The sequence below is a fragment of the Enterococcus sp. 5H genome, assembly GCF_028128615.1.
GTDB lineage: Bacteria > Bacillota > Bacilli > Lactobacillales > Enterococcaceae > Enterococcus_L.
Map to the genome: position 1 here is coordinate 1 of NZ_AMDP01000067.1, position 57,671 is coordinate 57,671.

Here is a 57,671-nt window from a genome sequence, read left to right on the forward strand (position 1 = left end):
CCTTGTGCTTCTTGTGTTAGCATTCCTGTTTGAGAATGATGTGCTTGAACTAGTGATTCTTCTGCATCAGCAATTTTTTGATCTGCTAATTCAAAGTTACCAGCTTTGGCTGCTGCGATCGCTTCCATTGCATCGCTCTTTGCATTTCCTCCGTACATAATTAATCCCATAACTGCTTCTAAGTTTTGTTGATCTTCCATAATAGTTAATGCTCCATCCATTTTTTATTTTTAATTAGTTACCCATCAATGCGATTGCTTGATCTAATACTTTTTCACCATTCATCATGCCGTAGTCTGACATATTAATTACATCGAATGGAATTCCTTTTGGTGCTAATTTTTGTTCGAATTGTGCTTTCATAAAACGAACTTGCGGGCCTAAAAGTAATACGTTTACATCTTTGGCTTCTAAGTTGTTATCGGCATCTGATGCAGATACTGCAAAGATATCAGCTTCCATCCCACGATCTTCTGCTGCTTTTTGCATTTTTGTTACTAATAAGCTTGTGCTCATTCCTGCTGAACATACTAACATAATTGTTTTTTTAGCCATTATTGCCACTCCTTCTATGTTTTGTTGTATTTACACTTTTATATAAAGCAAGAACCGTGCCAAAAAAAATATAGATCAAAACCTTAGTTATCAAGGTTTTGGTCTATACTCTTTTTGACTACACACTAATTTTACTGCTACACACTAGTTATTTATGTGTATATTCGGTTTTGATTTTATTTTCTAAAAACATTTGTGTTAGGTAAGCAACATCTGACTCTGAAAATGATAGTCGGTAAGCTTTTTCAATCCCCATTAAATTTGTTCCCACAACTTTTGTTTCTAATCGATTCTTTTGCATAAAATCAGCAAGCTGTTCAAATTCTTTGGGCTTTTCACCTTTCAATATGGCATCGATTAAAAACGCTAGATGGATTACAATTCCCGCATCAACACCCGGTTCTACAATAATATGCATATCGGTTTGAATTTGATGGACTGTTTTTTGTAAAGTCACGATTAATTTTTGAAGCGAATCAACTGCGGTGATTGTACTACCTAATGATTTCACAATTTTTTCCGTTGGTACTTCATCTCCAGCAATACGTTTTAATACATTTAATTTTTCATCATCAAATATATCGTATGCTGAAAAGAATGGAATATTTTGATATTCTACATCCACAGTTCCCGCAATTGCTTTAACTTCATATTCTTCCATTAAACTGTCAATATGTTTTTTAAATGCTTCTCGCTCTAAGAATTGCATTTGGATAATTTCGACTTTGTTTTCGTCAATTACAGGCAAAATTCGTTGGTAAAGCTTGGCAGCCACACCTTCTCCAGTAAAACAAGTGACAACAACGGCTTTTTTAACTTCATCGCGATTTTGAGGGCTTGTACGGAATTGTTCTCTGATGATGCTTTCAAAGGACATTTGGATATTTTGATAAATATCTTCCAAGCTGCGACCAACACTTGCCATTCTAATTGCTTCTAAAACAATCATTGTACTGGTCATTGTGATTGCTTTTGTACGAATACCAGTTTCTTCAAAAATCAAATTACCAAAGGAATTTAAGGAACCCATATCTGTTAGTAGCAACATACCATTGACCAATTGCTCTCGATGGTTTAAGACAAAACTTTTCAATTGCTCATACATCACTTGAACTTCCATAGTTAACGGCATATTCATCGCTACACCCGTTTCCGTTCCCAAAAGCTCTTGAGCTGTTTTTAGCATACTTGAAGCCGTAGAATCTCCGTGCATCAAAACGACAACACCAACATTATTTGCATGAACCTTTTCTTTATTTCCAACATTAATGGATAAAAACATACTGATAAAACCTATTTCATCAAACGGAATTTCAATATTGTTTTCTTCTTCGATAATAGTAGACAAATCCATCGCTACTTGGAATTCTTTTTTCATGTTCTTGCGGACATTGTTTAGATTAGGATGGATAATGACATGACCTTCTTTTACACGATCAATCGTACTTTGTAGATGCAGAGCAAAAGCAAAACGAGCTTTCTCATTGTAACTACGTTCTAAACGTTTTTCGGCAATATCATATAATTTATTTGTCAGCTTCCAAATTGGTTCCGGCAATAATTCTTTATGAACTGGATTTTGTGTTAACTCGTCAACATAGGTTTGGAAATAAGCATCCATATCACTGGAAATTAATTGTTCTAAATTAACGTTTTCAAGTTCATTTGGCGACAGTTTCGCTACTTGTTCTTCGATTTCGTTATAGACTTGCATATCTCTAGCCGGATCTTGTGACCAGACAACTTCATTTGTTCCTGGTTCAAATGATAAATAATTACTTTTACTATCAACGAACCGATCCAAACGATCAGAAACTTCTTTGATTTTTAGCAAGCCTTTTTGAACTTGTAGCGGTAAATCACGTTTTCGAATGACTAAACTTGATTCATTATGTGTACGATAATGTAAAAATGATTTTGCACAAACAAGTTTTAAATCTCGTTTAACTTGTCCGATATTGCCTTCTGCGTCATAAAGCATGAAAGCTAAAATCGCTTCTCTTTTAATATCAATCCGCTGATTCAATCGGTTGGCTTCTTGTTTAATAAATAGAGATATAATATCATAACGCTCATCTAATGAGCGGGCATCTAAGGACGGCAGCGTAATTGCCATAGGAATTCGACGGTTAAAGGTTGTTAAAAAATTTTCCGAAGATTCAGTTGTAGCACCAATAATTTGCACAGAAGCCTCGTAAGTTTGATTGCTTTCTCCCAAAGGACGATACGTTCCTTTATCAATAAATGTAAATAACATTTCCTGACCTTCAGGTGGTAAGCGGTGAATTTCGTCAAGAAAGAGAATACCACCGTCTGCTTTTGACATCAAACCAGGACTATCTTCTGTCGCACCAGTATAGGCGCCTTTTTTCACACCGAAGATATGACCGAAAAGTAATTGTGGATTTTGAGCATAATCTGCACAGTTAAACGATACAAAGGGTGCATCCTGTGTCAGTGTTTTAGAGTCTACGGCAAAATGATACATACACTCTGCGAAAAGTGATTTACCCGTCCCAGTTTCACCAAAGATAATTGTATGTAAGCCGCGCGGTGGGTATAAGATCGCCGCTTTGGCTTGTTGGATGCTGACTTTTAAGGAATCGTGAGCGCCAACTAAGTTGTCAAAAGTCACTTCACTTGAATGATCAACATGAAATTGTTCTTCCGCCACAATCGAATACACAACTGGTCGTCCATCACTTTTAGCGATTCTGTGTTCTTTAAATAACTCACTTAAATAACGACTTGCATTACTACGATCGATGGCTAATTCGGCAGCTACTTCTGCTGCGGTCATTCCTTGTTTTTTTGCTTCTATAACTGCTAAAATCTCGTCTTTTCTAGATTTCATGGATAGCCTCCTTAATATAAAAACGAAATAGGATCGTCCAGCGCCAACTGAAAAATAAGAAAAAATGATTGAGGTTTGCTTGCCTCATAAAATTTTATTTCTTTGTGAAAAACGAATCTAACTATAGATAATTAGCCAATAGTATTATCACTATTCATGACCAGATGTTTTACGTCTAGCACCTTTATTTTTATTATCCTTGGAACGTTTTTTAGGTTTAGCTGATTTATGGAAAATTTGTTCTTTGTTGACTGATTTACCAGCACTTATTGTCTTTTCTTCTATCTTAGGTTTTTCTTTTCTCGTTAGTTGAACAGCTCCATCATACAAAAATACTTCTTTTGCAGGAAGCTCAACTTTTTTCATTAAGCGTTGATAATCCCTTTTAGTTGCATCATTGATAAAAGTAATCACAGCACCTTTAGCGCCCATTCGTCCTACTCTTCCGGCTCGGTGAATATAGCTTTCTTCTGTTAATGGAACATCGGCATTAACAACAAATGGGATAGATTCAAAATCCAATCCTCGCGCTGCTATGTCCGTAGTTAACAACAACACTGCATTTTTTTTAGAAAATTGATCAATTGCTAATTTACGCAACGTTTTATTTTGATCGGAAGCTAAACCAACCACTGGAACTCCCTCATAAGCTAATTTTTCTTCTACATTTCCTAGTTCAGCTACTTGATTGAAAAAAACCATTGCGCGAAAATCACTTGTATAAGACAAACTTCTAAGATAATCGCTTTTTTTTCTTGGTGATAACGTCATAAAATAATGTTGAACATCGCCTTGTGACTGATCTTCGTCAGTAACATCAATAACTGTTAATGAATCTGTTAGTTTTCGTGCTTCTTCGACCACTCGATCAGCTGTAGCTGAGTAAAAAACTAGTTGGAATTCTTTAGGTGCACTAGTTAGAATTTGTTTCGTTAAGTTTAACTCTTTTTCATCAAAAAGTTGATCGACTTCATCCATAACAATCGTTTGAAGTAAATGACTTTTAATTTTTTTGGTTTTAATCAATTCTAAAACGCGTCCCGGCGTTCCAACTAAAATTTCTGGTTTCTTTTTTAATTTTTCAACTTGACGGCTGACATTAGCTCCGCCAATCAATGTTTGAGTTTTTAACTGAAGAAATGTTGCCCAATCACGGACAACTTGGCTAATTTGCATAGCTAATTCTTGTGAAGGAGCTAAAATTAATAACTGGCAGTTCTGATCTTTTTCTACATTCAATAACAAAGGCAGAACGTAAGCCAGTGTTTTACCTGATCCAGTTGGCGAAATGCCCAGAACATTAGATTTTTCTTTCAAAGGCAGGAAGCTCTTTTCCTGAATAATTGATGGCTCGCTAAAACCAGAAGCTTGCCAATGTTCTTGCCAAGCTTCCGGAAAATATTTAATAAATGACATAAGGTTCCTTTCTATAATAAAGCAATTTATTTCTGATCGGCATCAAATACGATTCCAGCACTTTTTCTTAAAGCTGTCAGTACTTTATTGACATTACGTGATAATTCTACCCATTCTTCATATTGAACGCCCAACGTTTTATCATTAGGATTTTCAAGAATATCAGCAAAATCATGCGCTTCTTCGATCATTGGATTTTCTTCTACAGTGATATCAATAACGTCCGTTTCTTGGTGATTACGATCATGGTATTCTGCACGAGAAATGGCATTGACACTATCTAAAATCAATGTGCCGCCATCAAAGTAAATTTCAGAATCTAAGAAAGCATCTGCATTTTTTCCTGTTTGTAACGTAACGTCAAACAAATCATAACGTAAAATCGCGGTTCCAATTCCGTCAACCTCTGTCGGTAATTTTCTTGCAAAATAATGACTTTCATTGGGTAATCCAAACCAGCCAACTGCAGCATAAACTAAGTAAACGCCTAAATCCATGATGGCTCCACCTGAAAAATGAGGTGAAAAAATATTTGGTTCTTGTCCATCAAGAACTTGATCGTAGCGAGAAGAATACTTCATATACGTAAAATTCGCCCCGATAATTTGATTTTTTAACGGCAACAAATCAGCAATTTTTTTGAAACTTTTTTCATGAATGTTACGTGCTGCTTCAAAAAAGAACACTTTTTGTTGATTGGCTAACTCAATAATCTCTGCCATCTCTTCCGGCGTAGAAAACGCTGGTTTTTCAACGATCACATTTTTCTTTGCTAAAATAGCTTGCTTCGCTTGCTCGAAATGCAGTGAATTAGGTGAAGCAATATATATTGTGTCCATATGAGCGATTGAGAAAAATGTCTTTAAATCCGTAGCATATTCTACATCGCCATATTCTTTCCCAAATTGTTGCGCTGTCTCCAACTTCCGTGAATAAACAGCTGCTAAATCGTAACGTTTTGTTTCGAGTGCAGCTTTGACAAATTGATGACTAATCCAGTTTGTTCCAATAATACCTAAGTGAATCATATTTAACCTCACCTTTCTTGATTGGGATCTTCAAACGTTTTTCTGACATCAAATGGTACCTGATGTTCAATTTCTATTGTAGCAGGAGTTACGCTACAATTGTAAGCAATGACACTTAAGCCTTGCTTTTGACCTAATAAAATTGTTTCTGCTAAAGCCGGCTGCATCACGGTATGAATCGTTGCTGCGTCGACTTGTTCAAACTGAACGACAAATAACACATAACTTTGATATCCTTCTTCCATGGCTTGAATCAATTCAGTCACATGTTTCAGACCTCTAAGTGTTGGTGCATCAGGAAATGCGCCGATTCTGTGATTTTCCAGCGTCATTCCTTTAACTTCCACAAAGGCTTGAGTACCTGTATCTATTTCGACAAGAATGTCAAATTGAGATTTTGCAAAGCGCTTTTCTCGTTTAACAGACACAATTTCACCTTTCAGTCCGGGTAAAATGATGGTTCCATCAGCTATTGCTTGACTAGCTAAGGCATTGGGCACTTGACTATCAATATTAAACCACGCATCACCCTTTTTGACAGATATTAAATCATAATCCGTTTTTCTTTTTGGCGATGGCTGATAAGATAAAGCAACTTCTACTTCTGGAAAAAAAAGTTCTTTGCAACGACCAGTATTTTTCACGTGAACCGTTACCATTTCACCTGTTGCTTGAAGCCTGCATTCTGCAATAAATCGATTTGGCCTATGAATAAAACGTGCAAGCTGCACATTTGGATATGTAATCATTGTAACACCCTTTCCTCAAAACAATACCATATTTTAGGTGAAAAAGCACCGTCTAACTTTTAGAATAGAATAACTAAAAATAATTCACTAATTTTCTTTTACAAAAGGTCTTAAAACTAAGATAAATGATGAAAAAATCGTTATTTCATTAAGTTTTTTATAGGAAAGACATTTCAAATAGTTTGTTTTTCGGTTTCATGCTATTATGGTTTTGGAGGGGATTGATACTATGAAAAAACATTGGTCATTATTTTTAGGCGCCTCACTTATCACAGGTATTGCTGGTTCGTTATTTTTGAAAAAGCAACAGGAAAAGCAACAACTTGAACCCGATATTCCGAGTTTATATAAAAGCTATTTTGGTAGTTGGTGGTTCGTTAATAAGCAAAAAGCTACTCAACATACTTTAAACATCGATGAACATTTGCAGATCTTAATAGATGGCAGAGAATTAAGTTATAAACTAGTGGAATTAACCACGAAACGCTTAGTTATTCAAGATGAGTATGGCTATCATTTAATTATTCAATGTATCAACAAAAAACCTGCTTCATTGTATGACGAAGCAGATGATGCAACTTATGTTTTAGAAGCAACTGACGCTTCACAAAGCATAACTGAAAATTAATATTTTATGACGAGATTATAATAAAAGTCGTTTAGACTTGAGTACCCGCGCAATGATAAAACGCATTGCGCGGGTTTTATTAAATTGTCGCAGCCTTCAAGAGGCTGATACAAAAGCGTTTAGCTCCGAGAACCGGGTAGGTACTGTGCAACATCAACTCGGTTCTCGTTGTGTTTTACAGCAATAAGAAGGGATTCACGAAAATTGCCAAGAATCACCATGAGCTTGCGAATGGATGATGACTGGTACCTACTCGGTGCTCTTCAAATTTTTGAACCAAGTAGGTACTATTCTACATCAGTTCGTACCTCACTATGTTTCATAGCAATTTCGGCTTATTTCCGAAGCATTCAATTCTTAGAGCTTTAGCTCTTAGAAATTGTTGTGATCGGAACGAAGTGCAGTAGCTGCTTTTTTTCTCGCCGTTTATTCGGTTCTAGTGAGTGAAACAAAACGGATCTTTAGTTTTGTCCCACTCACATTGTTGTGATCGGAAAGAAGTGGGGTAGTTGCTTCTGCACCCACCGTTTATTTGAATTTTCACTGACATAGATATCACTGAGAGATATGTGTCCCAATCAAGTCATTTTTATGGTTTTATAATTCTTCAATTTGCTTTCTGTCTTCTGTTTTACTTAATTTTCCTTCACGTTTTTTCAACTCTTCTGTGATTTCATCTAAAGTAACTTCTTTTTCTGCTAACAAAACTAGCATATGATAAATTAAATCTGAAGTTTCATAAATCAGTTCTTCAGAATCATCATTTTTTGCAGCAATAATAACTTCAGTTGCTTCTTCGCCTACTTTTTTGAGAATTTTATCTAGGCCTTGTTCAAAAAGATAGTTTGTATAAGAACCGATTTTAGGGTCGTTTTTACGAGCAATTATTTCTGTATAAAGTTGTTCAATCATCAGCGTTCGCCTTCCTTTTTAAAGAATAACATTATAAAAACAGCTTCTGGCACCAGTGTGACACGCAGGTCCCGTTTGTTCTACTTTAATTAAAAGTGTATCTTGATCGCAATCTGTTGTGATGCTAATGACTTTTTGCGTATGTCCGCTTGTTTCACCTTTATTCCATAAACCTTGGCGAGAACGGGAATAGAACCAAGTCAATCCTGTTTCTAACGTTTTACTATAACTTTCTTCGTTCATGTAAGCCAACATCAATACTTCATTAGTTGCCTCATCTATAATGATTGCTGGTACTAAGCCTTTAGAAAAATCGGGTTTCATTGACGTACCTCCACACCATTTTTGGCTAATTCTTGCTTTAAATCTGGTATTTTCACTTCACCATAGTGGAAAATACTTGCTGCTAGTGCTGCCGAAACGTTGGTTTCTTCAAATACCTCTATAATGTCAGCTGAACTGCCGCAGCCACCAGATGCAATGACAGGTACATTAACTGCATTACATACAGCTTGGTTCAACGCTAAATCATAGCCACTTTTTGTCCCATCCGCATCCATACTCGTTAACAAAATCTCACCTGCACCTAAAGCAACTGCTTTTTTTGCCCATTCAATGACATCCAAACCTGTATCTTCACGTCCACCTTTAACAAAAACATGCCAAGAATCGGCTTGCTTTTTAGCATCAATCGCAATAACAATACACTGTGAACCAAATTTTTCCGCACCTGTTTGAATTAATTCCGGCTGTTGAATCGCTGCCGAATTGAGTGAAATTTTATCGGCTCCTGCCTGCAGCATTTTTTTCATATCTTCAATAGAACGGATACCACCGCCTACTGTTAATGGGATAAAAACTTCCGCCGCTGTGCGTTCGATAACATCAATCATTGTTTCACGCTCATCACTTGTTGCAGTTATATCTAAAAAAACTATTTCGTCCGCTCCTTGTTCATTATAAGCTCGCGCAACTTTAACCGGGTCCCCAACATCCTTCAAATCAACGAAATTGATCCCTTTTACCACACGGCCATCCGTAACATCTAGACAAGGTATAATCCGTTTAGTCAACATCGGTTTCTACCTCCAGCATATCTGCTATCGTAATTAACCCATTGTAAAAAGCTTTACCCAAAATCGTTCCAGCTACGCCAATTTTTGCTAGTTTCAAAAGATCTTCTTTACTGCTCACTCCTCCTGAAGCAATTATTGCCACATCAGGTAGTGTTTGGATCAGCTTTTCATAGTCTGCAAATGTCGGTCCTGTTAATGTCCCATCTTTCGCAATATCAGTGTAAATAATCGTTTTAACTCCGATTGCTGCCATTTCTTGAGCTAATTGCAGAAAATCAGTCTCACTCACATCCAACCAACCACTAATAGCAACTTTTCCATTTTTTGCATCAATTCCTACAGCAATTTTTTCACCGTATTTTTTGACTGATTGTTTAACTAAATCAGGATCTTTTAAAGCCGCTGATCCGATAATAATCCGGTCAATACCTAGATCTATATAGCTATCAATTTGTTCTAATGATCGAATCCCGCCACCAACTTCGATTTTTAAGCCTGTATTTTTTTTCATAGCTTCAATCAATGGAGCGTTTGCCGCTTTTCCTACCAATGCTCCGTCTAAGTCTACCACATGGATCATTTGGATCCCTGCATCTTTAAATTCTTGTGCTTGTATAATTGGCTCTTTGTTGACAATTGTTTTTTGTAAAAAATCTCCTTGAACTAAACGAACCGCATTTCCTTCACGAATATCAATTGCTGGTAAAACGTACATTTTCGACAACCTCCTTAAATCCTTTTAAAATTTCGAGTCCAGCTTCACTGCTTTTTTCCGGATGAAATTGTGTACCATACACATGTCCATGTGAGATCATCGCGGGTATTTTAATTGAATATTGTGACCAAGCATCAATCACATCGGGCTCACAGTCTACATAATACGAATGAACGAAATAAACAAACTGTTTCTCCATATTTCGGGTTAGAAGCGTTTCATTAGCTACAACTAATTCATTCCAGCCCATATGAGGAACAGGATACGCTGTGTCATCAGGCAATTTTTCGCAAATACCTTCAATTAAACCTAATCCTTCTGTAAATCCGTTTTCCATACTACCTTCTAAAAGTAGTTGCATTCCCAGACAAACACCTAAAATAGGTGTCCCTTTTTTTGCGGCTTCTTGAATTACAGTGACTAGATTTCGTTCTTTTAATTCTTTCATCGCCAAAGAATATGCGCCCACACCAGGCAAGATCAAGCCATCAGCAGAAATTATTTCCTCAGGATCGGCAGAGATTTTATTTTCTAGACCAACAAAATCTAAAGCTTTCTGAACATTGCGTGTATTGCCAGTATCATAATCAATGATAATAATCATTTATAAAATTCCTTTCGTTGAATTTACGCCTTGAATTTCCGGATTTTCAGTAATCGCTTCACGCAATGCCCGACCAACAGCTTTAAACAGTGCTTCTATTTTATGATGTGTATTTTTTCCATGTAGTATTTTCAGATGAAGATTCATTTGCGTATTAAATGCCAATGCTTGAAAAAATTCTTCCGTCAATTCTGTATCAAATGCACCTAATTTAGGATTATCAAATACCGCATCAAACACCAAATATGAGCGACCGCTTAAATCCAGAGAAGCCATTCCCAACGATTCGTCCATCGGTACAAAACTCGTACCATAACGATTAATCCCAGCCTTATCGCCTAACGCTTCTCGAATACATTGTCCTAAAACAATCCCCACATCTTCTACTGTATGATGACTATCTACATCTAAATCACCATCTACTTTCACTTCTAATGAAATACGACTGTGACGAGCAAAAAGAATCAACATATGATCGAAAAATCCAACACCCGTTTGAATATCCACAGGCTCTTGCTGATCTAAATTAAGCTTTAAAACAATCTTTGTTTCTGCAGTTTCTCTTGATAATGTAGCAATTCTCATGGAATACCTCCTTGATTTAAAAGCTGAATGAACCGTTTAACTTTGATGAAAAATAGGAAAATATGACTAAGGTGCTTTTTACCTTAGTCAGGTTTTATCTTTTTGCCGAGATGTTGGTTCATGAAGCTAGATAGGTTAAAAGCTGAATGAACCGTTTAACATTGATGAAAAGTAAGAAAACATGATAACATTTTTAGATACAAATCAAATTTCAACTTTCTCAAACCAATAAATTCTTAAAATCATTTAAAGCGATATTCAACCGCTCGTGCATGTCCTTCTAAACCTTCTTTTCGTGCCAGCAAAGCAATCGCATCTTTTGCATCTGCCAAAGCTTCTTTAGTATAATACGTAACTTGGCTATATTTCACAAAATCATACACTCCTAACGGTGAATAGAATTTTGCCGTTCCACTTGTCGGTAGTACATGGTTTGTTCCTGAAAAATAGTCCCCCACGGGTTCCGATGTATAAGCGCCTAAAAAGATTGATCCCGCATTTTTTATCTTGTGTAAATAACTAATCGGATCAGCTAACTGCACTTCTAAGTGTTCTGGTGCAATTTCATTCATCACTGTAAACATATCTTCAATTGATTCTACAATAATTAGTTGTCCATGATGTTCAATAGCGAATTCAGCGATTTTTTTTCTTGGTAACGTAAGTAATTGTTGCTGGATTTCTTTTTCCACTTGTTTAGCCAGCGTCATCGAATTAGTGACTAAAATAGCTCTAGCAAGCGTATCATGTTCTGCTTGCGATAACAAATCGGCAGCAATATAAACTGGATTTGCTGTGTCATCAGCTAAAATTCCAATTTCTGACGGTCCTGCAATCATATCAATCCCGACTGTGCCAAATACTTGCTTCTTAGCCGTTGCTACATAAATATTTCCGGGACCTACAATTTTATCGATTTTCGGTATGCTTTCTGTTCCGTATGCTAGTGCAGCAATAGCTTGAGCACCGCCGATTTGAAAAACTTTATCTACACCAGCAATTTTTGCCGCCGCCAAAATCACATCAGGAATTCCTTCTTTTGAAGGCGGAGTGACCATAATAATTTCTGCTACACCTGCAATTTTAGCTGGCAAAACATTCATCAGAACTGACGAAGGATAAGCAGCCGTACCGCCGGGAACATAAACACCAACTCGATTTAGCGGTAATACTAGTTGACCTCTTAATACACCAGTTTTTTCAGTATCCATGAAATCATATTGTTTTTGCTTCTTATGATAACTAATAATGTTTTCTTTGGCTGCTTCCAGTGCTGTTATCACTTCTTTTTCGACACGTTCATAAGCAGAATCAATGCTTTCTTTAGAAACACTTAATGTTCCTAACTCTACTTGATCAAAAATACTTGAATATTCTTTCAACGCTTGATCCCCAGTTAAAATGACCTGTTGAATGATTGAACGAACTTGTTCTTCTACTTGGCTGTTATCTTCTTGCGTATGTTTTTGTTCCTTTTTCAATACTGCTAAAATCTCTGAAGTCGTTCCTTTAATCCATTTCAAACTTCATTTCCTCCTTCGCAAACTGGCTCTAACGTGTGAAACAACTGGATAATTGCTTCTCGTTTTCGTTTTAATGCTGCTTTATTTACAATCACACGTGCAGAAATTGAACAGATATCTTCAAAAATCTCTAAACCATTTTCTTTTAAAGTTGTGCCCGTTTCAACAATATCAACAATCGCATCTGCCAAGCCTAAAACAGGGGCAATTTCAACTGAACCTTCAATTTTGATAATTTCAACATCTTCACCTTTTTGGCGAAAGTGTTCCGAAGCAACCGTCGGATATTTTGTTGCAATACGCTTGCGTTTGTAGTCATCCGGTTGATAGTTTTTCGTTGATGCCACTGAGAATTTACATTTACCAATCCCCAAATCCAACATTTCATAATAGCCCAAAGGATGTTCCAGTAAAACATCTTTGCCTACAATCCCTAAATCAGCAACACCATGTCGGACGTAAGTTGTCACATCAGCAGCTTTGACTAAAAGAAACGTAAATTTCTTATCTGGACTATTAAAAATTAATTTTCGTTGTTTCTCTTTCATAAAGGATAAATCAATTCCAGCTTTTTCAAATAACGCTATTGTTTGACGTTCTAACCGCCCTTTAGTTAATGCAATCGTTAGTTGTGTCATCTTTAGCCACCACCTTTATTGTACGAATTGTATTGTCAGTTATTTCGATAACTTGCTCATATTTCCATTTTTCTCCATAGTCAATTGCTTCTTTCAACGTGTCAAATAATGACAATTGGTAGTCTGGATTTTCTTTTAGAAGATTTTCTGCCCAAGCTACCTGAGTAGAAGCACAATGAACTAAGGTTTTCGGCTGATACAGCGGTGCTAAAACCCCAATTTGATATTGTAAAGCAATCAGTATATCTAAATTAATCCCAAAACCCACTGCTGGAACCCTGGAATGTCCAAATTGTTCTACTAAATGATCGTAACGTCCACCTCGTAAAAAGATATCAGCAACTAAATCCGCATAACCATTAAATAAAACACCAGTATAATAATCCATTAAAGCAACCAAGCCCAAATCAACTGTTAATGAAATAGCCGGCTGACTGCTGTGAATCAATTCAATAAGTTCTTCCAATTCATAGATTACTTGCATAATTTGTGACTCTTTCGGCAACAATTGTTTAGCTTTCACAAGTACAGCATCTGTTTCACCAAACAACATAGGGATTGCACAAATAAACGCATCAAGCTCGCTTGGATGTTTTTCGGTAAATCGAGCTAAATCAGATAAACTTTTGTTACTAAAATGAATTTGAAGCTCAGCGATTTCTATCTCTGTCAATTTTAATGAAGAAACAATACAGCGGAAAATTTTTGCATGCCCCAATTCGAAGTGATAATTTGGTATATTTAAAGATTCTAAAATTTCCACAGCACATGTAATGCATTCAATTTCCGCTTTGATCGAAGAATAGCCAATCAATTCAATTCCCGCTTGCGTTAATTCATTTTGCTCACCTAACATATCTTCATTTGAACGAAAAACTTTTCCGCTATACGATAATTTTAGTGGCGGCTGAATCCCTGTTGTAGCGATTACTCGACCAATCGGCATAGTCATATCTGGACGTAAAACTAAGAGTCGTCCTTTTTTATCAAAAAATCGATAAAGTTCACTTTTTTCCTGACTATAAAATACATCTTCAAATTCAATCACTGGCGTATCGATTCGCTGATAACCACGTTTTTTCACAATATCATTCACTTGTTTTTCTAACTGATAAGCACCGTTAGATTCACGAAATAACTTATCTTTTGTTCCAATCGGTAAACTTCGACTCCATTTCATTATTGCCCCTCCTTCAATACTGTACTGAATAAAAAAACGTCCCCTTGGCAAATAAGCCAAGAGGACGAGAAATTTTTCACGTGGTCCCACCTCAGATTTGTTTTTACCTCACAGTAAAAACCTCTGTTAGTCATAGATACTAAGAAGCGATAACGAGCTCACCGATTTTTCCTACTAAAGACTAAGATTCTTCAGAAAAATAACTTACAGGCGTGTTCAACAATTGTTCGCTATTTCCTTGCAGCAACCGGAAACTCTCTAAAACGAAATCAATCGTCTACTATTCTGATCATCATTCTTTCATTTTATTCTCATTTATTTCTTAACAATCTATCACGAATCCTAAAGATAGTCAATAGTTTTTTATGAAATAAAATAGATACTTCGCACTACAGGAAATCTTTTCAAATTAATTTCATGTATACTAAGCATAAAGTAATGGAGGAAATTTAGATGACAGCAAAATCATTCAATCAATTATTAACTTCTATAGAAAACAACTTAACTATTGACCTAACGGCAGACGAACTCGCTAAAAAATCAGGTTATTCAACTTACTATTTTTATCGTTTATTTTCCTCAAATATGGGAATATCTTTGTCAGCTTATATCTTAAATAGAAGATTAAAAAAAATAGTCTACGAAATATCTTGTGGAAAAAAAGCAATGGATGTTTCACTTCACTATGGTTTTTCAACTTATGCAGGTTTTTATAAAGCCTTTATCAAAGAATATGGCTGCTCCCCAAAAAAATACTTGGAAATCTATAAAAATGAGATAGTACAAACAAACTATTTGGAGGTTAAAATGATCCATCTAAACAAGTGTGAATTAAAAGAAATATTAAAAAATTGGGCAATCTCCCCATCTCTTTCCATACAAGAAATATCAACCGACAATAGTCTTTACGCTCCGAAAAGAGTATGGCAAATAGGCACAGATTACTTTTTACATCAAACTGTTGATACATCTGGCGAACTGAAAAATATTCTCATTGCTGAAACTCTAGCTAAACATGGGCTTTCTGTTTCCTTACCAGTAAAAACAATAGATGACCAACTCTTTATTGAAGATGATGCTATGTTTATTTTAAAGCAAGGGGTAAAAGGTGAACCTTTAACGATTGAAAAGCTTTTTCGATCTTCTGCAGACAATTATGGATTCTCCTACGGTATTGCCATTGCCAAACTCCATCAAGCGTTTTTGGAAGTGGAAGATCAAGTTTTGTGTGATTCATCTAACTTATTTGAAGTTGTAAACAATTGGGCACTTCCCATTATCCAAAAACAACAGAAACAATGGAAGCTAGAGATTCCAGAAAAGTTTTTTTCTACCTTTATAGAAAATTTTTCTACGCTGTATGGTACATTACCAACACAAATTATTCACCGCGATCCTAATTTTGAAAATATTTTATTTGTAGACTCTAGCTTAAATGGTTTTATTGATTTTGATTTAGTAGAAAAAAATATCCGTTTATTCGATCCTTGTTATTGTGCAACCAGCATTTTAAGCCAAGCGAATAAAGAAAATCGTTTAGCCTGGATCTCAATTCTTACTGAAATTTTGCATGGATATGATGAAGAGAATCCTTTAACGAAAGAAGAAAAAAGAGCAATATTTTATGTTATTTGCGCGATTCAAATGATTTGCGTAGCTTATTTTAGTGATGAAGACAATGATACACCTACATTCAAAAAATTGGCAAAAATAAATCGAGAACTATTGGAATTTATCATAAGCAAACAAAAAGAAATTGAATTAATTTTTGACTAAGATCGTAGTATGATAAAAATGTGAGTGGGACGATCAGTTTTGTCCTACTCACACTTTAACTAGATGATAACTTTCTTTAAATCTCTACCGGAAAATAAACATCCACAATATTTTTTTCAGGAGCTGTCACTGCGGGATCTGTCTGGTAAATCTCAAAAGGAGCAGCTTTTACTTTGTACCCTTGTTCTTCAATCCATTTAATCAGCTTGCTATAAACTGAAGCTAGTTCACTATAGGAACCCTCATATCTTGAAAATGCGCATAAACTTTTAAGTAAGATTCTAGTTTGATCTGTTTTTTCAGCTATTGGTACAGCAATTTCAATATCTGAGTTTTCTGGATCAAAATCCGGACTGTGATAGATCGACATGGGTGGCGCTGTGGGTGTTAAATTTTCTGCTCCAACTTTTGCGAATAACTCTCCTGCATATTTACCATAATCTTGAACATTCATTTGTTTTCTAATAAATAATAGATTCATTTCCGGTACTTCGCTTAATTTGACTTCGATTTCATTTAAATAAGACATCAGTTTGTTTCCCCCTTCTAATGTGGATAAATCATCCACTAAGCGTGTCAACAATAGAGAATACTCCTGCATCTTTTGTGTGAGTTTTTGTTTCTTTTGATTGATTTTTGTTTGAAGCAATTCTTGGTCTTGTTCGCTTTCCAGCACCAATTTAATTTCATCCAAAGTAAACAGATACTCTTTTAAACGCTTAATCAAAAGAATTGTTTCTAACTGACCTACTTCGTAGTAGCGATAACCACTTTTTAGATCTGTAAACGATGGCTTCAATAAATCAATTTCATCGTAATAACGAAGTGTTTTACGTGACACTTGAGAGACTTTTGAAAAATCACCAATCGATAGTATAGTTTTCCTCCTATTGCTTTAGTTTTGCCTCGAGACATTCTTAGTTTACGACTTCCAGTAAGGGGAGAGTCAACAGAAAATGAAAACTTTTTTACTTTCTTTTATTGATCGTAATTACAGCATAATTAAACAGCTCAATAATTCTTGAAATAAACAATGCTTGAGCAAACGTTTTTTCAGCAGTATATACACTAAAAGCTTCTTTAAAGCGCTGGTCAATAGCTTTATAATGGGGAGCTGCCACATGTGTACTCCCGTATTTTTTTAAAATCTGATGATATTCTTTTTTGAAATTCAATAATTTCGCTATTTCTTCCAAATAAACAGCATCGATCATCACACTGCTTTGAATAACTTCCTCGTCAAGTTCTTCTATAGAATATTCTTGACCAGCATCTATAAAAAAAACATCTCCATACACAATTGGATAACTTTTATCACTAATTTTCATGATCCCATTTTCTATAAAAAGCTGAACTATTTTGATTTTATCTTGATCTTTTTCTTCAAAAACAACTGGGGAATTAGTCTTATACGTGCAGAAAAATTCATCTAACATTAATATGCCTTCTTTCGTTAGTTAATTTATTACCTAAATCTCTCATTTTTGTTAGCTATTTGTTCGCTGAATCCCACGCCAATGATTGTTATTTTTTCTATACTGATAAAAGTGACAATAACTTATGGATTGGAAGAACTTAATGAACGCAAATCAATTAAAACTTATTATGATGAGCTTGATGGTTTTAGATCATCTGGCACCACTTTTACCACCGCAATTAGTTGTACCCTTTAATCTTATTACTCGCTGTGTCGGAGTCTTTTTCGGCTTTATGGCAGTAGAAGGATTTCATTATACTAGAAGTCGTAAAAATTATTTACTGCGCTTGTATGGCTGGACCGGGTTTATGTTTTTAGGAAACACTATTATTAATACGTTGATCGTTAAAAATCCTGCATTAGGTATTCATAATAATATCTTTTTAACTCTGGCGATCGGTGTTTCTATTATTTGGGCAATTGATTTTTCTCGACGAATCAAGGAACCTTTCTTTCGAATTTTAGCACTATTAGTTGCACTAATTTTAACGATAGTTGCTCTGCTAGGTTTAGTAGAAGGCGGTTTAGTAGTTGTTCCGTTTATGCTGATTAGTTATTTTTTCAGAGAACAACCGCGTAAACGAACAATTGGTTACATCATTTTTTCTCTCATACTACTATCAATGAATTTAATTGGACTGCCGGATTATTCCATTGATACACTCAAGATGGTCATGATTATGAATCCCGATTTTTTGTTTATTACAGTCCTGCCATTCATTGCTCTTTATAATGGAAAAAAAGGGAGTAATAAGCCGATCTTTAAATATATTTTTTATATTTTTTATCCAGCCCATTTGTGGTTGATTACATTAATTGCTTTTTACCTTAATCAAGCTTAGCAGTATAATAATAAAAATTGTGGTGCAAAACTTAAAACCTGTTTTGCACCACACGTTAAACCAAATAAACGGTGAGAAAAAAGCAAATACTGCACTTTTGTCCGATTACACCAATTGACTAGAATTCCATCTTACTTGCTGTAGCAAAGTACTTAATCAGTTCACACGACAACATGCTTTTTTCTCAGCCTTTTTTATTATTTGTATTTTTCTTGAACTTTTTTCGGTAATTTACCTAAAACAAGTTCGTATGAATTTTTTAGAAAAAGGGCTAGCTGTTCCTTTGTAAAAGAAGTATTTTCTAGTAAGAAGGAATTCCAGTGTGTTTTATTAGCATAATAACCAGGGAGAACATCCGTATATTGCTCTCGAAGTTGTTCATTTTGCTCTGGATCACCTTTGACCGTCATCACCCAATCACCCGTTTTATTTTTGCCTAACATACAAAAACATTTTCCTTCAATCCCAAAATAATCGCAGTCCCAATCTTCTCGATAGTGAACTGAAGCACCTGACCATGTATTGGCTTCTGATTTTAAATATTGAATTAATTGCTCCATAGCTAATTTATCCCTCCTGTTCATTACAAAACAGACTTAAAAGATTACCGTCTACATCTTTAATGATTGCATAATATTGTCCCCAAAAAGCATGCCATGGTTCTTTGAACAACTCGTAACCAAACTGCTGCATCTTTTCACACAGTTGGTCAATTTCTTTGGGCGAATCACACAGAAAAGCTAGTTCGATTTTGTCCCCTTCACTTTTTGGTGGATAGCCGTAAATCCCTGCGATCATTTTTTTAGTATTTAATGAAATTCTGATTCCTTCATGCTCTAACTCGACATACTCTGCTTCTCTTTCCCGAATCGCTTTAAAACCTAAGCGTTCATAAAACAATATTGACTGCTCCATCGATTCGACAATGATTCCTACCATATCCAATTTCATTTCACTATTCCTCCGTTCTCTCATTTACTCTCTATTTTTAAAAACCATCGTTGCCTGTACTGCCATTTTCCAGCCTTCGTATAATTCACTGCGTTTTTCGTTAGTAATTTTAGCATCAAATCGTTTACTCTCGTGGGCAAATGTTTGAATTTCATTTAAATCATTCCAAAAGCCAACCGCTAATCCTGCCAAGTACGCCACTCCTAAAGCTGTTGTTTCTGAAAAATCCGCTGCTTCTACTGGCTTATCAATAATGTCGGCCTGAAATTGCATTAGTAAATCATTTCTGGAAGCACCACCGGCAGCACGTAATAATTTAATTTTAATACCAGAATCATTCTCCATTGTTTTGATAACATCTGCGCTTTGATACGCAATAGATTCTAAAGTCGCACGAATCAAATGTTCTTTTGTCGTTCCTCTGGTAATGCCAAGCACAGTTCCTCTTGCATCTTGATCCCAGTATGGAGCACCTAATCCAGTAAATGCAGGAACGACATAAACACCATCAGAGTCTGGTACTTGTTTTGCTAATGATTCAGATTCACTTGCATTTTCAATAATTCTTAAACCATCTCGCAACCATTGAATCGCAGATCCTGCAACAAAAATACTGCCTTCTAAAGCATACGTAATTTTGCCATTAATGCCATAACCAATTGTCGTCAGCAAGCCATTATCAGATATAATAGCTTTTTCTCCAGTGTTCATTACCATAAAAGCACCTGTGCCATAGGTATTTTTGACCATTCCTTTTTCAAATGCCCTTTGACCAAAAAGTGCCGCCTGCTGATCGCCTGCCATTGCAGCTATCGGAATATTTTCTCCATAAAAATGATAGTCCTCAGTATAACCATAAACTTCAGCATTTGAACAGACAGTAGGCAAAATATTGCTAGGAATATCCAGTAAATCCAAAATTTCTTGGTCCCAATCTAAGGAATGTATATTAAACAGCATCGTTCGGCTAGCATTAGTATAATCAGTCTTATGAACTTTTCCTCCAGTAAGTTTCCACATCAACCATGTATCTATCGTACCGAACAACAATTTTCCAGCCTCGGCTTTTTCTCTAGCACCAGAAACATTTTCCAATAACCACTTTACCTTTGTCGCTGAAAAATAAGAGTCAATAATCAAACCAGTTCGTTGCTGGAAAAAGGCTTTATGTCCATTTTCCTTAAGCATATCCGCAATTTCATTCGTTTGCTTTGACTGCCAGACTACTGCATGATAAATCGGCTCACCTGTTGCTTTATCCCATAAGACTGTCGTTTCTCGCTGGTTAGTAATACCAATCGCCTTTATTTGAAACGGTTTCAATTTCGACTCAATAAGCACATCGGCAATGACTGATTGTACTGAATTCCAAATTTCGTTAGCATCATGCTCAACCCAGCCAGGACTTGGAAAATACTGAGTAATCTCCTTTTGTGCAACAGCTACCTCTTTTCCAGCATGATTAAAAATAATTGCTCGAGAACTTGTCGTTCCTTGATCTATCGATAGTATATATTCTTTTCGTTTCACGTATACTCGCTCCTAAAAAATGATACTTTCATTATAAAGCAAATTCCCTATAAAAGTCACATTTCTATATCAATAAAAAAATACTAAGCTCGATTTTCGAACTTAGCATCCTTCAAAGTTTAATAAGTTGTAATTTTTGACGCAGTGTATCTTAAATGGGATAAATACAAATCCGTCTGCTTTGAAAAAAGTAAATTGCAGTATAGCGATACACGGATAAGAACAGATATAAGACTGCTTGTATCATAATTAAATAAAACCAATAAAACATTAATGATAGCTAGAACAAATAACACCTTTGTCAGATGGTAGCCCCAAATACTTCCTTTGATTAACAATACGCCTACACCGATAGAAAACAATACGCTTATCAAACTAAACCACAATAACCAACCTAAAAACATCGCTGCATACATCATACCGATATCTGTAATTAATTTCAGTAAAGTAAACATACCGATAACTGATGTAATAACTAAAAACCAACCTAACCCTTTCCACATTCCTGGTACTTTCATAAAATAACTCCTTTTAATTTTTTTGTTCCTCTTAAATTTTATAGAATTTTCATACATAATCAAGCTTTTTTTTGATATTATGCTAAATAATTTTTATATCCGAATTTTTCTAATTTTTTTCTAATCTTAATGATATTTTGAACGTTAGTTTGACTGACAAAAAATTTCTTTTTAGATACTATTATTTAGAAAACGTTATCAAGCCGATGATTGTTTCTCTTTTTTCCAAGCATATACTATGCAAAAGATTTTTTTTAAGATTAATATATTATTAAATGGTCAAAAAAACAATTTTCTGATAAACTTAACCTGATGGCTTCTTTGAAAGGATGAAATTTATGACCCCGAATCGCGAAGACTACCTAAAATTAATATTCGAGTTAGGTGGCGATGAAAATAAAATCAATAACAAACAAATTGTTTCTGGGCTGGATGTTTCTGCAGCCTCTGTCAGCGAAATGATTTCAAAATTAGTAAAAGAAGGCCTAGTTGAACATTCACCTTATCAAGGTGTCCAACTAACGGAGTTGGGTTTAAAGAAAGCTAGCACGCTTATTCGTAAACATCGTTTATGGGAAGTATTTTTAGTAGAACATCTAAATTATTCTTGGAATGAAGTCCACGATGATGCCGAAGTTTTAGAGCATGTTACCTCCCAAACGTTAGCGAATCGCTTGTCTGCATATTTAAATCAACCGAAATTCTGTCCTCATGGCGGTGTAATACCGGCAGACGATCAGCCTGTTCATGAACAAAAACGCCAAAAATTGACTGATTACCCAGTAGGAACCACTATCCGCATTGCTCGTGTACTGGATGAAAAGGAATTGTTAGATTATTTGGTTTCAATTGATTTACAAATCCATGAAGAGTACCGAATTGATGAAATTGCGGCTTACGAAGGACCAATTAGTATTAGCAATGATAAAAAACAACTGGCAATCAGCTACAAAGCTGCCAGTACGATTTTTGTTGATCCATTATAAAATACATTCAGATCTAAGATACTGAATATCATGAAAGCGGGGAACTCTGATGAATGAAAAAATAGCTCTATTTACGATATTTGGCGGCACTGGTGATTTAGCCAAAAGAAAGCTCTATCCATCTTTATTCCGTTTATACCAAAAAGGCAATCTAGCGGAACATTTTGCTGTTATCGGTACGGCTAGGAGAGAGTGGACTGATGAACATTATCGTGAAATTGTTCGTGAAACAATCAAAGATTTAAATCCAACCGCTGAAGAAGCAGAAGCTTTTTCAAGTCATTTTTATTACCAATCACACAACGTTAATGACTCAGAACACTATGATACGCTGAAAAAATTATCAGATACACTGAATGATAAATACAATCTTGGCGGCAATCATATTTTTTATTTAGCAATGGCTCCTCAATTCTTCGGTACAATTGTTCAGCATTTAAAATCACAAAATATCTTAACTGAAGAAGGCTTTGACCGACTAATTATTGAAAAACCATTTGGCTCAGACTTTGAATCAGCATTCCAGCTAAATGAAGAAATTCGTTCTGTTTTCCCAGAAAAAGATATCTTCAGAATCGATCATTATCTAGGAAAAGAAATGATTCAAAATATTTCTGCGATTCGTTTCGCTAACAATATTTTTGAATCACAATGGAACAATCGTTACATTGATAACATTCAAATTACCTTTGCTGAAAGTTTAGGTGTTGAAGATCGTGGTGGGTATTATGACCACAGCGGTGCATTAAAAGACATGGTTCAAAATCATATTTTACAAGTAGTTTCTCTATTAGCAATGGAACCGCCTGTTGCCTTTTCAGAAGCAGAGATACGTGCCGAAAAAGTTAAAGCTTTACAGGCCATTCGTTTATACTCAGAAAAGGAAGCTTTAGAGAACTTTGTACGCGGTCAATATGGTCAAGGTAAACTAGATAGCGAACAGTTTGTTGGATACCGTGAAGAACCCAATGTTGCTGAAGATTCGACAATAGAAACATTTGTTGCAGGAAAATTTTTAATCGATAATTTCCGCTGGTCTGGTGTTCCATTTTATATTCGTACAGGAAAACGTCTGACAGAAAAAGGTACTCGAATTAATATCGTCTTCAAACAAGTACCAATCAATGTCTTTAAAGATGACATAGATAAATGCGGGGAAAAAACAGATTTACCGCCAAATGTCCTTACAATTTATATCCAGCCAACTGAAGGATTTTCAATGACTTTAAACGGCAAGGAAATTGGACAAGGTTTTACAACGACACCTGTGAAATTAGACTATCGTCATAGTGCTGAAACAACTGGAAATAGTCCAGAAGCATATGAGAAGCTTTTATTGGACAGTTTAAACGGAGATGGAACAAACTTTTCACATTGGGATGAAGTTGCTCAATCTTGGCGGATTGTGGATATTATTCGTCAAGCTTGGGATAAAACATCTGTGGACTTTCCTAATTATGCGGCTGGTTCGATGGGACCAGATGCAGCTTTTGAGTTACTGGAACAAGATGGTTTTACTTGGGATTGGCAGCCAGATATTTGGTATCGTGAAAGAGGACAACTATAGTATTTGCTAGTATGATCCGTTTGCTTTTATTAGCAAGCGGATTTTTTTATTAAAAAAAAGAACAGAACTCAGCTTTTCAGCTGAACTCTGTTCTACTATTAAATACTTACTCTTCAAATCCTTCTGCCACAGCTTCTGGATAATTTTCTTCTACAATTGTTGCGCAACGGCCACACAAGTGTGGTAATTTTTCATCTTCACCTACATCTGTACGAACAGCGCGACAACGATCACAAGTCTCACCTGCAGCTTTTTCCACAAAAATGGACATATCATCAAAAGTTTCAACAGTGTCAGGAAGTTCAGCATTTACTGCAGCTACTTCAAAATCAGAAACAATTAGTAATTGTGCTACATCTGCATCAACCGCTGTTAATAACTGACGAATTTGCTCGTTTGGATAAACAGTTACTTTGGCTTCTAAAGATTTACCAATCAATTTAGCGTTACGAGCTTCTTCTAAAGCTTTTAAGACATTGTCTCTAAAGTCCATAAAGGCTGCCCACATGTCTAACAATTCTTGCTGATTTGAAAATTCTTCATAACCAGGAAACTCAGATAATTGAACATAGTCTTCTTCTTCTTTTAAGAAGCTCCAGATTTCTTCAGAAGTATGTGGAATAATTGGTGTTAATAATTTTGTTAAAGCAACCGCTGTTTGATAGAAAACAGTTTGCATACAACGACGTTGATAGTTATCTTCTGCTTCGATATAAACCACATCTTTAGCAAAATCCAAGTAGAATGAAGACAAATCAACTGTTAAGAAATTCATCACTGAACGATAGATTTGCATGAAATTGTATTTCTCATAGCCTTTTTCACGAATCTCTTCAATAACTTGATTTAAACGAACCACCATATATTTATCCACAGAACGTAATTCATCATAAGCAACCGTATGTTCATTTGGTTCAAAATCACTTGTATTAGCTAACAAGAACCGCATAGTATTACGGATTTTACGATAAACTTCAGATACTTGATTCAAGATATCCATAGACACACGAACATCCGCTTCATAATCCACACTACTTACCCACAGACGTAGAATATCTGCCCCCATTTGTTTAATCACTTTATCTGGTAAAATTGTATTCCCTAAAGATTTACTCATTTTACGACCTTCGCCATCTAAAGTAAATCCTTGTGATAAAACAGCTTTATAAGGCGCTACACCATTGATTGCTACACTTGTTGTAATACTTGAGTTAAACCAGCCACGATATTGGTCAGAGCCTTCTAAATACATATCAGCGGGGAAAGTTAATTCAGGGCGTTGACGTAACACAGCTTCATGAGAAGATCCCGAATCAAACCAAACATCCATAATATCATTTTCTTTGGTAAATTCTCCATTTGGTGAACCTGAATGCGTAAATCCTTCAGGAAGTAATTCTTTTGCCTCACGTTTAAACCAAACATTTGATCCATGCTCCGCGAATAAATTTGCTACATGTTCAATTGTTTCAGGTGTAATGATTGCTTCCCCATTTTCTGCATAAAAAATCGGTAACGGTACACCCCACGCACGTTGACGAGAAATAACCCAATCGCCTCGATCACGAATCATATTGTATAGACGTGTTTTACCCCAAGGTAGAATCCAGTCAACTTTTTCAACTTCATCCAAGATGTTTTGACGGAACTTATCGATTGAGGCAAACCACTGTGGTGTTGCGCGATAAATAACCGGTTTTTTCGTACGCCAGTCATGTGGATAACTATGGGTAAAGAAATCCAGTTTCAATAATGCATCTTTTTCATCCAACAAAGCTGTAATCATAGGGTTTGCTTTATCGTAAAAGACACCTTCAAAACCAGGCGCTTCGTCTGTAAATACTCCACGGTTATCTACAGGTGAAAGGACATCTAAATTATATTTTTTCCCTACAATATAATCGTCTTCACCATGTCCAGGTGCAGTATGAACTAATCCTGTACCCGCTTCTAATGTTACGTGATCGCCTAGCATAACCAATGATGTACGGTCGTAAAATGGATGTTGCGCTGTCATATATTCCATATCTTTACCAGAAATTGTTTCAAGAACTTCAAGATCATCGTCTTCCCAACCAATAGCTTCTTTGACTGTATTTAAAAGATCTTTCGCAACAACATATTTTTTGCCGTAAGCTTTCACTACTACATACTGATAATCAGGGTTTACTGAAATACCTAAGTTTGCTGGTAAAGTCCAAGGAGTAGTTGTCCAAATCACTAACGAAGTATCTGTGTCTAAAATCCCTTTACCATCAACAACTTTAAATGCGACATAAATCGAAGCTGATTTGACATCTTTATATTCAATTTCTGCTTCCGCTAAAGAAGATTCACTCGATGGTGACCAATAAATTGGTTTTAAGCCTTTATAAATATAGCCTTTTTCAGCCATTTTACCAAACACACGAATTTCAGCTGCTTCATAAGATGGATCTAATGTAATATATGGATGCTCCCAATCACCTGCAACACCTAAACGTTTGAAGTCTTCACGTTGTGTATCAACTTGGGAACGAGCATACTCCTCACATTTTTCACGGTACTCAGCTAATGTCATTTCTTTTCTTTTAATACCTTTGTTTGTTAATACCTGCTCAATTGGCAAACCATGAGTATCCCAGCCAGGAACATAAGGTGAACGGAATCCTGACATTGATTTTGAACGAATGATGATGTCTTTACTAATTTTGTTCAATGAATGACCTAAATGGATATTCCCATTTGCATAGGGAGGACCATCATGTAAAACAAATGTTGGTTTACCTTCATTTAGCTCTTGACGCTTTTCATAAATTTTTTGTTCTTCCCAATCTTTTTGCCATTCAACTTCACGATTTGGCAAATTACCACGCATTGGAAAAGCTGTTTTTCCTAATTGTAGTGTTTCTTTCATTTTCATTTTTACTTCCTCACTTTCATTTATAGCTGTTTTGGTGTTATTATTTTAAAGCTTAATTTTTAAAGTATTTTAGCTTTTTATACAATATATGATCTGCTGTTTTTTCAACCTTATACATCTAAGAATGGTAGATCTTTGAAATTGATTTGCTTGAAATAAAACACGCCGATTCTCTAGTACGGTGACTTCGCTCTCTTTGTTCGCCAAGTGCTGTTCATCATCTACTCTGCCTTTGGCAATCGTTATTCTTCAATTCTTAGACATTTTGCTCTTTGAAATTGATGTACTTGCAACGAAGTATAGTGATTCTCTAGTACGGTGACTTCGCTCTCTTTGTTCGCCAAGTACTGTTCATCATCTACTCTGCCTTTGGCAATCGTAGTGATTCACAGCAAAAAAGTACCTTCATCCCAAGGGACGAAAGTACTCGTGTTACCACCCAAATTTAAAATAGTTGAAGTTTCAACCATTTCCTCTGTAATTGTTAACGAAATTACTCGTCAAGTTTTACTAGATTCAAACTTGAGTAAAATAGAGGATCTTTTCAATGCTAGGGTCTGTCAATCTTTCACTGTCATTGACTCGCTAAAAGAATAGGATTGAATTTTCTGTTCTATTTATTTACAAAATTATTCAGGATTTTTGTTTAATAGATCAAGCATTGCTTTTGGATCTAAGGCAGCTTTCTCTATTGTTGATTGATCTAAAGTTTCGATCGGAGCAGCTTCCTGAGTTGGCGCTGAAGCTGGTTCTTCATCTTTGCCAAGATCATCTGCTAAAACTTCTTTAATAACTGTATGTGAATCACTTACATAACTTGAGAAAGGTTTTAAAAGTTCGTTCCATTCTTCGCTTTTAACTTGTTCTAATTGTGTTTCCAACATTAAACTTAGACGTTGATGGAAAACACGAGTTTTCTTCTTAAGATCATCAGTTTCCGCAGCTAATTGACGAGCACGATCTGTCGCATCTGTTAAAATTTCTCTTGCTTTTTCTTCAGCTGAAGAAATTAAAGTGGTAGAACGTTTTTCAGCAGATGAAATCATTTCATTCGCTGTGTTTTCAGCTGATGTTACGATCACTTCTGATTCTTTATTTGCACTTGTTTTAACTTTGTCGGCAGTATCTTGAGCAACAATAATTGATTGGTTCAATGCATCTTTTAATTCATTAAAATATTGTAACTTTTCTTCTGCGTGTTTCAGTGATTTTTCAAGTTCACGATTTTTTTGAAGAGCATCTTCATAGTCTTTCGTTACTTGGTCTAAAAAATCATCAACATCGTCTTGATTATACCCTCTCATTTTTGAAGGGAAATTTTTATTTTGAATATCTAATGGAGTTAATGCCATATTCCTTCACCTCTTTGGATTATTTTCGTAAAACTCCCAATAACAAACGAAACTTGTCTTTTTTCGTTTTACCTTCCAATTCTTGAACTTGAACACGACCAAACCCTCTAATAGATACAATATCAAATAAATCTACTAAAAAATCAGGTCTTAAGTTTTCCGTCCAATTTACTTTAACTTTACCAGATTCGATCAATTGTTTTGATCTCTGTCTAGATATATTATATACGGTAGAAATCAAATTATCCAGACGTAATGAACTAATTGTCATTCTTTCTTGCACCCAATCGTCTTTTGGGATAATCATTTCTGTATAATTTCTATCTTCTAACCTTACTGATATTTTGCCAATTTTTTCAATTTGCATCAAAATAAAATTAGCTATTTCTTTTGCAACAAATACTTGCCACCTGTCACCATCAGAAATAATATCCCCAAAGAACTCCCGTTTAATACCAGTATTAACCAATGTTCCCAAAATTTTCCCATGTGACAAACTAGAAAACTTCATTGGATAAACCACTTCAAATAATTCAATTTCAAAATCATCTTGTTTTGGTTCATAGTAATCTGGAAAAATTAAGCAACGTTTTCTTTCAGCTTGTTCATAGCCGCCATAAAACTGAAATTTCAAATCACTATTTTGCCGTATCAAGGTTTCCAAAATATAAGCTTGCCTAGGATCTAAAAAATCTGATAAAAACGGTGCGTACTGACTTTCAACTTGTTCCAGCCAATCACCCACAGAATCAATAAAAGGATGCTCATCTTTTCGAAAATGTTGGTACACATTTGCGTTCATAGACAAATCATCCTCTCTTTTATTAATACAAAATAGATTGTAAAATTCTTGCTAATGCACTAGCTGCCAAGTTTAATACAATAATTGCAATCATTACATTGAAACCGACCATACCGATTCTTAAATTTAAACGATCGAATAGTCTTAAGTATGGTTCACAAATTCTTGAAATCAAACGACCTAATGTTGAGTCATATGCACCTGGAAACCAAGATAACAATGCATAAATGATTAAAAGTCCAGAATAAACCTGCACACATTTATATAGTAAGTATATGAAAAATGCGATAATAATTCCCTCCTGACTTAAAAATCAAACATTTGTTTTTTTGCTAAAGACTGAGCTGTAGCGCTGTCGATTTCGATACTTGATGGTGTACATAGAAAAATTTCATCGCCCACACGTTGAATGTCTCCATCCAATGCATAAACTGTTCCAGTTAGAAAGTCAACAATTCTTCTAGCTTGAGTTTCTTCAACTAAATGGAAGTTTATAAGTACAGCATCACTTGCAATGATATGTTTAGCAATATTCATTGCTTCAGAATAAACACGCGGTTCAAGAATTGTAATCTTACCGGGTCTAGCTGAGCTATGTGTCTCTTGTGGACGCTTAGAATTTGAGTTATTAGAACTACGCATGGAGACAACTTTTTTCTCATTAAATGCTGTTTCCTGACGGCTTTCTTTCTTATCTTGATGCGTTTCAGTTGAACGATAACGAGCAGATGGCTTTTCGGTTAAAGGCTCAGTTGGCTGTGAAACCTGCTGTACTTGTCGAACCGTCTGTCTTGCTGGTTGTTGTTGATTCACAACCTTTTGCTCTTCATATTCATCGTAATTATCATACTCATCTTCTCCAGATAATCCAAAAAAGCTCGATAACGCATTTTTACTAAAAATTGACATAGATTCCCCTCCTTTACGCACCTCTAAAAATTGCTGTTCCGATTCGTACAAAAGTTGCTCCTTCTTCAATCGCTATTGGGAAATCATTACTCATTCCCATGCTAAGCTCTGTACAAGGTGCATGTAATAGATTTAGATCATTTATTGCTAGCTGCAGTTTTTTTAGTTTAGAAAATACTTCATGAAGATCATGTTCGGAAGCATCAAATGGTGCCATCGTCATCAAACCAACTATTTTGATTTTATCTAATGGAGCCAATTCATGAATAAATTCAATTACTTCCTCTGGTTTGAATCCATGTTTCGTTTCCTCACCAGTAATATTTACTTCGATAAAACAGGAAATCTCTTTCTCTGCTCGTTTTTGAATTTCTTCTGCTAATTTTAAACTGTCTAAAGCATGAAAATAATCTATTTCGTTGATTACTAATTTTACCTTCCTACGTTGTAAATTACCAATCAAATGCCACTTAATCGATGAAAAATTTTTCAGTGCCATTTTCTTTTCTAATAATTTATCGACCCGGTTTTCAGCCATATTTTCGATGCCAAGTTCAGCAAGCTCCTTGGCAGTGCCACTTTCCACTGATTTAGTAACGGCAATCATTGTTACGTCATCGACTGACCGTTGCGCTTTTTGACACGCTAGTTGAATTTTTTGATTGATATTATTTAAGTTTTCAACTAGCATCAGTCAAATCGCTCCTATCTTTTTCTGCGGAAAAATGGTGGTGTGTTTAATTCATCGTCATTTTGAGTTGGTTCTTCACGATGAAATGTTTCAAAGTCTTTTTTCTCAACATTCTCGAATGTTGTATCTTCTACTTTTGGACGCACATTTTGCTCACGACGGATATCCCAGTCACCAAATGCACTTGTCTCTTCTTGTGGTTGAGGCTGTGATGCTTGTGACGGCTTTGATTGTTCCATATCAAGAACTGGTGCTTGTTGTACTGATTGAATTTGTGTTGGTCTATTTTGACGATGAGATTTACGATCTTTTTTTGAAGGATCAATCCCTGTTGCAATAACCGTTACACGAATTTCATCACCTAGGTCTTCATTAATCGATGTACCTAAGATAATGTTTACGTCACCTGTTGCAGCACTTGTTACGATATCAGAAGCATCTTGCGCTTCAAATAATGTCATATCTAGGCCACCAGTAATGTTTAGCAATACTTGTTCAGCACCATCAATAGAAGTTTCTAGTAATGGAGAAGAAATTGCTTTCTTAGTTGCTTCAATTACACGATCTTCACCGCTAGCAACACCGATTCCCATCAAGGCAGTCCCTTGGTTTTCCATCACTGTTTTCACATCAGCGAAGTCCAAGTTAACATATCCAGGAGCTGTAATCAGATCCGAAATACCTTGTACTCCTTGACGTAAAACATTGTCAGCTTCACGGAATGCTTCAAGCATTGGTGTCTTTTTATCAACAACTTCTAATAGACGATTATTTGAAATAATTAGAAGTGTATCAACATTTTCTTTTAATAGAGCAATACCTTCTGCTGCAAAACGTCCACGTTTTGGTCCTTCAAAACTAAATGGTCGAGTAACAACACCTACAGTTAAAGCTCCAAGTTCTTTAGCGATTTTAGCAACAACAGGAGCAGCCCCTGTCCCTGTTCCGCCGCCCATACCAGCAGTAATGAAAATCATATCTGCTCCTTGTAACGCGTCTGAGATTACTTGTTCACTTTCTTCTGCAGCTTTTTGGCCAACTTCTGGCTGTGAACCAGCACCTAAACCGCGTGTATACTTAGGTCCAAGTTGAATCACTGTTTCTGCTTTTGAGTTTTTAAGAGCTTGTACATCTGTATTTGCAGCGATGAATTCTACGCCTTTGACGTTTTCTTCAATCATGCGGTTAACAGCGTTACCGCCACCGCCGCCGACACCGATAACTTTGATGACAGCACCATTGTTAATGTTATTATCTAAAGAAAATTCCATAGTATCGTTTCCTCCTGTTTTAATTGTTAGTCAAAGATGTTTGAGAAGAAGTCTTTGATTTTACCAGTAACTTTTTCACCAGATTCATGGATTTCAGAATCGTCATATTCTTCTTGTTGTAAATCAGAGTATGTGTCATATTGAACTTCTTGTTGAACCGCAATCGTTGGTTGAGAAGATTTAATCTTTTCGCCTGGGATTGCTCCTTTAGCAATATGGTAAATGTCATTAAGTTGAGCAGAATACTCAACAATACTAATCACATTTGTAAAGACTGGATTGCGTAGTCCCATATGATTAGGAACATACAATTTCACACTTGCATCAAAGATTTCCTGTGCCAAATCAACGACACCCGGAAGACTTGCGCCGCCACCAGTTAAAATTACTCCACCAGGAAGTTCTAAAGCATCAATTTCATCCAACACTTCTTTAGATTTCTTAAAGATTTGTTCAACACGTGCTTCGATTACTTCTGAAAGGTAACGTTCATCAACTTTGACAGGCTCAGACTTACCAATTACGTCAACTGGAAACTCTTCGCTGACAGATGTTCTTTCCGGATAAGCATCACCGTAATTAATTTTTAAAGCTTCTGCGTTGTTAAAAGATGTATTTAATACAATAGAAACATCTTTAGTAACAAACTCGCCGCCTTCTTGATTTACATGAGTAAACTTCAATTGTTTATCATGCATTACAGAAGTGGTTGTTTGACCGCCACCCATATCAATAACGATAGTACCAAAATCTTTTTCACCATCTGAAAGTACAGTTTCTGTTAATGCTAATGGCATAATCACTAATTCATTAACTGTTAAACCAGCTTTTTCAACACATTTTCTAGTATTGTGAATAATCGTTTTCGGACCTGTAAAGACAACTCCGAACATTTCTAAACGAACGCCTATCATTCCTCTAGGATCTTTGATCCCTTCAAATCCATCTACTGTAAATTCTTGAGGCAGGATTGCTACGATTTGACGTTCAGGAGGAGTTGAACGAACCAGAGCTGCCGATGCAACGTTTCTTACATCTTCATCAGTGATTTCTTTTGACTCACTACTTACAGCGATCATTCCTTGGCAATTTTCAACTTCAAGTAAGTTTGCTGGTAACCCCACATTCACACTTTTAATTTGAATTCCCGCTTTTTCTTCTGCTTGTCTTACTGCTCTTTGAATCGCATTTACTGTTTTATCAATATCGACAATAATCCCTCGATTTAATCCATCAGATTTTGCGTTTCCTACGCCAATGATATTCATTTGACCTTCGATAAACTCAGCTACTACAACTTTCACTGATGTTGTACCAATATCAAGGCCTACATACATTCCTGTCTTTGCCATGAATGGGGTTCCTCCTCCTATTAATTCCAATATGTAAGCGGACCTAAAATGTCCGTTTAAATATATATTTTTTTTAGAATACTCACTTCTTTCAATTTTACCATAAACATGGGCTTTTTAGAAAGCAGATTCTACTATTTTATTCTTTTATTTTTCTTAATTTCATTCTAATGCTTGTGAAGATTCTTCTACACTCTCGTCGGTGGACTCATTTACAAATGGATAAGAGAAAATTCCAACTTCCATATCGATCGTTCCTGGTTTATCCATTTGACTAGCTACCTTGTCGTAATACGCCATTTTCTCTACTAATTGCGAGATATTTACAATTACAATATTAGTATCTTTCATATAAAGATTAACTAATTCTTTGTTAACATTAGATGGCGCATATCGGATTTCTGAAATATTTTGCTTCAAACTTTCAGGTAATTTATTATAAGAATTCATTAAGTTTTGAATAATTGATTCATCTGTGAAATTCTGAAAAATTGGCATTCCGCTTTCAGGAGCACTCATTTCTTCAGGTAAAATTTTACCATTCTCTAAAATTGGGTGGTAAATATTATTTACAGATTCCAAAGCAACTACTTCATATTCCTCAACTGCGATTTTAAATGAGTTGATACCATTTAAAGAAATTGTTGCTTTTTTGATACGCGGCAACTGGCGTGAAATTTTTTGTTCATAAATTTTCCGATCACCAAATTGTTCCCAAAGGCTTTTGCCTTTTTCCAATTTTGATTGTTCGATAATTTTTTGACTATCAACAGACTGATTCCCTGCTACACTGATATTTCCTAATTTACTAAGTGGAGAAACAAAGTAAAGTACCACCAATATCGCAATTAAAAAGACTGAAACGATTAAAGTCAGCCGACGATATAAACGTTTGTTTCGTACTTTTTTTATATTTGGTAAGCGGTCAGCAAAAGATTCGTAAGTTTTATTTTGTTTATCTTCTGTATCAATTGTTTCATCATCAGAAGCTTCTATTTCACCTTCTGATTCATTAGGTTCGTCTGTTTCAGCTTCTTCCGTTAAAACTAAGGGATTCCAAGTTGGTTTATCTCCCTGTGACTTTAAATATTCTAAATTTTCTTTTTGCCAGGGAGTCAAATTCTCTTCATCCACTTGTTCAATTGGATCTACTTTTTTTTCGTCTTTATTTTCCGGTTTATCTTTTTTCTTACTAATCTTTTACCCCCCCCATCAAGTAATTTCTTTGACCACTTTGTAAAGTCGGTCAGCAGCATCTGGGATTCCTTCTTTTTTGGATGCTTCAGCCATCGACTGACAGCGTAATTCGTCTAATAAAATTGTATCAATTTCAGCTACTAGCTTAGATCCAGTAAGTTCTTGATCCGGAATCATTTCAACAGCACCTGATTTGACTAAACTTTGTGCATTTTTTGTTTGATGATCGTTTGTTACATATGGACTTGGAATTAAAATTGCTGGCAGTCCCAATGCTGTAAATTCTGCAATTGAGGTTGCTCCAGCACGTCCAACCATTAGATCTGCCGCAGCTAGTACTTCTGCCATTTTATCAATATACGGCTGAATACTGATGTTTGTCAATTTCTTTTCTGAAAGCTTTAGTTTTTCTTGCAATTCTTTATAATAGCGCTCACCCGATGCATAAAGAACTTGATAGTCTCGTTCTTCAAAAAAGGGCAAAGCTTCAACAAAAGCTTGATTGATTTTTAGCGCGCCACGGCTTCCACCAAAAATGACTACTGTTTTCTTTTCTGGATTCAATCCATATTCCTTTAAAATATCAGTTTTTTCAACTGATACAACTTCTTGCGCTCGTGGATTTCCGGTTAAGACAACTTTATCCTTTGGAAAATACTGCGCTACATCAGGGAAACAAATAGCAACTTTTGTTGCATATTTACTTAAGAATTTATTGGTCATACCAGGGATGCTATTTTGCTCATGAACAATTGTCGGAATATTTAATTGCTTTGCAGCGTAAACAACTGATCCTGAAACATAACCGCCTGTCCCAATCACTACATCTGGTTGAAACTCTTTAAGAATCTTTTTTGCTTTTCCGATACTGCTTAGGAAAAGATACACAGTTTTAAAATTTTGCGGACTTAAAGATCTACGAAACCCTTGAATTTTAATCGTTTTAAAAGGAATATTGTATTGAGGAACAATGTTACTTTCTAACCCATTCTCCGTTCCTACATACATAAATTCAGTATCAGGAGCTAAAGTTTTCACATGGTTAACAAAAGCTAGCGCTGGATAAATATGTCCGCCTGTTCCGCCGCCTGTCATTAGTATCTTCATAAATTATCTCACTTTTCTATGTCTTTTAGCTGTTGCATTGTTTGAATAAACGCTTCTCCACGTAGTTCAAAGTTAGGATATTGATCCCAACTTGCGCACGCGGGCGATAATAGAATAGTATCATTTTTTTCGGAAAAATCATAGGCTTCACGGACAGCACTTTGGACATTTTCTGTTAATTGTATTGATTTAACGTCAGCTTTTTTCGCCGCATGTAATAATTTATCTTTTGTTTCTCCAAAAAGTATAATTGCTTTGATTCCTCTAAGTGAAGGAATCAGTTCATCAAATTCATTTCCTCGATCCAAGCCTCCAGCTAACAAAATGAGTGAGGAATGGTCAAAACCACTCAAAGCCATTTCAGTTGCTAGAATATTTGTTGCTTTTGAATCATTATAAAACTTACGTCCAGCGACTTCTCCCACGTATTGAGTTCGATGGGGTACTCCTGTGAATACTTTTAGCGTTTGACGAATGCTATCTGTGGATATATTTTTTAATTTTGCAACACAAATTGCAGCCAAAGCATTTTCAATATTATGACTACCAGGTACTCCTAGTTCTGTTGCTGGCATAATAAATTCACCTTTATAATAAATATTGTCCTCTTCCAGATAAGCTCCATCAACTTTCTCATTTGTTGAAAAAGGTAGTATTGTTGCCTTAGTCGTCTGGCTTAATTTTTGAATTTCCGGCTGGTTCCAATTTAATACAAGGAAATCGTTCGATTGCATGTTTTTTTGAATCTCCCATTTCGCATGTACATAGTCTGCTCTTGAACCATGATAATCTAAATGCGCTTCATAGATGTTTGTAATCACAGCAATTTGCGGATGGAATGTCTGAATCCCCATTAGTTGGAAACTAGAAAGCTCCATTACAATGTCATCTTGCGGAGTTGCTTTTTCAGCAACTTCACTGGCAGGATAACCGATGTTTCCAGCTAAACGCGCAGTTCCGCTTTTTCTATCTGCATTTAAAAGTAACCCAATCATTGTTGTGGTCGTTGTTTTTCCATTTGTACCTGTAATGCCGACAATTGGGCATTCAGCAATCTGTGAGGCTAACTCAACTTCTGTAATTACTGGTAAGCCCATATTCACTGCTTTTTCAACCAAAGGATTTGTATAAGGAATCCCAGGATTTTTGACAATTAATGAAAAATCTTCGTCTAACAATTCAATTGGATGTCCACCTGTAACTACACGAATACCCAAGGTTAATAAATCTTGGGCTTCCGGATTTTGATCAAATTGTTTAAAGTCATTAACTGTTACTAATGCTCCTAGTTCATGAAGTAATTTAGCTGCACTAACACCACTTTTTGCTAGTCCAAGAACAAGGACTTTTTTGTTTTCATAATTTTTTATCTTGTTCATTATAATTCCCCTTATCTTAGAAAAGCTAAATGATGCTAGCTCACCTTATTTTACTTCAATTAAAAAATAATCCATAGTGTTACACCTGAGCAAATTAAAGCCGTTATCCAAAAAACAATATCGATTTTCCATTCAGACCAACCGCACATTTCAAAATGATGATGAATGGGTGACATTTTAAAAATTCGTCTGCCAAATAGTTTAAATGAAGCAACCTGCAAAATTACGCTAGCTGTTTCACAAACATAGACAAGACCAATTAAAAGAAGTGTCCATTCTTGACGTAATATAATAGAGATTGCTGCTAATAACCCGCCTAATGCTAGCGAACCAACATCTCCCATAAAAATCTTAGCTGGTTTTCTATTGTAAGGGAAAAATCCTAATAACCCGCCGATCACGCTTAGACAGACAATCACTACATCGAATTGCTGTTGTTTCCACGCAATGATGGCATATGTTGCAAAAGAGATCGTGCCTAATCCAGCTACCAAACCGTCAATACCATCAGTTAAGTTTACTGCATTAGAAAAACCAACTAGCCAAAAAATAACAAACACACCATAAAAAATTCCTAACGGTACCGTTGCAATACCAAATAAATCCAATGAATCAGGCAATCCTTCTGAGCGATAGACAAAATAGAAAACCAAACCACCAATGATTTGACCAATCAATTTTTGACGAGAATTTAATCCCATATTTCTTTTTTTGAATACCTTAATAAAATCATCAAGAAAACCCAATAATCCATAAAGTACTAAAATAAACAAAATAATCAGCAGCGAAGGAGTCAACTCTTGTTTCCATAAGCCTACTAATAATGATGTGATAAAAGCCCCTACTAAAAACACCAAACCACCCATCGTCGGGGTACCAGTCTTCACATTATGCCACGTCGGTCCATCTTCACGTGTCGTTTGTCCTTGTTTTTTCATTTGAAAATAACCAATAAACAGCGGCATTACAGCTACCGTTATAGCAAAACTGCAAGCTATGGGAATAAAAATTTGTGTCCACTCCATGATATCTCTCCTAATTATTCAACTCGAATTGAGTTACCTTGTTTTTCATTTTTACTTATTTATTTTGCTGCTTCTGTTGTATCAGTATCCGGTTCACTGTCCATTGATTCCATGACCAATTTCATCAAAGGATTGGCAATTTTGGCAAGAGCATCGCGCGTATATGTTTGCGGTTTTTTCATTGTTAGATACAAAATATATTCTGGATTATCAGCTGGTACCATTTCTACTACTGAATACGTATAATCTGTCAAACCTTCCATATAGCCATTTTCTCCAGTAATTTGCGCTGTACCTGTTTTAGCTGCTACATGATAGCCTGGAACTGAATAAACATCGTATGCAATACCATAAGTCGGGTCTTCCACTGTATCTACCATATAAGTTCGAATATCACTTGCTGCTTGCGGTGTGACAATTTGTTCCCCAACTTTTTGCGTTTGTGTCACTTTTTCTTCACCAGTATCATTATCCACAATTTTTTTGATATACTGTGGTTTCGTCATAGATCCGTCGTTAGCAATTGCAGTGTATGCCTGCATCATTTGAAAGTTTGTTACAGAGACTGCTTGACCAAATGACGACATTGCCTGATCGACCCAGTTATCACCTGGAAGCATTCCTGGCGATTCACCTGCCAAACCTGAATCAGTCGATTTACCAAAACCAAATTTTTCTAGATATTCTTTCCATTTTTCTCCACCCATACTTTGTTCTAATGTAAGCATCCCTACATTACTTGACCAAGAAATAGCCTGACGGAAAGTTAATGTGCCAATTGCTCCAAAGTCATGATCGTTAACCGTTCGATCGTCTAATTTGTAACCACCAGCCGGATACACAAATGTAGCATTCGGATTAAATTTACCTTCTTGCATAGCGGCAGCCGCGGTGAATAATTTCATAGTAGAACCAGGTTCAAATTTATCTTCTACTAAGATATTACGCCAAACGTCATCTTTTCCTAATCCCTCTTTTGTTTCAGGGTTAAATGAAGGCCGTTGAGACATCGCAATAATATCACCCGTTTTGGCTTCCATCAACATTGCTGTCATATCTTCAGGTTTATATTCTTCCATGACAGGATCCAACAAGCTTTCTAAACGACTTTGAATTCGAAGATCTAACGTTGTATAAATATCTTTACCGTCAACTGCCTGCTTCTCACTAGCCACAGTTCCTGGTAATGGACTACCGTAAACATCTTTTTCATAGTCTATTTTTCCATCTTGACCACTTAAGATATCATTATAAGATTTTTCTAAACCCATCATCCCAACTAAACCTTTAGATTCATCCTCTGCATCGGCAGCATCCGTATAACCGATAAAGTGAGAAGCAAAAACCCCGTTAGGATAGATTCTAGCAGGATGATCTTCAAAATAAAGACCATAAACATTTTTTTCTTTTAATTCATCTTCAATTTTTTGTTTCGTTTCTATGCTGATGTTCTTTCCTTTACTTCCAAACTCTACTTGGTATTTTACAGAGCCATCTTCGTTTACTCCACCATTTAAATAACCTAAAGCTTCACTTTCACTAATGGTCGTATTTCTTGCCAATATTTCGGCTAGTGTTTGAAAATCCTTTTTCTGAGCGTATAATTTTTTATTTTCTTCACCTACAAATGACTCTGATAGAATTGCATAGACGGAGTAAGACGTGGCGTCTTCAGCAATTACTTCACCATTACGATCTAAAATTGCTCCTCTTTTGGCTTTAACGACACTGCTGCCTTGATAAAGATTAGCTGTTTTTTCTGGTAAAGATACGCCAGCAACTTTTCCCACAGCCACAATGTACGTTAATCTAACGGCAAATAAAAAGAACAACCCAATACTCGTAGCAAATAAAATAATGCCTACTTTTTTACGATTGTTCATTGGATTTAAGTTCTTCTTTTTGACAAAATTCTTTATTTTATTTTTTATACTCATTATTTCACTTTCCTTGTATTATCAATGTTATCAGAAAGACCTTTATTTTTCGCAATTTCTTTAATGCGATCTGCTTTGGATAATTCATTTTTTTGCTGTTCCAATTTCAATGCAGATTCTTCTTTCTGTTGGATCGTTGCTTGAGTTTCAGTAATTTCATTCGTCATTTGTGTGATAGATGTCCGTACTTGAATGGTGAGAATTGCTATGCCAATAATCGCTACTAACAATAAAAAGCCGATTGTTTTTTCTAACAGTGAAATATTTCTTAATTTCCTTTTCGGAGATTGAGGTAAATTAACATTTTTTTGAACCTTTCTAGGCTCATTTTCAGGACTCATGACTGGCTCATCCATTAATGGAATGTCATATTGAAAATCATCTACTTTTTTTAACTCAGCCATGTTACTGCTCCCTTCTCTAAATGTTTAATTTAACTTTTTCGGCAATTCTTAGTTTAGCACTTCTTGAGCGATTATTTTCAGCCAATTCGGTCTCACCAGGCAAAATCGGCTTTCTTGTGATTACTTTTAATTCTGGTTGAAATTCTTCTGGAACTACAGGTAGTCCCGGTGGTAAATCTTGCATCGTACTATATTCTTTAAACATGCTCTTAACAATCCGATCTTCTAGCGAGTGAAATGTAATTACGCTAATGCGACCATTTTTGTTTAGTAAAGTAATTGCTTGTTCTAACGATTCTTCTACAACACTCAGCTCATCATTTACAGCAATGCGAATAGCTTGGAAAATTCGTTTTGCCGGATGTCCGCCTTTACGTCTAGCAGGAGCTGGGATTGCTGTTTTGATAATTTCTACTAATTCACCAGTTGTTTCAATCGGTGCTTGCATACGCACGCGTTCGATTTCTCTAGCTACTTGTTTAGAAAATTTTTCCTCGCCGTAACGGAAAAAAATTTTTACTAATTCGTGATAAGTGTAATTATTAACGACATCATACGCAGAAAATGCTGCATCTTGATCCATCCGCATATCCAAAGGCGCATCTTGATGATAACTGAATCCGCGTTCCGCTTCATCAAGTTGAGGTGAAGAAACCCCTAAATCATACAAAATCCCATCAACATGATAAATTTCTAGATTCGCTAATTCGTCTTTAAGGTATCGAAAGTTTGATTTGATAAAAGTTACCATACCTTTATCAACATATTTTTTTAAACGTTGCGCTGCATGATCCAATGCTTTTTGGTCTTGGTCGAATGCATATAAATGACCTTGTTCACCTAACTGTGATAGTAAATATTCACTATGTCCTGCGCCACCTAAGGTACAATCAACATATATCCCATCTTCTTTCACTTGTAAGCCATCCACTGTCTCTTTTAGTAAAACAGTATAATGTTGAAAGTCATTCGTCATAATGCTCCTCTTTCTAAAAACCAAAATCAATCATTGTTTCTGCAATTTCATCAAAATTCTCTTCTGCTTCTGTAGAAAATTCTTGCCAACGAGCTTCATCCCAAATTTCAATTCGATTTGAAACACCGATAATAACGCAAGCCTTCTCTAAACTGCCATGAGTTCTTAACGCAGCAGGAATATTAATTCTTCCTTGCTTGTCGATCTCACATTCAGTAGCAGCCGAATAAAAAAAGCGGACAAACGTGCGGGCATCTTTCTTAGCTAGCGGCATTTCTTTTAACTTTTCCTCTAGCTGTTCCCACTCAGTCATTGGATAACCAAATAAACAGCCATCCATTCCTCTAGTAAACACAAATTTTTCGCCTAGTTGATCACGAAATTTTGCTGGTACGATGAGTCGGCCCTTGGCATCTATATTATGTTGAAATTCACCCATAAACATAGCCAATTCTCCCCACTTTTCCACTTGATAGAAACAGTCTACCACATCCCACCACTTTCTACCACCAAAAACAGTAAATCTTCTGGCTTTTAATTGTTATTTAAAAAATTTGTAATATTTCAAAAAGTGGATATCCAATTAGGAAAAACGTTATCAATGCCTGTATAATCAAATTTCAAAGAGTTAATTGCCTTTTTTATTCATATTTGTTTCTCATAAAAATATTACAAATACATTTGGTGGTAGAAAGTGGTGGAAAATTTCACTTCTCCTATTTTTAGAATTTATGCTAAATAATGTAAAATATTTAACAAAATTAAAACGCCATATAAGATTATGCTTAAAAGAAAAACTAAACGCCAAAACATCTTGAAATATCTGCCATATAGAATTTCTCCATAATAATAAGCTTGAAAAACTGCTACACAGATCCCTAACAATAAAACAGAAATAATCATGTAAGGAACAATTGATTGTCCATAACTGTCTTTTGACAATTCATTTAAACCTATAAATAAAAATGGGATTGAAATATCTGGTGCTTTTACCTTAAAACGTTCGGTTAGTGAAAACGTTGAGATAAGAAAATTACACGCAAATAGAACAATTACTGGAAAAACATACCAAAAAAGCATAATGACTGAAAACGACACCATTTTTCTAACAATTCCTTTCGTAACACACTTAGTTTACTATACTTTATTTTCTTTACATTGATGTTTCAGTTCGTTTAAAAATTCGTGCCTAAATAATACCAAATGACAAGTGCTTTATTCCCTAAAATCCGCTATTTCCATTATAATAGTAATTAGCAAGTATTAAATAAAACGGGGTGACAATTTGATAAACTATTTAAAAATAGAAAACGGACATTTTACGCCTGCAAAATCTGACATAGTAGACGCAGTTTGGTTATCTGTAGAAAGTCCAACAAATGAAGAAATCAATGAATTAATCACAAAGTATAAACTCCCTAAAGATTATATCACAGGTGTTCTTGATGATGATGAAAATTCTCGATTTGAAGGCTTGTACCAAAACACACTGGAAGAGCCTGCTTTAATGCTGTTGCAATATCCTCATGCAACTATTAGTCCAAGCGGATACACCCAATTCAACTCTTATCCTTTTGCAATCATTTTAACTACTGACAAAAAAGTGATTACAGTTATAAATAAGTCTGCTGATTTTTTAAAACATGCATTAACTGAACCTATAACTGAGACTGAGTTACCCATTCAAGAATTATTGATTCTGTTTCTATCCTGGCAAATTTCAACACACTATAATAAGTTTTTAAAAGATTTAATTAAACAAACCAACAAACTTGAAGGAGAATTAAAAGTCTCCACGGAAAACAAACAACTTTATCAAATGATGGATATCCAAAAAAGCTTAGTTTACTTTGAAGCTGCGATCAGTTCAAATTTGAAAGTTCTAAATATGCTTTATAGCGCTCGAATTTTCAAAGAACCAAGAACTCACTTACCGCGTCTTCACGATATCCTAGTAGAGACACAACAAGCCGCCACAACAACCCAAATTCAATTAAAATTAGTTGATAAAGTCAGCGATACATTCTCAGCGATTGTTTCCAATAATTTGAACAATGTTATGAAAATTTTAACATCTTTAACAATTGTTTTAACGATCCCGACAATTATCGGTGGAATTTACGGCATGAACGTTAAGCTCCCCTTTGCTAATAGGGAAGATGCCTTTTGGTGGCTTTTCATTATTACTGCCGGAACTTGTACTTTTGTCATTCGCAGGCTGAAAAAACGCAACCTTTTGTAATTTTTTTTATTGCTGTTTTTGCCAAAACGATGTAAACTAAGGACAAGAAAAGAATAAGGATGTGTAAATTCCATGAACGATAAAAAGTCTAGCACTTTTTCTAAAGTCACTAAAGTCGTTGTTTGGTTGATGCTGATTGCCATTGCTGGTTCAACAATACTAACTGCTATAATGAGTCTATAATATTAAAAAATAATGGAGAAGTGTGCTGAATATATCATTCGCGCCCTTCTCCATTTTTATATTTTTACCTATGCTAACTGTTTCTTTCATGCTCTGCCATATTTAATAGTTCTTTTGCGTGCTCTATTGTCAGCTTTGTAATTTCACTTCCAGAAAGCATGCGGGCAATTTCTGCCACTCGTTCATCTTGTTTAAGTCTTCTAACTTTCGTTTCTGTTCGTTTACCAATCACTTCTTTTTCAATAAAATACTGATAATCTGCAACAGCAGCAACTTGAGGTAAGTGGGTAATACACAAGACTTGAGAGTTTTCAGAAATTTGATAAATTTTGTCCGCTATTGCCTGCGCAACTCGTCCACTAACACCTGTATCTACTTCATCAAAGACAATACTAGTAATCCCTTGTGATTTAGAAAAAATAGTTTTCAGTGCTAACATTACACGAGATAATTCCCCGCCAGACGCAACTCTCACTAACGGTTTCAATGGTTCTCCCGGATTTGTCGTAATATAAAACTCAACTTGATCCAAACCTTCTTCTGTAAACTGCTCTTCGTTAAGCTCAGTGAAACGTATATCAAATTCAGTGCGTTCCATATACAATTCTTTTAGTTCCCGCAAAATATTTTTTTCAAGTTTTTTGGCAACTTTTTTACGGATTTCCCTTAATTTTAACCCATTTTCAATCACTTGATTTTTCTTTTCAACTAACAAGGCTTCCAGCTCTCCAGTTTTACCTTCAAGAAAATCGGCATCAGCTAATTCACGAGTAATCTCTTGATAATAATCAAGGATCGTGTCGATAGAATCACCGTATTTACGCTTCATCTGGCGAATTAACTCTAGTCTAGTTTCAACTTCATTTAAACGATTTTCGTCTAATTCTAAACTATCAATGTGGCGAGATAAATCACCGCTGGCTTCTTGTAAAAGGTAATAACTATTTTGGACTGCCTCTGAGATCGCTTTATACTCTGTATCAAGTGTTTCAATGGACAATAGTTCATTCATGGCATAACCAATTTTGTCTAAACTACTGTCACCATCTCCATTGATCGCTTCATAGCTAAGCGCTAAAGCATCAGCAATTTTTTGAAAATTTCCTAACTTATTCCGTTCTTCAATAAGTTGCTCATCTTCGCCTACACTTAGCTCAGCAGCTGCAATTTCATCACTTTGAAACTGAAGCATGTCCATTCGCTGTGCAAATTCTTTTTCATTTTTCTGGCGATTTCTGACCTTCTTTTCAATTAATCGATATTCAGCGTAAATGGCTTCGTATTGTTCTTTTATCTTAAGTAATTCTCTACCGCCAAAATCATCTAACATTCCTAAATGCTTTTCACTTTGCATCAATTCCTGATGTTCATTTTGACCATGAATATCAACTAAAAATTCACCAACTTTGCGCAAATTAGCAATATTAATGATTCGACCGTTTACTCGACAAACATTTTTCCCTGAAGTTGAAATATCACGTTGAATTAAAATAACCTCTTCGTCTGTTTCAATACCCAACTCGTCCAACAAATTTACTAATTCTTGGTTTTTCGGCATTGTAAACAAACCTTCTAACGTACACTTCGATGCGCCTTGGCGAATATAATCACTTGAGCCTCTACCACCTGTCAAAAGCCCCATTGCATCAATAATAATCGATTTCCCAGCACCTGTTTCTCCAGTTAAAACAGTCATTCCCATTTGAAATTCTAACTGCAATGAGGAAATAATCGCAAAATTCTTTACAGAAAGTTCCTGTAGCATGTTTTGTTCACCTCGATTTTATAAATATCGGAAAAATTCATTTTTTAAAAATTCAGCATCTTTTTCGGTCCGTGCAATAATCAACACTCGATCATCATTATTGATTGCAGCAAAGACAATTTCTTTATATTGTTTTTCTATTAAATTAGATACAGCCGCAGCGTTCCCTGGTATAGTACGCAAAATAACCTGTTTTTCCATCTGGTCAACTGAAATAAATGCGTCTTTTAGTAATTTTTCCAATTTCAGTGACGTATCTTCTTTCGTTTCTGCCGGCATGCTGTATCGATAACCGCCATCTATAGCTGGAACTTTAATTAATTTCATTTCTTTAATGTCGCGAGAGATAGTTGCCTGAGTAACTTCTATTCCTTTTTCTTGTAAATATGCAACAAAATCTTCTTGCTTTTGGATATTTTTATCAGCTAATAAGCGAGTAATTAAACGATGCCGATCTTTTTTTCTCATAATGAATTGCCCTTTCTTTGGTTCATTTCCATTTTATCATAGCGTATTTTTATTCATATTGAAAGCATAAAAAATAAGACTGAGATCAAAACGCTATGCGCCTGTCCAGTCTTACTATTTTGACTTTCATAAAAAATCAGCTTTTTAATTTTTCATGTGCAGCGTGAACCACTTCATCTATCTTGCTTGAGAGATCTTCTATATTTGATGTTTCTGTGGAAGTTAAATATGCTAAAAATTCGATATTTCCTTCTCCGCCAGTGATCGGCGAATAATCTAACCCGCTAACTGAATACCCCTGTTGCTGGGCAAATGTTAGAATATCAGTCAACACCAGTTTATGCGTCTCGGGTTCACGAACGATACCTTTTTTCCCAACTAATTCTTTGCCTGCTTCAAATTGTGGTTTAATTAATGCAACAACTTTCCCACCTGGTTTTAAAATTTTATGCAGCGGCGGTAAAATCAGTTTAAGTGATATAAACGAAACATCAATAGTTGCCATATCAGGTGTTCCTTGCTGAAAATCTTCCGGTGTACTATAACGAAAATTAGTTCGCTCCATCACAACAACGCGTTCATCTTGACGAATTTTCCACGCTAATTGATTATAACCTACATCTAATGCATAGCTTAAACGAGCACCATTTTGTAAAGCCACATCAGTAAAGCCACCCGTAGAAGCACCAATATCCAACATTGTTTGATCTGTTACATCTAATTGAAAAACTTCTAGCGCTTTTTCCAGTTTCAAACCACCACGAGAAACATACGGTAACGTTTGCCCTTTAACTTGAAGTGGTGTTTCAATCGGGATTTTCTCACCGGGTTTATCCAGTCGTTCGTTTTTATCATTGTACACTAAGCCCGCCATCACAGCTCGCTTAGCTTTTTCTCTAGTTTCAAATAATTCTTGGTTAAACGCTAAAACATCCACGCGTTCCTTTTTCATAAGATCCTTCTTTCTATCATCATCGCAATTGCTCTAAAAATGCCTGTAATAGCTCTAATTGAAAGGCACTGTTTAATTGTCTGATTTCTAGTAACGTATCATAACCTAAAGTTAGTTGTTCTTCTAAAGCTGTTTTAGCACCTTCTAATCCAAGTAAACTTGGGTATGTACTTTTATTTAACGCTTCATCACGACCAACCTTTTTACCTAATTCAGCTTCTGAGCTAGTAGCATCCAACAAGTCATCCTTAATTTGAAAAGCCAAACCTAAATGTTGGGCAAATGTACCTAACAAATTAACGATTTCTTCCGGCTGTTGAGCTAAAATTCCGCCAGCTAATAAGGCAAACTCAATGAGGGCTCCTGTTTTCTTTTCATGTACATCTGCCAATTCTTCCAAAGATAATGAACGTTTTTCTCCTTGCAAATCCCCAGCTTGACCAGCCACCATTCCTTGAGTCCCAGCAGCTTTGCTTAATAACTGGATCAGTAAAATCTTTTGGTCCATTTCCAACTGACTAAGAGCAAGTAACTGAAATGCTGCCGTAAGTAGCCCATCACCTGCTAAAATCGCATGAGCTTCGCCAAATACTTTATGATTCGTCGGCTTGCCACGTCTTAAGTCATCATCATCCATTGCTGGTAAATCATCGTGAATTAACGAGTAGGTATGAATCATTTCTAACGCTGCGGCAACTTGATAATCATGTGTCTTCGGCTGTTTAGCAAAAGAGTCTAATACAGCAATTACTAAAAGTGGACGGAATCGCTTGCCTCCTGCACGAATTGAATAAAGCATTGATTCTTTCAGCCGTTCATTTGTGGTATACTCATCAATGAAATTTTCCATTTCTTTTTCAATAAGCGGTAAATTCTGCTTACGAAAATTTGTGAAATCTCCCATTAATTTTCCTCACTTTCTTCAAAAAGCACTTCTTCATTATTTTCAGTCATTACTTTGGTTAACGTCTTTTCAGCTTTTTCTAGCGTATCTTGACATTGTTTACTTAAAATCATACCTTCTTGAAATGCTGCTAAAGCTTCTTCTAAAGGAACATCGCCACGCTCTAAACGTTGGACAATTTCTTCTAATTCAGTTAAGGATTCTTCAAACGTCTTTTCTACTGCTTTTTCTTTTGCCATGCTTTTACTCCTTTTCAAACGGTGTGACTTGATCTACCGTCGCTTTTACTAATCCATCAACATAGTGGATTTGAATGGTTTCTTTTTTGTTAATTTCACTGACTGATTTGATTACTTGTTCATCTTTTGTGGTGTAACTATAGCCGCGTCCCATGATTTTCAGTGGACTAAGTAAATCCAACTGTTGAACAGCGGAAGTAAATTGTTTTTGCTTATCTTTCATATATTGTTCCATACGATCATGTAATGTTTTGTTCAAAAACGTTAGTTGCTGTTGACTTTCTCTCATTTGACCTTGTGGTGATTGCTGTTTAAATGAAGCAATAATCTCTTGGGCCGTTCGTTGTTTTTGATGATAAACAGTCTCCATTGATTGAGTTAAACGCTGAGTGATCCGATCTAACTTAATTGTTTGACCTTCGTATAATCGATCAGGTTGTTTAAACACATAAGAATTTTTTAAGCGTTGAAAACGATCGTTTTTTTGCTGTAATTGAAACAGGAAACTTTGTTCTAATCGCGTTTGCCGATCCTTAATTTTTAGTAATTCTTCATTTAATACAGGAACTGCTAGTTCAGCTGCTGCAGTTGGTGTTGCTGCTCTGACATCTGCTACCATATCAGCTATTGTCACATCAGTTTCATGGCCTACAGAAGAAATAATCGGTGTTTTGGCTTGATAAATTGCCCGTGCTACTCGTTCTTCGTTAAACGGCCATAAATCCTCAATCGAGCCGCCGCCCCGTCCGATAATCATCGTATCAAACGTACCAAGTTCTTCCACTCGCTGAATGTTACGCACAATATCATCAGCTGCTTGATCTCCTTGAACTAGAGTTGGAAACAAAACAAGTTGCGCAATCGGGTATCTTCTTTTAACTGTCGTGATAATATCACGGATTACCGCACCACTGGGACTAGTAATAACCGCAATTTTCTTCGGGTATCTCGGCAACATTTTTTTAGGTCCTTCAAAAAGACCTTCTTTACCTAACTTTTCACGTAATTCCGCTAAGGCTTGATACAAAGCACCCACGCCGTCTGGTTCCATATGATCCACATAGATTTGATACGAACCGCCGCTTTCATACAACGAAATTCTGCCGACAACTAAGACTTTCATTCCTTCTTTAGGTTGAAATTTTAATTTTTGAAAAGCAGATTTAAACATAATTGCTGAAATTTTAGCACCGTCGTCTTTTAAACTAAAATATTGATGAGCATTAGGCCGCAAACGAAAGTTAGAAATTTCTCCAGTTAAATAGACTCGTTCCAAATATGGATCAGCATCAAATTTACGTTTTAAATATTTAGTTAGTGCTGTTACTGTTAAATATTGCTGTTCCATTTACTCACCTTACTTTTGTTTTTTTGCAGCTTCTACTGTTTGATACATCAACATCGTGATTGTCATTGGTCCCACGCCTTTAGGCACTGGAGTGATGTAACTTGCAAGTTCTGATACTTCATCAAATTTTACATCACCAATTAATTTACCATTTTCATCACGATTCATGCCGACATCAATAACAACTGCACCTGGTTTGATAAATTCTTTTGTGACAAAATGCCCTCTGCCAATAGCTACAACTAAAATATCTGCTTCTTTAGCAACAGCTGGCAAATCAACTGTTCTAGAATGCGCAATTGTGACGGTAGCATTTTTCATCATCAACAGTTGAGCCATTGGTTTGCCGACAATATTACTACGGCCAATTACAACCGCTCGTTTGCCTTCTAAATCAATATCATAAGCTTCAAACATTTTCATAATGCCATACGGCGTACAAGGAATCATTGTCGGTTCGCCAATAAACAAATGCCCCATATTCATCGGATGAAAACCATCCACATCTTTTTTCGGATCAACTGCCAGCAGAACTTTTTCTTCGTCGATATGTTTTGGCAATGGTAGTTGAACTAAGATACCATGATAATCTGAATCTTGATTGTATTGCTCGATCACATTCAATAATTCGGCTTCTGAAATAGTTTCCGGTAACCGTTCAACTTTTGAGCGAATACCAATTTTTGCAGCAGCCAGATCTTTATTTTTTACATACGTTTGACTTGCTTGATTTTCGCCTACTAATAGTACCACAAGACCAGGTTGGATGCCTTTTTTCTCAAGTTCTTGCACTTCTATTTTAATTGCTGCCTGCATCTTATCTGCTAACTCACGCCCGTTAATTAATGTTCCCACAATCGATCACTCCTCTTTTTATCTATAGTAAACGTTTCGCGTTTCTTTCAATATTTTTATTCTAGCATAATTTCGCTTCTTATAACACTCTAGAATGTTTCATCAATAAACAAAAAAAGCAGAACAAAACTAATGAAGTTTTACTCTACTTTCTTAAGCATTTTAGTTTAATTGTCAGACGTTGCCGTATCTAAATCTTTCATTACGTTTGATAAAACACCATTGACAAACTTTCTTGAACGATCATCGCTGTATTTTTTAGCTAACTCAATAGCTTCATCTAAGGCTACAGTGTTAGGGACATCGCCAACATAAATCATCTCAAAAATCCCCATGCGCAAAATAATCAAATCCATTTTCGCAATACGTGCAATTGACCAATTACTGCCTAAATGTTTTTTAATAATCTCATCAAGTTCTTCCTTACGATCACAAACACCGCCAACTACTAAGTCTAAATAAGCAGGAACAAATTCTTCACCATCTTCGCTGATGATTGCTTGGTTATCAAACTCTAAAGCGTAAGAAATGGCATCTTGCTTTGTCAAATCAGTGTTAAAATCCAAAGGAAATAGTGCTTGTAGTGCTTTTTCTCGAATCTCGTGACGAGTGAAACTTGGCTTACTCATTATCTCCCTCATCTTCCGGGAATAATTCATCAAAATCTGGTTCCGGTAATTTTTCCGGTACAACTGCGACAACATGGATATTCACTTCAATTAAATCGATATCTGTCATGAATAAAACTTGCTGTTTCACACGATCTTGCATTTCCAAAGCTACTTTCGGTACAGAAATACCGTAATTTAAGTAACAATAAATATCTACTTTCAAGCCTTCTTCTTCTGCTCGTAAATAGACGCCCTTACCGTGAGCAGCACGACCAAGAAATTCAGTTACATTATTTGCAAAAGTTCCGCGCATACCATATACACCATCAACTTTAGATGCTGCAATACCGATAATGACTTCAATCACTTCCGGCGCGATAACAATTTCGCCTAAAGAATCTTTTGTATTGATTACTAGATTTTTTTCGTCAGTCATTTTTATCCTCCTTAATAGTTATGTGGGAACTATTTACAAACTATCTTTTCTTCGTTTGTAAAAGAGTTCGTACATTTACCTATTCAAGTTTACAATCACTCTTAGTTTATCATTAAATAGCCTATTTCGCTACCATAAAAACTAGAAGCACTTCCTTAATTTTGTCTTTTTAGCTAATAAATTTTAGCTGGCACGACATATTTTTTCTCTTATAAGATAATCAGTTCTTTTGGTGAGTGAGTTAAAACACGATTACCATTTTTTGTAATTAACAAATCGTCTTCAATTCTAACGCCACCTAATCCTGGTAAATAAATTCCCGGCTCATCTGTAATTACATTCCCAGCAACAAACTGTTTATCTGCTCTAAACGAAACATTCGGTCCTTCGTGAATTTCCAGTCCAATACCATGACCTGTACTATGACCAAAAGCTTCCCCATAACCATAAGAAGCAATATGGTCACGAGCAATTGCATCAAGTTGAATCCCTGTCAAACCTGGTCTTGCTTCATCCAAAACTTTTAATTGGGCTTCTAAAACGATTTGGTAAATCTCTTTTAGTTTACTATCTGGTTCACCAATCGCAAATGTCCGCGTCATATCTGAAACATACCCTTGATAATAACAACCAAAGTCTAAAGTAATCAGATCACCTTTTTCAATTATTTTTTCACTAGCTACACCATGAGGCATTGCAGAACGAACTCCACTGGCAACAATAGTTTCAAAAGAAACACCAGAAGCTCCTAACGAACGCATATAAAAATCCAATTGATTAGCAATTTCGATTTCCGTCATTCCCGGTTTAATTACCGTTATAATATGTTTAAAACCGGCATCTGCAATACTACATGCTTTCTCGATGATCGCAATTTCATCTTCATCTTTTACTTCACGTAATTCTTCAATTAAACCTGCTACTGGAACCAAATCACAAGGCGTAATCTCTTCTAATACACTATATTCTGCAAAACTTACAAAAGTTTCTTCAAATGCTAAATTAGCTAACTGTTCTTTTTCAGCAATCGCTTCTACTTCATCGAAAATCGGTCCCATATTTTGAACAATTTCAAAACCTTGTGCTTGCTCTGCTGCTTGTTCTGTATAACGGAAATCAGTCACAAAAAACGCTTTGTCCAGCGTAATAACGGCTAAACCGGTTGTTCCTGTAAAATTCGTTAAATAACGTAAATTATATGGACTAGTAATCAAAAAACCAGAAAGATTATTTTTTCTCATTAATTCTCGTAACTTATTGACTCTTAACATCATATTCTTCGTCCTTCTTTCCTATATAAGTTCTTATCTATTATAGCAAATAATTTATTTGAAAAACACTGAATGCCTATAACTACTAAATTATTTTAAATTTTCTTCAAGATGCTTGGTATTTTAACTTTTTTTAATTTTTTCTCGTTATATTATTAGTTGAAAGCGAGGTAACCAATGAAAAAAAGGTACATTGTCTCTTTATTATTTTTAATCGCGATTAGTCTGGTCTTATACGCCTTTTTTATTGAACCTAAAAGAATCGTGGTACATAATTATACGCTTGGAAACAACGAAGGACAGCAACCAGTCAAAGTTGTGCAACTTTCAGATATTCATATTCAAGAAAACTACCCTACAACTCAATTAGAAAAAATCGTAAACAAGGTCAACCAAGAAAAACCCGATATCATTGTATTTACAGGTGATTTATTTGATAATTACGCCAAATATGGACCAGCCGATGAAGTGACAGCTGCTTTGAGTAGATTAGAAGCACCACTTGGAAAATTTGCGGTTTGGGGAAATCATGACTATGGCGGCGCTGCTGCCCACGTTTACCCCGAAATTTTAGCAGCGTCAGGCTTTCAACTACTTGAAAATTCCGGAGTTAATGTATCCATCACTAACGAAAAATCAATTTATCTTGCAGGCTTAGATGATTCTCTATTGGGAAATTCCTCTATTTCAGACACACTAGCTGAACGGCAAAGTGACTATACAATTTTATTAAGCCACGAACCTGATGTAGCTGATATGTTAACAGATCAAAATATCCAATTAATTCTTTCTGGTCATAGTCACGGCGGACAAGTAAAATTACCATTTTTTACGATCAAAAATGTATTGTCTGAGAAGTATTTTGAACGTTTTTATCAATTAGAAAACAATACCACTTTATATGTTAATACAGGTTTAGGGACCACAAAAATTCCTGCCCGCTTTAGAGTACCACCAGAAATTGCTGTTTTTAATCTTTATGTTTAGCACTTTTAGATAAACACAACTCTCGAAATAAATTCATTCCGAGGATTGTGTTTCCTGTTAAGTTTGTTCATTTATTAAAGTTCTTTTACTCTGCCACCAATCTTATCGGCAAACGCTTCTGCATAATTTTTGTTTAAAAAGATTCGAACACGTTTTTTATCCCTTGTACGTTGTCCGTTTTCACTTATATATCCATGTAATACTTTTACAGCGTACATCGCCATTCCTCCTCTCTTATTGAAATACCATTGAAATGCCAATTATTCCTCAGCTATCAACCAAATATCCAATAAATAATTATGAATTAACTATAACCAAGAAAACTTAATTCAAACATAAAAAACATTGAACAATTTATGAATACTTATTAAGAAAAAAGTAAAAACAAAAAAATTGTTTAAAGAAATAGATTATCGATATAAAAATAGAAAAAAGTTTGCTTCGAAACACCATTGCTTCAAAGCAAACCTTTTTACTTATACTATAATATCCCTTGTCTGTTTATCAATATGTATCTTCGCTGTCCAAGTATCAAAGGTTACGACTACAGGATTTTTATGATTTAGTTCTTTTTGGTACGGTGATAATTTCGATTCAACACTATCTATTGAGTCAATTGGTGTAATCGAAAATTTCCCTTTCATTAGTAAACTTTCATGTCTGATTTCTTCATAGCAACAAACCGAACCATTAGGATTTTTTTGAATATTTCTGATTGTCTCACCATTACCATCCAAGTAAAATTGCAACTTCAATAGTCCTTCTCTCCATAAAGGTTCAGAAACGGCAATGACTGTTGGAAAACCACGTTTATCAATTGTTGAAATTAAAAAGACATTACTTGATGTTAGTAATTTGACAATCCGCTCATGTAATTCCATTTTTCAAAAACCCTCCCATTTATAATAACTTATCTAATTATAACAACTTTATATCATTTTTGAAAAGTACAACTCCTTTTCTTCAAAAAAAAGAGAAACAAAGCGATTCTGCTTTGCTTCTCAAACTGTAAGTCCATTATCTAGTTACTTTCTTTTAATAAGTTACTTTGCCTACTCTTTTCTAAAACCATTCTACAAAATGGACCAATCAGTAATAATTGCAGCGGTAACGCCATAATCAGATTTTTGACAAAAGCTCCACTATAATAGCTGAAAAAATCTTTTGTAAAACCAAATTGAACAATGACACCATACATTGACATAAAAAAGACCATGCCTAAAACCATACAGCTAGAAACTGCTAAAATCATATGGATTTTTTTCTCTTTATTAACAGGTAAAGCAAAGGCTACTTTTTTAGCAACAATTGCAACTACAAAAATATCCAGTATAAACGCAACAATAAAACCTGGTATAAGTCCTGCAAATAACTTATTTAAAGAAAACTGTCCATGTAAAAATAGGTTATAAGCACTCATTGAAATGACCATCGAAAAACAGACAATGGTTGTAAAAAATAAACTTTCTTTTTTCGTTTGCGGCATTAAACACACTCCTCTTTTTTTATAACAGAGATTATCCTAACATAAAAAAAAATTTCTCGTAAGCATTTTTTGAGATTAATTTACTCCATATAGGGTTGAGAAAAATTTTTAGAGTTTTTAGCTGTTGAGTCATTATAAGAAGTAGTAAAAAATAAAAAAGTGAGTGTGACAAAACTAAGGATCAGTTTTGTTTCACTCACTAGATCAGAATAAACGGCGAGAAAAAAGCAGCTACTCCACTTCGTTCCGATCACATCAATTTCTAAGAGCTAAAGCTCTAAGAATTAAAGGCTTCGGAAATAAGCCGAAATTGCTATGAAACACAGTGAGGTACGAACGGATGTAGAATAGTACCTACTTGGTTCAAAAATTTGAAGAGTAATTTTCGTGAATCCCTTCTTATTTCTCGGAGCTAAACGCTTTTGTCTCAGCTTATAGTAAATCAATTATTATTGAGCTACTGGGTATAGATTTTTTTAGCGTTTCATTCAGTTTCAAAGAAGATCAAAAAGCTGATTTAAAAGGCATTTAACACAATAACATATTAATTGAATTTCATAGAATATTTCACTTATGGCATTCAAAATGGCATTCACTAATTCTCATTAGCGTGGGGCGCTGTACATAGAACCATTCATCTATTTAACCTCCTTTTAGCAACGAGTTCAAATAGTGCAATAGAACTAAACTTCCAGTCTGCCCCAATCTTCACAGCAGGTATCTTTCCGTTTAACGCTTCTTTTTTACAAGTACTAACACTTATTTCTAAAAAGTCAGCAGCTTGTTTAGTCCCCCATACTTCATTTGGAATTGCTTGTTCTGACATTAGAACTTTTAAGTCATCTAGATTTACTAGTGCTAGATTTGTCATTTGGATATCTCCTTTCTATAATCAAACAGAACATTGATGAGTTTTGTGATGCTTATTTTGATCATGGTAATTTCTTTGAATAATTTTTCCTGCTTATATAGCATACAACATAGAATTAATTATTTCCGCCAGAAAAGAATAAGAGATATAAAATATTTCGCGGATAATTGTGTATATTAACTTATCTCAAAAACCAGTTATCGGTTTAACCTCAACTTTTTGTTTGATATACTTATCCAGAAAATCATCTTAGGAGGATTAGTTCTGAAGAGATAGAAAATTAAAACAGAGTGAAAAAATGAGTGTTACGTATAACGAATGTTTTAGAGATAACTTTAATTAGGATAGAAAAATATTTTGGGCAACTCTAGTGAGTAATTGATTATCTTGTTAATACAGCGTTTTAAAGTCGGTCACATGACTACACTCTATTGAGTAATTATTTAATCCAAAGAAAAAGCCCACCAGTTGGAATCTGGTAGGCAACTTTTTCATAGAAGTAAATTCAACTTAGTTCAGTTTCGTACTAATACTTTTAGCACCTTATCTACTTCTGATCTAATTTGATCCTCACTGTAATATACATTTGGCAACTTCAAATCTTCTAAACTATCAGAGAATCTAGCAGACATATCTGAAACTTCTCCCAAAAGTCTATATTCTTCTTCCGTTAATTCATCATAATCTATTTCTAAATCAAATATTTTAATAAGTTTGTTAGTGAACTCATTTATGCCTATCTCATTGCTTGTAAGCCCAGTCAATAAAGCATATAACTGCTCTTTTTCTGTTTGCATAGATACTCCTCTGCTGAAAATACACCCATATTAATTGAAGGAAATCGTTACTGCTTTATTAATATCCTAACGATTTGAGTAGTTCAGAAGTCGCTTTTCTAAATTGTTCCCATTCTTTTGCACTTTTTAGCGCCTCATCATTCCAAAGACTTTTGTTTTTATTCATTTCTTCTAAGTCTCTATCAATTTCTAAAAATTGCTCATACTGTTCAGGTGTTATCCAACCACTATCTGATAATTCTTTAGCGTATTTAACTGTTATATCTGAAAAATCTGAAGCAATTTCATCAGTGACTTGAAACCCTCTTAATCTTTCAACTTGTTCTGCAGGAGTTAAAATAGAATTTTTCAAATTTTCAATTACTCTACTATGCATCATAGTTAATGTATCAACATCTTCAGTCATTCTATCACAACCTTTCCATTCATATATATTCTTTTAATGCCATATTCAGGGGAAGACACTTTATAATATGGGAGTTCTCCATGGTGACCACCACCTGGATGATATTGAATATATCGAGAACTTCCACTCGTACCAGCTGGTGGGTTCATACTGTATCCACCGCCTTGTTCATACGTCAAGCCCGCGCTATTTCCTTTTTTTAAGGGTGTCACTGTCCATCCATCTTGCTTAACTAATTCAATTATATCGTGCGGATTTACATTTGTTAAGGAACTGGGCATACTTATAATTTCATCTATGGAATTAACTGGATTCTTCCAAAAAACATTGTCAGCTCCGTATTTCTCTCTAAAATAGTTATTCCAGTCTTTCCCATTTTTTGGATTCTCAGCACTAAAATCACTTTTAGTAGACTTCACTGTATTAGAGCTTTTAT

General features: G+C 35.4%; 62 protein-coding genes, 1 pseudogene and 2 other annotated features (1 of these 65 running past the window's edge). Of the genes and pseudogenes, 8 read left to right on the forward strand and 55 right to left on the reverse strand.

From position 1 onward, the window contains the following. The 6 genes from C240_RS15680 to sfsA all read right to left on the reverse strand — a co-directional run. The coding region (locus C240_RS15680; protein ID WP_271497749.1) for a PTS lactose/cellobiose transporter subunit IIA at window positions 1-200 on the reverse strand (200 nt) is incomplete at its 3' end. Between the two features lie 34 nt (window positions 201-234). Then, on the reverse strand, window positions 235-555 hold the full coding sequence (locus C240_RS15685; RefSeq protein WP_271497254.1) for a PTS sugar transporter subunit IIB: 321 nt from the start codon (window positions 553-555) through the stop codon (window positions 235-237). A 148-nt stretch (window positions 556-703) separates the two neighbouring features. Beyond that, window positions 704-3,409 carry a sigma 54-interacting transcriptional regulator gene (locus C240_RS15690; protein WP_271497751.1) on the reverse strand — a complete coding sequence of 902 codons (2,706 nt, stop codon included), beginning with the start codon at window positions 3,407-3,409 and terminating at the stop codon, window positions 704-706. A gap of 150 nt (window positions 3,410-3,559) precedes the next feature. Then, window positions 3,560-4,825: a DEAD/DEAH box helicase gene (locus C240_RS15695; protein ID WP_271497754.1), complete on the reverse strand. Its 1,266-nt coding sequence runs from the start codon at window positions 4,823-4,825 to the stop codon at window positions 3,560-3,562. Window positions 4,826-4,851: 26 nt separating this feature from the next. Next, window positions 4,852-5,853: a Gfo/Idh/MocA family protein gene (locus tag C240_RS15700; RefSeq protein WP_271497757.1), complete on the reverse strand. Its 1,002-nt coding sequence runs from the start codon at window positions 5,851-5,853 to the stop codon at window positions 4,852-4,854. Between the two features lie 8 nt (window positions 5,854-5,861). After that, entirely contained in the window at window positions 5,862-6,599 is a 738-nt protein-coding gene (sfsA, locus tag C240_RS15705; RefSeq protein ID WP_271497916.1) for a DNA/RNA nuclease SfsA, read from the reverse strand. A 232-nt stretch (window positions 6,600-6,831) separates the two neighbouring features. On the opposite strand from sfsA, the gene C240_RS15710 reads away from it, so the two are divergent. After that, window positions 6,832-7,230 carry a DUF4828 domain-containing protein gene (locus C240_RS15710; RefSeq protein WP_271497760.1) on the forward strand — a complete coding sequence of 133 codons (399 nt, stop codon included), beginning with the start codon at window positions 6,832-6,834 and terminating at the stop codon, window positions 7,228-7,230. A 597-nt stretch (window positions 7,231-7,827) separates the two neighbouring features. Here C240_RS15710 and hisE read toward each other — a convergent pair. The 9 genes from hisE to hisZ all read right to left on the reverse strand — a co-directional run bounded on the left by hisE (window position 7,828) and on the right by hisZ (window position 14,463). Continuing rightward, complete coding sequence (hisE, locus tag C240_RS15715; RefSeq protein ID WP_271497763.1) at window positions 7,828-8,142, reverse strand: phosphoribosyl-ATP diphosphatase; 315 nt, start codon at window positions 8,140-8,142, stop codon at window positions 7,828-7,830. 18 nt (window positions 8,143-8,160) lie between these two features. Continuing rightward, window positions 8,161-8,466, reverse strand: coding sequence for a phosphoribosyl-AMP cyclohydrolase (hisI, locus tag C240_RS15720; protein ID WP_271497766.1), 306 nt, complete (start codon window positions 8,464-8,466; stop codon window positions 8,161-8,163). After that, complete coding sequence (gene hisF, locus C240_RS15725; protein ID WP_271497769.1) at window positions 8,463-9,218, reverse strand: imidazole glycerol phosphate synthase subunit HisF; 756 nt, start codon at window positions 9,216-9,218, stop codon at window positions 8,463-8,465. Before hisF ends, hisI begins: the two co-directional genes overlap by 4 nt. Continuing rightward, window positions 9,208-9,933, reverse strand: a complete 726-nt coding sequence (hisA, locus tag C240_RS15730) for a 1-(5-phosphoribosyl)-5-[(5-phosphoribosylamino)methylideneamino]imidazole-4-carboxamide isomerase (RefSeq protein WP_271497771.1) — start codon at window positions 9,931-9,933, stop codon at window positions 9,208-9,210. Before hisA ends, hisF begins: the two co-directional genes overlap by 11 nt. After that, window positions 9,911-10,537, reverse strand: a complete 627-nt coding sequence (gene hisH, locus C240_RS15735; RefSeq protein ID WP_271497775.1) for an imidazole glycerol phosphate synthase subunit HisH — start codon at window positions 10,535-10,537, stop codon at window positions 9,911-9,913. Before hisH ends, hisA begins: the two co-directional genes overlap by 23 nt. Continuing rightward, on the reverse strand, window positions 10,538-11,122 hold the full coding sequence (hisB, locus tag C240_RS15740) for an imidazoleglycerol-phosphate dehydratase HisB (RefSeq protein WP_271497778.1): 585 nt from the start codon (window positions 11,120-11,122) through the stop codon (window positions 10,538-10,540). It lies immediately after the preceding gene. A gap of 242 nt (window positions 11,123-11,364) precedes the next feature. Continuing rightward, window positions 11,365-12,645 carry a histidinol dehydrogenase gene (hisD, locus tag C240_RS15745; protein ID WP_271497783.1) on the reverse strand — a complete coding sequence of 427 codons (1,281 nt, stop codon included), beginning with the start codon at window positions 12,643-12,645 and terminating at the stop codon, window positions 11,365-11,367. Then, a complete protein-coding gene (gene hisG / locus C240_RS15750) occupies window positions 12,642-13,283 on the reverse strand; it encodes an ATP phosphoribosyltransferase (RefSeq protein WP_271497788.1) in 642 nt (213 codons plus the stop codon). Before hisG ends, hisD begins: the two co-directional genes overlap by 4 nt. Further along, window positions 13,255-14,463, reverse strand: a complete 1,209-nt coding sequence (gene hisZ, locus C240_RS15755) for an ATP phosphoribosyltransferase regulatory subunit (protein WP_271497791.1) — start codon at window positions 14,461-14,463, stop codon at window positions 13,255-13,257. Before hisZ ends, hisG begins: the two co-directional genes overlap by 29 nt. A gap of 57 nt (window positions 14,464-14,520) precedes the next feature. Further along, window positions 14,521-14,765: a binding site (T-box leader), on the reverse strand. Window positions 14,766-14,916: 151 nt separating this feature from the next. On the opposite strand from hisZ, the gene C240_RS15760 reads away from it, so the two are divergent. Further along, window positions 14,917-16,239: a helix-turn-helix domain-containing protein gene (locus C240_RS15760; RefSeq protein ID WP_271497794.1), complete on the forward strand. Its 1,323-nt coding sequence runs from the start codon at window positions 14,917-14,919 to the stop codon at window positions 16,237-16,239. Window positions 16,240-16,315: 76 nt separating this feature from the next. On the opposite strand, the gene C240_RS15765 is transcribed toward C240_RS15760, so the two are convergent. Together C240_RS15765 and C240_RS15770 are read right to left on the reverse strand one after the other, a co-directional pair. Next, window positions 16,316-17,116: a MerR family transcriptional regulator gene (locus C240_RS15765; RefSeq protein ID WP_271497918.1), complete on the reverse strand. Its 801-nt coding sequence runs from the start codon at window positions 17,114-17,116 to the stop codon at window positions 16,316-16,318. 91 nt (window positions 17,117-17,207) lie between these two features. Then, window positions 17,208-17,675 (reverse strand): hypothetical protein, encoded by a 468-nt coding sequence (locus C240_RS15770; RefSeq protein WP_271497797.1) that lies wholly within the window; start codon window positions 17,673-17,675, stop codon window positions 17,208-17,210. A gap of 142 nt (window positions 17,676-17,817) precedes the next feature. Between C240_RS15770 and C240_RS15775 the strand changes: the two genes are divergently transcribed. After that, window positions 17,818-18,558 (forward strand): TraX family protein, encoded by a 741-nt coding sequence (locus C240_RS15775; RefSeq protein ID WP_271497800.1) that lies wholly within the window; start codon window positions 17,818-17,820, stop codon window positions 18,556-18,558. A 197-nt stretch (window positions 18,559-18,755) separates the two neighbouring features. Here C240_RS15775 and C240_RS15780 read toward each other — a convergent pair whose 3' ends face one another. The 4 genes from C240_RS15780 to C240_RS15795 all read right to left on the reverse strand — a co-directional run bounded on the left by C240_RS15780 (window position 18,756) and on the right by C240_RS15795 (window position 21,557). Further along, window positions 18,756-19,118: an MmcQ/YjbR family DNA-binding protein gene (locus tag C240_RS15780; protein WP_271497802.1), complete on the reverse strand. Its 363-nt coding sequence runs from the start codon at window positions 19,116-19,118 to the stop codon at window positions 18,756-18,758. Between the two features lie 7 nt (window positions 19,119-19,125). Next, on the reverse strand, window positions 19,126-19,509 hold the full coding sequence (locus C240_RS15785) for a VOC family protein (protein WP_271497805.1): 384 nt from the start codon (window positions 19,507-19,509) through the stop codon (window positions 19,126-19,128). A 24-nt stretch (window positions 19,510-19,533) separates the two neighbouring features. Next, window positions 19,534-21,039: a glycerol kinase GlpK gene (glpK, locus tag C240_RS15790; RefSeq protein ID WP_271497809.1), complete on the reverse strand. Its 1,506-nt coding sequence runs from the start codon at window positions 21,037-21,039 to the stop codon at window positions 19,534-19,536. A gap of 119 nt (window positions 21,040-21,158) precedes the next feature. After that, window positions 21,159-21,557, reverse strand: a complete 399-nt coding sequence (locus C240_RS15795) for a hypothetical protein (RefSeq protein ID WP_271497812.1) — start codon at window positions 21,555-21,557, stop codon at window positions 21,159-21,161. Between the two features lie 338 nt (window positions 21,558-21,895). On the opposite strand from C240_RS15795, the gene C240_RS15800 reads away from it, so the two are divergent. Then, a complete protein-coding gene (locus tag C240_RS15800; protein ID WP_271497815.1) occupies window positions 21,896-22,543 on the forward strand; it encodes a metal-dependent transcriptional regulator in 648 nt (215 codons plus the stop codon). Between the two features lie 49 nt (window positions 22,544-22,592). Beyond that, window positions 22,593-24,110, forward strand: a complete 1,518-nt coding sequence (gene zwf, locus C240_RS15805) for a glucose-6-phosphate dehydrogenase (RefSeq protein ID WP_271497817.1) — start codon at window positions 22,593-22,595, stop codon at window positions 24,108-24,110. Between the two features lie 106 nt (window positions 24,111-24,216). On the opposite strand, the gene ileS is transcribed toward zwf, so the two are convergent. From ileS to C240_RS15890, 17 genes are all read right to left on the reverse strand, one after another. Continuing rightward, a complete protein-coding gene (gene ileS / locus C240_RS15810) occupies window positions 24,217-27,012 on the reverse strand; it encodes an isoleucine--tRNA ligase (RefSeq protein WP_271497820.1) in 2,796 nt (931 codons plus the stop codon). 410 nt (window positions 27,013-27,422) lie between these two features. Next, window positions 27,423-27,642, reverse strand: a binding site (T-box leader). Beyond that, window positions 27,642-28,364, reverse strand: coding sequence for a DivIVA domain-containing protein (locus tag C240_RS15815; RefSeq protein WP_271497823.1), 723 nt, complete (start codon window positions 28,362-28,364; stop codon window positions 27,642-27,644). (Overlaps the previous feature by 1 nt.) A gap of 19 nt (window positions 28,365-28,383) precedes the next feature. Further along, window positions 28,384-29,166, reverse strand: coding sequence for a YlmH family RNA-binding protein (locus C240_RS15820; RefSeq protein WP_271497826.1), 783 nt, complete (start codon window positions 29,164-29,166; stop codon window positions 28,384-28,386). 22 nt (window positions 29,167-29,188) lie between these two features. Beyond that, window positions 29,189-29,461 carry a YggT family protein gene (locus C240_RS15825; protein ID WP_271497920.1) on the reverse strand — a complete coding sequence of 91 codons (273 nt, stop codon included), beginning with the start codon at window positions 29,459-29,461 and terminating at the stop codon, window positions 29,189-29,191. A gap of 11 nt (window positions 29,462-29,472) precedes the next feature. After that, a complete protein-coding gene (locus C240_RS15830) occupies window positions 29,473-30,075 on the reverse strand; it encodes a cell division protein SepF (protein ID WP_271497829.1) in 603 nt (200 codons plus the stop codon). 13 nt (window positions 30,076-30,088) lie between these two features. Beyond that, window positions 30,089-30,766 (reverse strand): YggS family pyridoxal phosphate-dependent enzyme, encoded by a 678-nt coding sequence (locus C240_RS15835; RefSeq protein ID WP_271497832.1) that lies wholly within the window; start codon window positions 30,764-30,766, stop codon window positions 30,089-30,091. Window positions 30,767-30,780: 14 nt separating this feature from the next. Then, window positions 30,781-32,037 carry a cell division protein FtsZ gene (gene ftsZ / locus C240_RS15840; RefSeq protein WP_271497835.1) on the reverse strand — a complete coding sequence of 419 codons (1,257 nt, stop codon included), beginning with the start codon at window positions 32,035-32,037 and terminating at the stop codon, window positions 30,781-30,783. A gap of 26 nt (window positions 32,038-32,063) precedes the next feature. Beyond that, complete coding sequence (gene ftsA, locus C240_RS15845; RefSeq protein WP_271497838.1) at window positions 32,064-33,389, reverse strand: cell division protein FtsA; 1,326 nt, start codon at window positions 33,387-33,389, stop codon at window positions 32,064-32,066. Window positions 33,390-33,551: 162 nt separating this feature from the next. Then, window positions 33,552-34,508, reverse strand: coding sequence for a cell division protein FtsQ/DivIB (locus C240_RS15850; RefSeq protein WP_271497840.1), 957 nt, complete (start codon window positions 34,506-34,508; stop codon window positions 33,552-33,554). Between the two features lie 93 nt (window positions 34,509-34,601). Continuing rightward, on the reverse strand, window positions 34,602-35,693 hold the full coding sequence (gene murG / locus C240_RS15855; protein ID WP_271497842.1) for an undecaprenyldiphospho-muramoylpentapeptide beta-N-acetylglucosaminyltransferase: 1,092 nt from the start codon (window positions 35,691-35,693) through the stop codon (window positions 34,602-34,604). A gap of 8 nt (window positions 35,694-35,701) precedes the next feature. Beyond that, window positions 35,702-37,072, reverse strand: coding sequence for a UDP-N-acetylmuramoyl-L-alanine--D-glutamate ligase (murD, locus tag C240_RS15860; RefSeq protein WP_271497844.1), 1,371 nt, complete (start codon window positions 37,070-37,072; stop codon window positions 35,702-35,704). A gap of 59 nt (window positions 37,073-37,131) precedes the next feature. Next, window positions 37,132-38,097 (reverse strand): phospho-N-acetylmuramoyl-pentapeptide-transferase, encoded by a 966-nt coding sequence (gene mraY, locus C240_RS15865; RefSeq protein WP_271497848.1) that lies wholly within the window; start codon window positions 38,095-38,097, stop codon window positions 37,132-37,134. 59 nt (window positions 38,098-38,156) lie between these two features. Beyond that, window positions 38,157-40,034: a peptidoglycan D,D-transpeptidase FtsI family protein gene (locus C240_RS15870; protein ID WP_271497850.1), complete on the reverse strand. Its 1,878-nt coding sequence runs from the start codon at window positions 40,032-40,034 to the stop codon at window positions 38,157-38,159. Continuing rightward, window positions 40,034-40,438, reverse strand: coding sequence for a cell division protein FtsL (gene ftsL / locus C240_RS15875; RefSeq protein ID WP_271497852.1), 405 nt, complete (start codon window positions 40,436-40,438; stop codon window positions 40,034-40,036). The genes C240_RS15870 and ftsL overlap by 1 nt, the downstream gene beginning before the upstream one ends. A gap of 16 nt (window positions 40,439-40,454) precedes the next feature. Further along, window positions 40,455-41,414 carry a 16S rRNA (cytosine(1402)-N(4))-methyltransferase RsmH gene (rsmH, locus tag C240_RS15880; protein ID WP_271497854.1) on the reverse strand — a complete coding sequence of 320 codons (960 nt, stop codon included), beginning with the start codon at window positions 41,412-41,414 and terminating at the stop codon, window positions 40,455-40,457. Window positions 41,415-41,427: 13 nt separating this feature from the next. Further along, window positions 41,428-41,859, reverse strand: a complete 432-nt coding sequence (mraZ, locus tag C240_RS15885) for a division/cell wall cluster transcriptional repressor MraZ (protein WP_271497857.1) — start codon at window positions 41,857-41,859, stop codon at window positions 41,428-41,430. 284 nt (window positions 41,860-42,143) lie between these two features. Beyond that, on the reverse strand, window positions 42,144-42,515 hold the full coding sequence (locus tag C240_RS15890; protein WP_271497860.1) for a DUF3397 domain-containing protein: 372 nt from the start codon (window positions 42,513-42,515) through the stop codon (window positions 42,144-42,146). A gap of 184 nt (window positions 42,516-42,699) precedes the next feature. Between C240_RS15890 and C240_RS15895 the strand changes: the two genes are divergently transcribed. Further along, entirely contained in the window at window positions 42,700-43,656 is a 957-nt protein-coding gene (locus C240_RS15895) for a magnesium transporter CorA family protein (RefSeq protein ID WP_271497863.1), read from the forward strand. A 72-nt stretch (window positions 43,657-43,728) separates the two neighbouring features. Next, the gene (locus C240_RS15900) at window positions 43,729-43,839 is read left to right on the forward strand and encodes a DUF4044 domain-containing protein (protein ID WP_271497865.1); all 111 of its coding nucleotides are present in this window, start codon (window positions 43,729-43,731) and stop codon (window positions 43,837-43,839) included. 73 nt (window positions 43,840-43,912) lie between these two features. Here the strand turns inward: C240_RS15900 and recN are convergent, their stop codons facing one another. The 10 genes from recN to C240_RS15950 form a co-directional block, all read right to left on the reverse strand. Further along, a complete protein-coding gene (gene recN / locus C240_RS15905; protein ID WP_271497868.1) occupies window positions 43,913-45,604 on the reverse strand; it encodes a DNA repair protein RecN in 1,692 nt (563 codons plus the stop codon). Window positions 45,605-45,622: 18 nt separating this feature from the next. Further along, window positions 45,623-46,072, reverse strand: a complete 450-nt coding sequence (locus C240_RS15910) for an arginine repressor (RefSeq protein WP_271497871.1) — start codon at window positions 46,070-46,072, stop codon at window positions 45,623-45,625. 136 nt (window positions 46,073-46,208) lie between these two features. Beyond that, window positions 46,209-47,024, reverse strand: a complete 816-nt coding sequence (locus C240_RS15915; protein WP_271497874.1) for a TlyA family RNA methyltransferase — start codon at window positions 47,022-47,024, stop codon at window positions 46,209-46,211. 19 nt (window positions 47,025-47,043) lie between these two features. Further along, window positions 47,044-47,928: a polyprenyl synthetase family protein gene (locus C240_RS15920; RefSeq protein WP_271497877.1), complete on the reverse strand. Its 885-nt coding sequence runs from the start codon at window positions 47,926-47,928 to the stop codon at window positions 47,044-47,046. Beyond that, entirely contained in the window at window positions 47,928-48,167 is a 240-nt protein-coding gene (locus C240_RS15925) for an exodeoxyribonuclease VII small subunit (RefSeq protein ID WP_271497880.1), read from the reverse strand. Before C240_RS15925 ends, C240_RS15920 begins: the two co-directional genes overlap by 1 nt. A 4-nt stretch (window positions 48,168-48,171) precedes the next feature. Further along, window positions 48,172-49,515 carry an exodeoxyribonuclease VII large subunit gene (xseA, locus tag C240_RS15930; RefSeq protein WP_271497884.1) on the reverse strand — a complete coding sequence of 448 codons (1,344 nt, stop codon included), beginning with the start codon at window positions 49,513-49,515 and terminating at the stop codon, window positions 48,172-48,174. A 9-nt stretch (window positions 49,516-49,524) separates the two neighbouring features. Continuing rightward, window positions 49,525-50,370, reverse strand: coding sequence for a bifunctional methylenetetrahydrofolate dehydrogenase/methenyltetrahydrofolate cyclohydrolase (locus C240_RS15935; RefSeq protein ID WP_271497888.1), 846 nt, complete (start codon window positions 50,368-50,370; stop codon window positions 49,525-49,527). A 167-nt stretch (window positions 50,371-50,537) separates the two neighbouring features. Then, window positions 50,538-50,999, reverse strand: coding sequence for a transcription antitermination factor NusB (nusB, locus tag C240_RS15940; RefSeq protein ID WP_271497892.1), 462 nt, complete (start codon window positions 50,997-50,999; stop codon window positions 50,538-50,540). Continuing rightward, window positions 50,992-51,417: an Asp23/Gls24 family envelope stress response protein gene (locus tag C240_RS15945; RefSeq protein WP_271497894.1), complete on the reverse strand. Its 426-nt coding sequence runs from the start codon at window positions 51,415-51,417 to the stop codon at window positions 50,992-50,994. The genes nusB and C240_RS15945 overlap by 8 nt, the downstream gene beginning before the upstream one ends. A gap of 209 nt (window positions 51,418-51,626) precedes the next feature. Then, window positions 51,627-52,691 carry a M24 family metallopeptidase gene (locus C240_RS15950; RefSeq protein WP_271497897.1) on the reverse strand — a complete coding sequence of 355 codons (1,065 nt, stop codon included), beginning with the start codon at window positions 52,689-52,691 and terminating at the stop codon, window positions 51,627-51,629. A 174-nt stretch (window positions 52,692-52,865) separates the two neighbouring features. Here C240_RS15950 and C240_RS15955 point away from each other — a divergent pair, with 174 nt between their 5' ends. Continuing rightward, a complete protein-coding gene (locus tag C240_RS15955) occupies window positions 52,866-53,675 on the forward strand; it encodes a metallophosphoesterase (protein ID WP_271497900.1) in 810 nt (269 codons plus the stop codon). A gap of 74 nt (window positions 53,676-53,749) precedes the next feature. Here C240_RS15955 and C240_RS15960 read toward each other — a convergent pair whose 3' ends face one another. From C240_RS15960 to C240_RS15990, 7 genes and pseudogenes are all read right to left on the reverse strand, one after another. After that, window positions 53,750-53,893, reverse strand: a complete 144-nt coding sequence (locus tag C240_RS15960; RefSeq protein ID WP_271497903.1) for a hypothetical protein — start codon at window positions 53,891-53,893, stop codon at window positions 53,750-53,752. Window positions 53,894-54,151: 258 nt separating this feature from the next. Continuing rightward, window positions 54,152-54,556 (reverse strand): pyridoxamine 5'-phosphate oxidase family protein, encoded by a 405-nt coding sequence (locus C240_RS15965; protein ID WP_271497905.1) that lies wholly within the window; start codon window positions 54,554-54,556, stop codon window positions 54,152-54,154. 140 nt (window positions 54,557-54,696) lie between these two features. After that, window positions 54,697-55,161 (reverse strand): DUF2798 domain-containing protein, encoded by a 465-nt coding sequence (locus C240_RS15970; RefSeq protein WP_271497907.1) that lies wholly within the window; start codon window positions 55,159-55,161, stop codon window positions 54,697-54,699. Window positions 55,162-55,795: 634 nt separating this feature from the next. Beyond that, window positions 55,796-56,032: a helix-turn-helix domain-containing protein gene (locus tag C240_RS15975; RefSeq protein ID WP_271497909.1), complete on the reverse strand. Its 237-nt coding sequence runs from the start codon at window positions 56,030-56,032 to the stop codon at window positions 55,796-55,798. A gap of 515 nt (window positions 56,033-56,547) precedes the next feature. Beyond that, window positions 56,548-56,829: a hypothetical protein gene (locus C240_RS15980; RefSeq protein WP_271497911.1), complete on the reverse strand. Its 282-nt coding sequence runs from the start codon at window positions 56,827-56,829 to the stop codon at window positions 56,548-56,550. Window positions 56,830-56,887: 58 nt separating this feature from the next. Then, complete coding sequence (locus C240_RS15985; RefSeq protein ID WP_271497914.1) at window positions 56,888-57,235, reverse strand: hypothetical protein; 348 nt, start codon at window positions 57,233-57,235, stop codon at window positions 56,888-56,890. Next, a pseudogene (locus C240_RS15990) lies at window positions 57,232-57,671 on the reverse strand (hypothetical protein) (its annotated part continues 628 nt past the right edge of the window); the annotation flags it as partial. The pseudogene C240_RS15990 and the gene C240_RS15985, both read right to left, overlap by 4 nt.

Excerpts from the sequence above, each read along its gene's own strand:
- C240_RS15870 (WP_271497850.1), bottom strand. The coding sequence starts at position 40,034 with ATGAGTATAAAAAATAAAATAAAGAATTTTGTCAAAAAGAAGAACTTA.
- hisI (WP_271497766.1), bottom strand. The coding sequence starts at position 8,466 with ATGAAACCCGATTTTTCTAAAGGCTTAGTACCAGCAATCATTATAGAT.
- C240_RS15900 (WP_271497865.1), top strand. The coding sequence starts at position 43,729 with ATGAACGATAAAAAGTCTAGCACTTTTTCTAAAGTCACTAAAGTCGTT.
- hisZ (WP_271497791.1), bottom strand. The coding sequence starts at position 14,463 with ATGAAATGGAGTCGAAGTTTACCGATTGGAACAAAAGATAAGTTATTT.
- recN (WP_271497868.1), bottom strand. The coding sequence starts at position 45,604 with ATGCTACAGGAACTTTCTGTAAAGAATTTTGCGATTATTTCCTCATTG.
- ftsL (WP_271497852.1), bottom strand. The coding sequence starts at position 40,438 with ATGGCTGAGTTAAAAAAAGTAGATGATTTTCAATATGACATTCCATTA.
- C240_RS15785 (WP_271497805.1), bottom strand. The coding sequence starts at position 19,509 with ATGAAATTGGATATGGTAGGAATCATTGTCGAATCGATGGAGCAGTCA.
- C240_RS15700 (WP_271497757.1), bottom strand. The coding sequence starts at position 5,853 with ATGATTCACTTAGGTATTATTGGAACAAACTGGATTAGTCATCAATTT.
- C240_RS15815 (WP_271497823.1), bottom strand. The coding sequence starts at position 28,364 with ATGGCATTAACTCCATTAGATATTCAAAATAAAAATTTCCCTTCAAAA.
- C240_RS15970 (WP_271497907.1), bottom strand. The coding sequence starts at position 55,161 with ATGCCGCAAACGAAAAAAGAAAGTTTATTTTTTACAACCATTGTCTGT.
- C240_RS15710 (WP_271497760.1), top strand. The coding sequence starts at position 6,832 with ATGAAAAAACATTGGTCATTATTTTTAGGCGCCTCACTTATCACAGGT.
- C240_RS15830 (WP_271497829.1), bottom strand. The coding sequence starts at position 30,075 with ATGTCAATTTTTAGTAAAAATGCGTTATCGAGCTTTTTTGGATTATCT.
- hisA (WP_271497771.1), bottom strand. The coding sequence starts at position 9,933 with ATGTACGTTTTACCAGCAATTGATATTCGTGAAGGAAATGCGGTTCGT.
- C240_RS15955 (WP_271497900.1), top strand. The coding sequence starts at position 52,866 with ATGAAAAAAAGGTACATTGTCTCTTTATTATTTTTAATCGCGATTAGT.
- C240_RS15780 (WP_271497802.1), bottom strand. The coding sequence starts at position 19,118 with ATGGAGCAATTAATTCAATATTTAAAATCAGAAGCCAATACATGGTCA.
- C240_RS15915 (WP_271497874.1), bottom strand. The coding sequence starts at position 47,024 with ATGAAAAAGGAACGCGTGGATGTTTTAGCGTTTAACCAAGAATTATTT.
- C240_RS15975 (WP_271497909.1), bottom strand. The coding sequence starts at position 56,032 with ATGACAAATCTAGCACTAGTAAATCTAGATGACTTAAAAGTTCTAATG.
- hisF (WP_271497769.1), bottom strand. The coding sequence starts at position 9,218 with ATGTTGACTAAACGGATTATACCTTGTCTAGATGTTACGGATGGCCGT.
- C240_RS15695 (WP_271497754.1), bottom strand. The coding sequence starts at position 4,825 with ATGTCATTTATTAAATATTTTCCGGAAGCTTGGCAAGAACATTGGCAA.
- mraZ (WP_271497857.1), bottom strand. The coding sequence starts at position 41,859 with ATGTTTATGGGTGAATTTCAACATAATATAGATGCCAAGGGCCGACTC.
- ftsZ (WP_271497835.1), bottom strand. The coding sequence starts at position 32,037 with ATGGAATTTTCTTTAGATAATAACATTAACAATGGTGCTGTCATCAAA.
- hisE (WP_271497763.1), bottom strand. The coding sequence starts at position 8,142 with ATGATTGAACAACTTTATACAGAAATAATTGCTCGTAAAAACGACCCT.
- C240_RS15945 (WP_271497894.1), bottom strand. The coding sequence starts at position 51,417 with ATGACTGACGAAAAAAATCTAGTAATCAATACAAAAGATTCTTTAGGC.
- C240_RS15925 (WP_271497880.1), bottom strand. The coding sequence starts at position 48,167 with ATGGCAAAAGAAAAAGCAGTAGAAAAGACGTTTGAAGAATCCTTAACT.
- C240_RS15820 (WP_271497826.1), bottom strand. The coding sequence starts at position 29,166 with ATGAACGCAAATGTGTACCAACATTTTCGAAAAGATGAGCATCCTTTT.
- zwf (WP_271497817.1), top strand. The coding sequence starts at position 22,593 with ATGAATGAAAAAATAGCTCTATTTACGATATTTGGCGGCACTGGTGAT.
- C240_RS15965 (WP_271497905.1), bottom strand. The coding sequence starts at position 54,556 with ATGGAATTACATGAGCGGATTGTCAAATTACTAACATCAAGTAATGTC.
- C240_RS15980 (WP_271497911.1), bottom strand. The coding sequence starts at position 56,829 with ATGCAAACAGAAAAAGAGCAGTTATATGCTTTATTGACTGGGCTTACA.
- mraY (WP_271497848.1), bottom strand. The coding sequence starts at position 38,097 with ATGGAGTGGACACAAATTTTTATTCCCATAGCTTGCAGTTTTGCTATA.
- hisB (WP_271497778.1), bottom strand. The coding sequence starts at position 11,122 with ATGAGAATTGCTACATTATCAAGAGAAACTGCAGAAACAAAGATTGTT.
- C240_RS15960 (WP_271497903.1), bottom strand. The coding sequence starts at position 53,893 with ATGTACGCTGTAAAAGTATTACATGGATATATAAGTGAAAACGGACAA.
- C240_RS15800 (WP_271497815.1), top strand. The coding sequence starts at position 21,896 with ATGACCCCGAATCGCGAAGACTACCTAAAATTAATATTCGAGTTAGGT.
- hisH (WP_271497775.1), bottom strand. The coding sequence starts at position 10,537 with ATGATTATTATCATTGATTATGATACTGGCAATACACGCAATGTTCAG.
- nusB (WP_271497892.1), bottom strand. The coding sequence starts at position 50,999 with ATGAGTAAGCCAAGTTTCACTCGTCACGAGATTCGAGAAAAAGCACTA.
- C240_RS15775 (WP_271497800.1), top strand. The coding sequence starts at position 17,818 with ATGAACGCAAATCAATTAAAACTTATTATGATGAGCTTGATGGTTTTA.
- C240_RS15835 (WP_271497832.1), bottom strand. The coding sequence starts at position 30,766 with ATGCTAGTTGAAAACTTAAATAATATCAATCAAAAAATTCAACTAGCG.
- murG (WP_271497842.1), bottom strand. The coding sequence starts at position 35,693 with ATGAAGATACTAATGACAGGCGGCGGAACAGGCGGACATATTTATCCA.
- C240_RS15685 (WP_271497254.1), bottom strand. The coding sequence starts at position 555 with ATGGCTAAAAAAACAATTATGTTAGTATGTTCAGCAGGAATGAGCACA.
- C240_RS15910 (WP_271497871.1), bottom strand. The coding sequence starts at position 46,072 with ATGAGAAAAAAAGATCGGCATCGTTTAATTACTCGCTTATTAGCTGAT.
- murD (WP_271497844.1), bottom strand. The coding sequence starts at position 37,072 with ATGAACAAGATAAAAAATTATGAAAACAAAAAAGTCCTTGTTCTTGGA.
- C240_RS15985 (WP_271497914.1), bottom strand. The coding sequence starts at position 57,235 with ATGACTGAAGATGTTGATACATTAACTATGATGCATAGTAGAGTAATT.
- C240_RS15690 (WP_271497751.1), bottom strand. The coding sequence starts at position 3,409 with ATGAAATCTAGAAAAGACGAGATTTTAGCAGTTATAGAAGCAAAAAAA.
- C240_RS15890 (WP_271497860.1), bottom strand. The coding sequence starts at position 42,515 with ATGGTGTCGTTTTCAGTCATTATGCTTTTTTGGTATGTTTTTCCAGTA.
- C240_RS15920 (WP_271497877.1), bottom strand. The coding sequence starts at position 47,928 with ATGGGAGATTTCACAAATTTTCGTAAGCAGAATTTACCGCTTATTGAA.
- C240_RS15950 (WP_271497897.1), bottom strand. The coding sequence starts at position 52,691 with ATGATGTTAAGAGTCAATAAGTTACGAGAATTAATGAGAAAAAATAAT.
- ileS (WP_271497820.1), bottom strand. The coding sequence starts at position 27,012 with ATGAAAATGAAAGAAACACTACAATTAGGAAAAACAGCTTTTCCAATG.
- xseA (WP_271497884.1), bottom strand. The coding sequence starts at position 49,515 with ATGGAACAGCAATATTTAACAGTAACAGCACTAACTAAATATTTAAAA.
- C240_RS15760 (WP_271497794.1), top strand. The coding sequence starts at position 14,917 with ATGACAGCAAAATCATTCAATCAATTATTAACTTCTATAGAAAACAAC.
- rsmH (WP_271497854.1), bottom strand. The coding sequence starts at position 41,414 with ATGACGAATGACTTTCAACATTATACTGTTTTACTAAAAGAGACAGTG.
- C240_RS15770 (WP_271497797.1), bottom strand. The coding sequence starts at position 17,675 with ATGTTAGATGAATTTTTCTGCACGTATAAGACTAATTCCCCAGTTGTT.
- hisG (WP_271497788.1), bottom strand. The coding sequence starts at position 13,283 with ATGACACAACTAACGATTGCATTAACTAAAGGGCGGTTAGAACGTCAA.
- ftsA (WP_271497838.1), bottom strand. The coding sequence starts at position 33,389 with ATGGCAAAGACAGGAATGTATGTAGGCCTTGATATTGGTACAACATCA.
- C240_RS15795 (WP_271497812.1), bottom strand. The coding sequence starts at position 21,557 with ATGAAAGTACCAGGAATGTGGAAAGGGTTAGGTTGGTTTTTAGTTATT.